We start from the raw sequence: 57,671 nt of genomic DNA, 5'->3' as shown, positions 1-57,671 counted from the left end.
CTAGGTGTTCGATACATGTTTAACAACAAATTTGGTTTGAAAGCTGATTTTGGATACAACAGTTTTCAAGGAAAAAATAATTCTAAAGATTTTGACACTAAATATTACAGAGCAGATATTCAAGCTGTTGCTAACTTAGGAAAAATCATGAACTTTGAAACTTGGACCAAAACAATTGGTTTATTGGGACATGCCGGTTTTGGTTTAGCACAATTAGAAGATCAAAATTCAGCTTTAAAAGATAGAATGGGTAATTTTATGGCTGGTGTAACTGGTCAAATCAAATTATCTGACAGAATTGCTTTAACAGGAGATTTCACAACAATCATTAATGCTGCACAAGATGCTACTTTTGATGCTGCCAGTACTCGTGCTTCAAGAGGATTTTCAGGAATTCTTTTTAATGGTACTGTAGGTTTAGCAGTTTACTTAGGTAAAAATGTAAAACATGCTGACTGGGTAATCGATAATGAAGGTAGATTTGACGCAATTGACGCCAGGTTTATGGCTATTGAAAATAAAATGCTAGACACTGATAAAGATGGTGTAGCGGATTATTTAGATGAAGAAGCTAATACACCAGCAGGAGCTATGGTTGATACTAAAGGAAGATCAATTGATAAAAACAACAATAATGTTCCTGATGAAACAGAAGCATATATCTTGAAAAATTATGGTAACACTACTAATAATTCTCCGCTTTTAACAAACAACGAATTAATTAGAAGCTTAATCAACGGTGGTTATGTTGCAGTTTATTTTGATTTCAATAAATCTACTCCAACTAATGTTTCTACAGAAGGTACTGATTTCATGTTAACATACTTGAGAAACAATCCTACTGCTACAATTGATATTGTTGGTCATGCTGACGAAGTTGGAAGATCTGCATACAATGATAAATTATCTAATGCAAGAGCGAACAATGTGAAAAACACTTTAGTAAAAGCTAATATTGATGCATCAAGATTGAATGTTGTTGCTGCTGGTGAAGACACTTCAGTAGATATCGATTCAGAAAATGCAAGAAGATTAGTTAGAAGAGTTACTTTCAGAGTAAAATAAGTTTAGTTTTTTATTTCCAAAAGGCCCTAAAAGAAATTTCTTTTAGGGCCTTTTTTTATGTCTAATATTCTGGATTTTATCAGAAATTATTTTTTTAATATCGCAGCATTACAAACATCCATTTTTTATTTATTTACAAAAAAGATTAAATAAAAATGAATTTAAGGTTCAAAAGAATAGCTGTACTTTTGACAAATAAATAAAATCACAAAATCTTGAAAACACTTTTAGACACAGAGAACTGGCACAGAAAGGAGCATTTTCATTTTTTTAGACAATTTGAAGAACCTTTTTTTGGTGCTACCGTCGAAATTGATTGTACCAAAGCCTATGCAACTGCAAAATCGCTGCATACTTCCTTTTTTATCTATTACTTACACAAAACATTAGTTGCAGTTAATGCAATCGAATCGTTTCGCTATAGAATTTCGGATGATAAAATATATGTTTGTGACCAAATTAATGCTTCTGCGACCATTGGTCGTGAAGATGGCAGTTTTGGATTTTCTTTAAATGAATATAATGCTGATTTTACTGTTTTTACAGCTACTGCTTTGGCGGAGATTGAACGGATACAAAATACAACAGGACTTTTCACCCGAACATTTGAAGAGGATAACGTGATCCATTTTTCGGCAATTCCGTGGTTAAATTTCACTTCTTTATCCCATGCCAGAAGTTATGCATTTCCGGACAGTTGCCCAAAAATTTCATTTGGAAAAATGATTGTTGCACAAAACGGAAAAAGAACCATGTCCATGTCTGTCCATGTTCATCACGGACTAATGGATGGTTTGCATGTAGGTCAATTTGTAGATTATTTTCAAGAGATTATGAATCAGTAAATTAAGTATTTTTTGTAACTTTACTTAAAACTTACTGCCATGCTATCAAAAAATATAGAACTCGCGTTGAATCATCAGATTCGTATTGAAGCTGAATCATCCCAAACCTATCTTTCCATGGCTTCTTGGTCAGAAACTCATGGTTTGGAAGGAATTTCAAAATTTATGTATGCCCAATCTGACGAGGAACGGGCACACATGCTTAAACTGGTCCGGTATATAAATGAAAGGGGCGGCCATGCAAGGGTAAGCGAATTAAAAGCTCCGAAAATTAGCTATGAAACATTCAAGGAAATGTTTGAAGAACTTTACAAACACGAAATTTTTGTTTCTGAATCAATCAACGAACTAGTTCATATTTCGTTTTCAGAAAAAGATTATGCCACACACAACTTTTTGCAATGGTATGTAGCCGAACAAATTGAAGAAGAAGCCCAAGCTAAACTTATTTTAGATAAGATAAATCTAATTGGTGATGACAAAGGTGGTTTGTATTTGTTTGACAGAGATATTCAACAAATGACTTTAAAAAGTGCTACCTCCAAAGATTCTAAATAATCAAACACACTTTAGAATCTATAAATAATATAACTTGATTTTAATACTTTGAAAATTGAGTAAAAAGAAGAAAAATAAAGACAAGAAAAAGGATAAAAAAGAATCCCATAAAAAGGATGTTCCTAACGGAAAACTCAAATCAAAATGTTGTGAAAGTTATAAAGAAGGGGAAAACAAGCGTTGCAAACGTTGCCCTAGATTTGATTTACGAAAAAAAGAAAAATAAAAAGTGTTCTGTCACAGTTTACTGTCCCAGTCCACACATTTAGTTAAAAAAACCACCGATGACTGTCGATGGTTTTTTTGTTTGATTTTCAGTCACAATTTGCAACATTACAATATCTGTAAACTGAACCCCAAAACTGAGACTGATCAATAAAAAAATTATTTCCCTAAAAGAAGCACATCGTTAACCACGACTTCCGTAATATAGCGTTTCTCTCCGTTTTTATCATCGTAACTTCTATGGGTCAATTTGCCTTCAATGGCAATTTCTTTTCCTTTGGTTACATATTTTTCAATGATTTCAGCTGTTTTCCCCCAAGCTACTAGTTTATGCCATTGCGTTTCTTCTACTTTTTCTCCTTTGTCGTTTTTATAGCTTTCGTTTGTCGCTATAGTGAAATTGGCTAATTTTTTTCCTCCATCAAATGTTTTGATTTCCGGATCATTCCCTACGTGTCCAATTAACTGTACTTTGTTTCTTAATGCATTCATGGTGTGTAAAATTTAAATGTTAGTGTATATAAGTTATTTGTTGAATCATTGTTTCAAATCAACATTGCAAAGATGTGATGACTTCCAAAATTTATTCGGTTACTAACTGTTTACTTTCGGTTGTAACTATTTGTAAACGTTTGTAAATGGGAATATTTGATTATATTTGATGGAAATCAACTTAGTATGCAAACTAAAATAAAAAAAGTAGAATTACGGAATCTAGAACTTGACGACTATAAGCAGTTAAAAAAATCAATGATAAAGTCTTATCCCGAGCTGGAAGACTCTTATTGGAAAGAACAAGATATTGAGAAACTACTTGACCTTTTTTCTGAAGGACAACTAGTTATTTTAGCCGACGGAAAAGTGGTGGGCGCAGCCTTTTCACTAATTGTAGACGAAGTTTTGGTTGACAAAAACCCTAATTACGCTAAAATAACAGGAAATTTTACTTTTTCGACACACAATCCAAAAGGAGAAATTCTGTATGGAATTGATGTATTTATTCATCCTGAGTATAGAGGTTTGCGACTTGGCAGACGACTGTATGATGCCCGAAAAGAATTGTGTGAAAAATTAAACCTAAAGGCTATCGTTTTTGCCGGAAGGATTCCAAATTATAATAAATACGCTGAAAAGCTGACTCCAAAAAAATACATCGAAAAAGTAAAACTAAAAGAATTGCATGACACTGTGCTTTCTTTCCAATTGAGTAATGATTTTCACGTAATGAGAATTATGAAAAACTATTTGGCGGGAGACACCGATTCCAAAGAATTTGCTGTGCTATTAGAATGGAATAATATTTATTATGATGAAAGTCCCCAATTAATAAATACCCAAAAAAGCATCATAAGACTTGGGTTAATTCAATGGCAAATGCGTCCGTTAATAAACTTAGATGCCTTATTTGAACAAGCCGAATTTTTTATTGATGCCGTATCCGGTTATAAAAGTGATTTTGCTGTTTTTCCGGAGTTGTTTATTGCCCCACTTATGGCAGATTATAATCATTTATCAGAACCTGATGCCATTAGAGAGCTTGCAAAATATGCAGATCCTATCCGCAAAAAATTTCAGGAATTTGCTATTTCCTATAATATTAATATCATTTCAGGAAGCATGCCTTATTTAGAAAATGGCACTTTGTACAATGTTGGGTTTCTTTGCAAAAGAGACGGAACCTCTGAAATGTATTATAAGATTCACATCACTCCAAATGAGGTGCTGCATTGGGGAATGAAAGGCGGCTCACAAATTAAAACTTTTGATACTGATTGTGGAAAAATAGGAATCATGATTTGTTATGACGTTGAATTTCCAGAACTTTCCAGATTATTGGCCGATGAGGAAATGAATATTTTATTTGTACCGTTTTTAACCGATACGCAAAGCGGTTACACCAGAGTAAGACACTGTGCGCAAGCCCGAGCCATAGAAAACGAATGTTATGTTGCCATTGCGGGATGTGTTGGAAATCTTCCAAAAGTGAACAACATGGATATTCAATATGCACAAACCGCGGTATTTACACCTTCGGATTTTGCATTTCCCAGCACCGGAATAAAAGCGGAAACGACCCCTAATACCGAAATGACTTTGATTGTAGATGTCGATTTGAATTTGCTTAAAGAGCTTCACGAACATGGAAGTGCCCGAATCTTAAAAGACCGCAGAACTGATTTATACGAAATCAAAAAACTCAATCCATGAATAAAACCTGCTTAGAATGTGGAGAAAAAATTGTAGGCCGCGAAGACAAAAAGTTTTGCAGCGACGGTTGTCGGAATGCCTACAATAACAAGATAAATAAGGACAGCACAAATTTCATGCGAAACGTAAACAATAAATTGCGCAAGAATTACCGCATTCTATCCGAACTTAATGTTGAAGGAAAATCAAAAACCACTCGGACAAAACTCCTGAGCAAAGGTTTTGATTTTGAATTTTTTACTAATATTTTACAAACCAAAACAGGAAATACCTACTATTTCCTGTACGACCAAGGCTACCTACCCTTGGACAATGATTTTTATATGTTAGTCAAAAAAGATATTTAATACCACAACCCCCAAATCTATCTAACCAATAATGAAAAAAGATTATTCCTCAATTTTTGCCAGTTTATTTATCCTAGTCATCCTGGGATTGATTTACTTTACAATGATGCCACATTGGACTTCAGATGACGAAGGTTCACTTTCTGAATTTTCGACCAAAAGGGCTTTGGCCCAAGTGAAAGCCATTTCAAAACAACCCCATTACGTAGGTTCCGAAAATCATGAAGTCGTAGCCAATTATCTCCAAAAAGAACTCAACAAACTTGGATTAGAAACAACTGTTCAAGAAGGATATACATTGAGTGATTGGGGAAATCTGGTAAAATCCAAAAACATATTGGCTCGAATAAAAGGAACCAATAGTTCTAAAGCATTACTGTTGCTTACACATTATGACAGCGCACCGCATTCCTATTCTCACGGCGCAAGCGATGCGGGTTCAGGCGTAGCCACAATCTTAGAGAGTGTTCGTGCTTTTTTATACAATAAAACACCGCATAAAAACGATATTATCATACTGTTTTCGGATGCGGAGGAATTGGGATTGAATGGCGCAGCACTTTTTGTAACCCAACATCCGTGGGCAAAAGAAGTAGGTTTGGTACTGAACTTTGAAGCACGCGGTTCTTCTGGGCCAAGTTATATGTTAATGGAAACCAACAAGGGAAATGCAGGATTGGTGAAAGAATTTGCTGCTGCAAAAGCTACTTTTCCGGTATCAAATTCCTTGATGTATAGCATTTATAAAATGTTGCCCAATGACACGGATTTAACCGTTTTCAGGGAACAAGGCAATATCCAAGGATATAATTTTGCTTTTATTGATGACCATTTTAATTATCATACCGCTCAGGATGACATCAACCATTTGAACAAAAATACGTTAGCGCATCAAGGCACGTACTTAATGCCCTTGTTAAATTATTTTTCGAATGCGGATTTGAGTACCACGCAAGCGACTGATGACGATGTTTATTTTACCATTCCATATACTTTTATAAGTTATCCTTTCAGCTGGGTTTTACCAATGGTGGTAATCGCACTGGCGCTGTTTATTTTCCTGTTATTTTTAGGAAGAGCCAAACGCATTTTATCATTTCGGGAAATAGGCCGAGGATTTATTCCATTTTTAGGTTCCTTAATCGTTACCGGATTAATTACTTTTTTTGGATGGAAAGCATTGCTGAAAGTATACCCGCAATACAACGATTTACTCAACGGATTTACTTATAATGGACATGCTTATATTGCTGCATTTGTGTTTTTGGCTCTAGCGATAAGCTTGGCATTTTACAACCGATTTTCGGCTAAAAAAGTCACGATGAATCATTATGTGGCACCATTAACTTTATGGATCATCATCAACGGAGGTCTTGCTTTTGCCTTACAAGGCGCAGGATTCTTAGTTATTCCTGTTTACTTTGGACTATTTATTTTTAGCATTTTTATTGTTACCCAAAGATCTAATAAAACACTAAATCTTGTTTGCAGCATTCCTGCTTTGATTATCATAGCGCCTTTTATACAAATGTTCCCTATCGGTTTGGGATTAAAAGTGCTGTTTGGAAGTGCAATTCTTACCGTATTGACCTTTGGTTTATTGTTGCCTGTTTTTGGGGCTTTCGCCAAAAAGGGAATCTGGTCATTTGTGTTTTTTATACTCGCTATCGGCTTTTTTGCGAAAGCGCATTTTGAATCAGGATACGAATTTGGAAAAGCCAAATCAAACAGTTTGTTGTACATCTATAATGCCGATGCGAACCAAGCCAACTGGGTAACGTATGACACCAATCTTGATTCCTGGACCAAAGGCTATTTAGGTGAAAACCCAAAAGAAGCGACTGCCATGGAGGACACGCCATTATTTAGTAAATACAATTCTAAATTCACCTATCAAGCAACTGCTCCCATAAAAGTATTGGAGAAACCAACTATCGAATTTCTTGAAGACCGAATTGTAGGCAATCAAAGGTATTTGAAAATAAAAATTTCTCCGAACCGAAACGTAAACCGTTATGATATTTTTGCCAATGAAAAAATGGCTTTTCATAATTTCAAAGCAAATGGTGTAACCTCTTTAGGTCAAAAAAATTCATTATACCAACGAAAAGGAAAGAAAATATTGAGTTATTATGTAGTTGACAATGCACCTTTGGAAATACAATTCACTATAAATACTTCTACCGTTTTTGACATGGAATTAATGGAAAGTTCTTTTGATTTAATGTCCAATCCATTATTTGGAATGGCAAAAAGAGAAAACTGGATGATGCCAACACCTTTCGTTTTGAATGATGCGATAGTGATTAAAGAAAAAATAAAACCAAGTCCAGTAGTGGTTCTAAACACTTTGAATAATGACATTGTAACTCCTGTTGCAAAAGATAGCTTAACTATTGCGAGAGACAGTTTGAAATAATAAACAATTATGATATGCGTTCACAAATTGTGACCACATATCAATTTTAAAAAAAGGTTATAAAAAATAAAAATGACAAAAATTAGTATTCTGGGTTGTGGTTGGTTGGGTTTGCCTTTGGCGAAAGCCTTATTAGGAAAAGGGTTTTCAGTAAATGGTTCGACAACTTCAGTGGAGAAATTAACTTTATTGGAAAACTCAGGAATCAATCCTTTTTTAATTGCACTTTCAGAGTATAAAACGGATGGAAACATACCCGATTTTCTTGAAAATTCTGAAATTTTGATAGTTGATGTTCCACCAAAACTTCGTGGTTCCGAAAAAGAAAACTTCGTTTCAAAAATCAGAAATGTCATTCCGTTTATAGAAAAATCTTCCGTCAGTAAAGTGATTTTCATCAGTTCAACATCGGTTTATGGTGATATACATACTGTCGTTTCAGAAGAAACAGCACCTCAACCGGATACCGAAAGTGGAAAACAATTACAGGAAACTGAACAGCTTTTGCAAAGCAATAAAAACTTTAAAACTACTGTGCTGCGTTTTGGCGGTTTAATTGGTGAAGATCGACATCCTATAAAATTTCTGGCGGGTCGTGAGAATCTCGACAATCCCGATGCACCCATAAACCTTATTCATCAGGAAGATTGCGTTGGTATTATTCTAAAAATTATCGAGGCGAATTCTTGGAATGAAACCTTCAATGCGGTAACACCATCGCATCCTTCACGAGAAAGGTATTATACCCAAAAAGCAATTAGTTTAAATTTAGCTTTGCCAAAATTTAATCATTCAGCACCATCAATAGGAAAAACTATTTTGAGTGATAAAGTAGAAACTATTTTAAATTATACTTTTACAAAACCAAATTTATAAAGTGAGAACTAAAATTAAAAACGCCTTTTCATCTAAAATAAACACCATTGGCTTGCCCATATTAGCGTTATGCTGGGTTAGTTTTTTTTGGGGCACCACTTGGATTGCTTCAAAAGAAGGTGTGAAACACATGCCGGCTTTACAGCTCGCGGGCATCAGACAATTTATAGGCGGATTTCTTTATATTTCCTTTTTTATGTTTAAAAAAACGCCTTGGCCAAAAGGAAAACAGTGGAAAACAATTATCATTCTCAGCATTCTTAATTTCGTTTTAAGCAACGGACTAAGCACTTGGGGCGTGAAGTATATCAGTAGTGGTTTAGGTGCTATTATAGGTGCTCTTGTTCCTTTATGGGTTGTTATTATCAGTTTTTTTAGAGGTGAACGATTAGCACGATTAGCCGTTATTGGTCTGGTGGTTAGTTTTGGTGGTGTGTGTGCTATTTTCTACGATCATTTAAGCGATTTTCTACTTCCTGATTTTAGATTTGGGATTTTCATTTCGATAATTTCCACGTTAACTTGGGCGTTTGGAACCTTATATACAAAGAAAAAAGCAGCCAGTTTTAATCCTTATTTTAGTTTAGGATTACAAATGTTCATATCCAGTATTTTACTTTTTGCTTTTACCGGTGCGACAGGAACATCTGTAAGTTTAAGTTCTATTCCTATGATTTCCTGGTTGTCAATTGCTTATTTAGTGATTTTCGGTTCTGTTCTTACTTTCATTGCATTCATCTACGCGCTTCAAAACTTACCCGCAGAAATAAATAGCATTTATGCTTACATCAACCCAATCGTGGCTGTCATTTTAGGCACTATTATTTTTGGTGAATCACTTACAACTGCAATTGCCATTGGAGGCGCTGTAACGTTAATAGGATTGTATATGGTGAATTATTCCTTAAGAAAAGGGCGTAAGATACTATAAACAAAAGTCCCGTCTGAATAATTACAAACGGGACTTTTATCTCTAATTAAACTTAATCTATTACCAGATTTTACTCGTTTTTCCGGTTCAATAAACAATCCATTACGATGACTATGGGTAAACCCATCTTTAAGGAAAGGCGGCAATTTACCAACAACTTGAAAAAGAAAAAAACATCAAGAATGGCTTAGTGGAAAAAGGTGGTTAATTTTTCCAGCAGTACAAACGCCCTTAAAAAATTAAAAACTTCATTTTCTTGACTTACATCAAACTTTTCCATTAGTAACAACTTTAGATTTGCCAATTAAGAATTTAAAAAAACAATCTAAAAATTTACGAATTAAAATGATAAGCACACAATTAAATCCATTGAAAAAATTTGGTATCACCAGTCAAGAACGTGTAGAGAATGCTTTAAATCAGCTTCGAAAAGGGAAAGGAATTATGCTGACAGATGATGAAGATAGAGAAAATGAAGGGGATTTAATTTTTTCTGCACAAAATATGAATGTTCAGGATATGGCATTGATGATTAAAGAATGTAGTGGAATTGTTTGTCTTTGCCTAACCAATGAAAAAGCTGACCAGTTGGATTTGCCATATATGGTCAAAGAAAACACAAGTCATTTTCAAACTCCTTTTACCATTTCTATAGAAGCAAAAAATAGCGTAACAACCGGCGTTTCGGCATCTGACAGAATTAGGACCATTCAGACAGCTTGTGATGAAAATACTAAACCTTCAGATTTGTCCAGACCAGGGCACGTTTTTCCATTACGTGCAAAAAACAATGGAGTTCTGGAAAGAAACGGACATACGGAAGGTAGTGTTGATTTAATGAAATTAGCCGGTTTAAAACCTCAAGCTGTTTTGTGTGAGTTGATGAATGCTGATGGCAGTATGGCCAAGCTGGATAAAATTATTAGTTTTGCTGAGCAGCACGATTTAATAGTACTGTCGATAGACGATATTATCTATTATCGTAAATTTGTTAGAGACTATATTTAATTATGATATACGAACAACTTAGCAATTATATAAAAAAAAGTATTGTTATTACGGATAAAGATTTAAACATTATTCTTTCTTATTTCAAGCCTTTAAAGCAAAGCAAAAATGATATTTTGCTTTCACAAGGACAAACCAGCCAACAAACTTTTTTTGTTGGCAAAGGTTGTTTACGAATTTTTTTTATAAACGAAGAAGGAAAAGATGTTACCCGATATATTTCTTTCGAAAATCAATTTGCTACAGCGTTACTTAGTTTTATAACAAGACTGCCTTCGATAGAATTCATCCAAGTGATCGAAAAATCAGAACTTTTATATATTAGTCATGACGATTTTAATCATTTAATGAAAATTATTCCCCAATGGAGAGAATTTTATTGTCTCTATTTAGAAAAAGCATATGTCAATAGCACCAATAGACTAATGTCGTTTACCACTATGAATGCCTTAGAAAGATACACTCAGTTACTCAAAGTAAACCCTACTATTGTAAGACGACTGCCAAATAAAATAGTTGCTTCATACATTAATATATCTCAAGAAACCTTAAGTCGCTTAAAATCTAAAATTTGATTTAATTCAAAAAACATCTTTCTTTCATTCCAAAAATCAGTAGTGGCTACACTATAAACTCAAGCAATCGGAGCTTCTTTCAAGATGGTTAATGTATCCTTATTGGTCGATTTTAATTGAGAAATAATTTTTTTTAGCTGCTTTTTCATCCATTTTTATCAGAAAAACAACGACACAAAACAAAAAATTCACTAACTTTAATACGCCAAAACCAAAAAAGATTCAATAGCAAAACTTATAAAACACTGAAGTGAAAGTCCGTTTGCCGTTTCTTTAAACAAATGGATTTGGTCATACGTTTGAAACGGCAAGATAGCGCCTAACTTTGGGTGATTAGAACTTGCAAAATACATTCGATAATAAATATAAGAAGAAAGTACGACACTTCCATCTACAGGAGCAAGAACACGAATAGAGAAATTTAAATACTGATTACTATCCAAACACTGTAGTTACAGTACTACAAAAACGCATAATGTGGCATTAAAATCATTTTTGGTTTTTCTTTAATGAAAAAACAGTTGCCGAAATCACCAAGGATGTGATACTTTACAATACTAACTTCATCCTTAAAACTATTTATCGGCATACTCTCAAAACCAAATTGTAAATACGATAAAACTTTTTTTCAGGACAGTTGGATTCTAAAAAAAGGAGATGGAACAAAGCCAGTGATTATCTAAAAGGGAACAGAAAAAATGTTTTATGGAGTTGATTGAGATTACTTAATCTTAACTGAAGAGACATTTTTTTTACCAACAAATTATTAATAAAAAAAGAAATCATGAAAAAATCTTTATTTATTATATTGGTTCTCACAGTAAATATAGTTTTTGCACAACAAATAGTAACTGGGGTAATAACTGACAAAACAAACAGACCTATTGAAAGTGTAGAAATTAGTGTGAAAAATACAGACCTAAAAACTTTTACAGATGCGGCAGGAAGGTATTCCATTGAAGTACCAGCAGCTACAGGAACTCTTGAATTTACAAAAGAAAATTTCAAAGTGCAAGTGGTTGAAATCACCAGTGATACGGTAAATTTAAACATAACATTGATTGCCGGCGTTGATTTTTTTGAACTCAGTCTGGAAGAACTAATGAATGTTGAAGTTATAACTGCTTCTAAAAAACCAGAGAATCAAAAAATCGCACCAGCAACAATTTATGTTGTCACTGAAAAAGATATTATTGAAAACGGTTACACTGATTTAACAAATTTACTAGAAAACGTTCCGGGTATGGTGGCCATAAGAACCGACCATTTTACTTTTGGTGGACAACGTGGTTTTTTAAGTAATTTTTCGCAAACGCTACTGTTGGTAAACGGACGGGAAATGCAAAATTTATTTGCTTCCGAAACATTTATTTCAACACAATTTGCAACGCATAACATAAAACAGGTTGAAATTCTGCAAGGACCGGCTTCTGCTCTTTATGGTGCAAATGCTTTGGTTGGTGTTATTAATATTATCACAAAAAATGATTCCCCTGATTTTAATAAAATAGAATATCGTACTGAAATTGGAACTCAAGGAACTCAATCTCAAAGCATTGTTTTTGGAAGAAATCTAAATGATTTTCGTATTAGTGGTAGTTTTAGATATTTCCGTAGCAATCTTTGGGATTATAAAGATTTTATAAAAGACACCATAAATTTCAGACAAGGAGTTCCCTCTAAAGCGTTTCCTGTAAACCAAGAATTTAAACAGACTAGCTGGTCGCTTCCCTATGCGGCAAAAATTTCTTACAAAGGTTTTTATTTGGGAATAGAGGGTTATGAGCTCAAAGGCAGTAAAGGACTTGAAAATATTTCGCTAGATTACACTAATCAAAGTGATTTCCGTCAATTAGCTTTGTATTATGCCGGTATGGAAAAAGAAATTACTGCCAAACTTAAAATTAATGCAGAACTTCAATTTTATAAAGAAAGATTCTGGGGGGTAAACTACACTTTTGACAACGCCATCTATGACACTCTTGTGAAAAAGGGGCATAATCCGGACTTATACCTCACTGATCAAGAAATTAGAGACAATTTTATGATGGCCTATTCACAGCAATCAAGTTCAGGTTCCAAACGATATAAAGGAAATATACAATTAAATTATGTTCCAAGTCAAACGGTATCTATTATCGGAGGGTATAGTTTTGATATGTTTGATTTGTTAGGTTTAGCTCTTTCTACAGATCAATTAAATCCAAGTTTTGATGAAACACGCTCTATCGAAAATAGGATGCGTAAACCATTTTTTCGTCAGTATAAAAATTCATTGTTTTTACAATTGCAAAAAACACTATTTGATAAATTATATATCACACTGGGCGGGCGATTTGATTATCACAACATCTATAAATCCATTCTTACCTTTCGCAGTGGCTTAGTTTACAAACCATTTCAAAAAACTTCAATACGATTTCTTTTTGGGCAAGCTTTCCGTGAACCCAATATTTTTGAACTTGGTGCCTCATCCACAAAAAATGTGGTTAATGAACTTAATCCGGCACGTATGAATACTTTTGAGATTGGGATTAATCAATCGTTTACGAGTAATTTGATAGCAAATATTGTTGCCTACAAAAATATGGCAACAAATTTTATTGAACCTACCGAAACGGGAGGGTTCATAAATTCAGATAATGTAATAAATGTCTTTGGTATTGAGAGCCAATTGTTTTATAAAATAGGGAATATTAGAACTGAAATTGGTTATTCTTATGTCAAAAAAGATCCTGATGATTACGCTGGTGTCAGTACCGTAAATCTTGGAGTTTATCCCCATAGAATAACCGGAGGTTTGACTTTTAATGCAACTGATAACTTTACAATTAATTCAAGAATCAATTATTATTCTCAAATTCAAGCAAAACATGGTAATAAGGATGTTACACAAATAATTACCATTCCAGCTTTTGCTAAGGTTGATTTGACATTTTCTTATGTAAAAATAAAAGTATACGATGCCGAAATTACTACACAATTACTAGTTACAAATGTATTCGATTCCCAATTTTATCAACCCAATATAAGAATAGGTGGTCCAAAACAATTTTTACAGCATGGAAGACAACTATTTTGTAATTTAATAGTTAAATTTTAACAATGATAAAGGAATACAATAGTATTTGTCTTAAAAATACAGCTGTTTTTAATTTTTTTGCTGTTCAAAATTGATAAAATTAAAAGAGATTCTTTTTTAAAATTACCTTTTCGTATTTTTGCTCCAAATTACTTTTATGAAATCTATTTTTTATAAATACCGAAAGTTCTTTGGTGTATTATTAGTCTTTTCTATCATAACCATATACTTGTTTTATGTGGCCCTTAAACCAAGTAAAACACTACCTATTTTTAATCCTTCAGATGTAAACCCGGAATTAGTGGACAGTACCGTTCAATACATCAGTAAATACCATACCATTGCTGATTTTTCATTTGTAAACCAAAACGGAAAAACCATCACCCAAAAAGATTACGAAGGGAAAGTGTATGTTGCTGATTTCTTCTTTACTACCTGTGGTTCTATTTGTCCAAAAATGACAACTAATTTAACCGAAGTTCAAAAAGCGATTATTAATAATCCAAAAGTGATGTTACTTTCCCATACCGTTTTTCCGGAAATAGACAGCATACCCGTTTTGAAAGCATATGCGATAAAAAACGGAGTTGTTGACAGCAAATGGAACTTGGTAACCGGCGATAAAAAAGCCATTTACACGATGGCGAGAAAATCCTATTTGGCTGTAAAATTAGGGAGACCAGAACAGTTGTATGATATGGTTCACACGGAAAATTTTGTTTTGGTCGACACTAAAAGACGCGTTCGAGGTTTTTATGACGGAACTAAAAAAGAAGACATGAAACGTTTGATAGAAGATATTAATTTTTTGTGTACCGAATAAAAAAATTAAAAAATTGGACTCCAGCCGTTTCCTTTCTTTATTAGTCCAGTAAACGGTCTCCATTTCTTAGCTTTTATTTATCCCAAAAGGTTACAAAAATGATAATTATCATTTGTTTTGGCATTATAATATGTACTTTTGCAATCTTAATTCAATCTAAATAAGTCTTGCGAACAACGATACAATCCCTCAAAAAAGGCGAAAAAGCCATTATCAAAGATTTTGATATTGATATCGTTCCTTTAAAACTATTAGAAATGGGTTGTTTACCCGGAAATATGGTAGAATTACTTCAAATTGCTCCTTTTGGAGATCCTTTATATTTGAATATTAATGGTTCGCATGTTGCTATTCGTATAGAAACGGCTAGAGAAATCGAAGTTGAAATCATGAAAACCAACTTATGGTAAGCAATCGAAACATTAATGTCGCTTTAATAGGAAATCCTAATGTGGGGAAAACTTCTGTTTTCAATCAATTGACAGGTTTAAACCAACAAGTGGGAAATTATCCCGGAATTACCGTTGAAAAAAAGATTGGATTTTGCAAATTACCCAATAATGTAAAAGCCAATATTCTAGATTTACCAGGGACTTACAGCTTGAATGCCAGTTCCATTGATGAGAATGTAGTTATTGAATTGTTACTGAATAAAAACGACAAATTATATCCGGACGTAGCCCTTGTAGTTACCGATGTAGAAAATTTGAAACGTAATTTACTGCTTTTCACACAAATAAAAGATTTAGAAATCCCTACTATCTTAGTCATAAACATGGCTGATAGAATGGAATACAAAGGAATAACACTTGACATTCCTTATCTTGAAGAACACCTAAAAACCAAGATTGCACTGATTAGTTCCCGAAAAGGTTTTGGAATTGATGAATTAAAAAAATTGATTGTCACTTACAAAACGATTTCAAGCGAACCTTGTTTGAATGCATCCAGTATTGATCCTGAATACTTCAATACATTGCGCAAAACATTCCCAAATCAATTGTTGTATAAATTGTGGTTGGTAATTACTCAAGATGTGAATTTCCTGAATTTAGATCGTAATGAAATCCGAAGCTCGTTGACAAAATCACACTCGGATTTGAAACGTTTGCAACAAAAAGAAACCATAAAACGCTATCAGTTTATCAATGATGTGCTGAAAGTGGGATTGAAAGTAGATGAAACTGTAGCTAAAGATTTTCGAAGCAAACTGGATCGTGTCCTGACGCATAAAGTGTGGGGTTACGTAATTTTCTTTTTAATCTTATTCGTCATTTTTCAATCTATTTTCGAATGGTCTAAAATTCCGATGGATTTTATCGATAGCACTTTTGCTTCGTTGAGTTCGCTAGCTGCTGACCATTTACCACCAGGAGTTTTAACTAATTTAATTTCGCAGGGAATTATTCCCGGAATTGGCGGAATTTTGATATTTATCCCACAAATTGCCTTCTTGTTTATGTTCATTTCCATTCTCGAAGAAAGTGGTTATATGAGCAGAGTAGTTTTCCTGATGGATAAAATCATGCGAAAATTTGGTTTGTCCGGCAAAAGCGTTGTACCGCTTATTTCAGGGACAGCTTGTGCGATTCCAGCGATTATGGCAACCAGAAACATAGAGAATTGGAAAGAAAGACTCATCACCATACTGGTAACGCCTTTTACAACCTGTTCCGCTAGATTGCCTGTTTACGCCATCATTATTGCGCTGGTTATTCCTGACACGCGTGTTTTTGGGATTTTGAATATGCAAGGAATGACCTTGATGTTGTTGTATCTTCTAGGTTTTGGAATGGCTATTTTCTCCGCTTATATTTTAAATAAAATTTTAAAAATAAAAGGGAAAACCTACTTTGTTGTTGAAATGCCCAATTATAAATTACCGCTTTTCAAAAACGTGGGAATTAATGTAATCGAAAAAACAAAGGCATTTATTTTTGGGGCAGGAAAAATAATTTTGGCTATTTCGATCGTTTTATGGTTTTTGGCTTCCTACGGTCCAGGAGAAAAATTCAATAATGCAGAAACAATTGTAGTTGAAAAAACCAAAGACAAACCATTGTCAAAAACAGAATTTGAAAATGCTGTCGCTTCACAAAAATTAGAAAACTCTTATATTGGTTTAATGGGAAAAACTATTGAACCCGCAATTTCTCCTTTAGGTTATGATTGGAAAATAGGCATTGCCATTATCAGTTCATTTGCGGCCAGAGAAGTATTTGTGGGAACATTAGCGACCATTTACAGTGTTGGCGGAAGCGATAATGAAGTCACCATAAAGAACAAAATGGCATCCGAAATCAATCCGGAAACTGGTCAGAAAATATTCAATTTTGCATCAGGGATATCGCTCCTATTATTTTATGCTTTTGCAATGCAATGTGCCAGTACACTGGCGATTACCAAAAAAGAAACCAACAGCTGGAAATGGCCTTTAGGACAACTTATTTTCATGAGTGGCTTTGCCTATGTTGTAGCATTGATTGCTTATCAAATTCTAAAATAAAGATTATGGATATTCAAGAAATCATAGCGTTTGTAGCACTCGCAGTTGCAGTAGCTTTTTTAATCCGAAAATTCTTTTTCAAAAAGAAGAAATCAGATAAAAATTGCGGCAGTGATGATGATTGTGGTTGTCATTAAAATTTTTATTTAAATTCATTTATTTTTAAACTTTAAGAAAGAATCTAAAATCTTGCCTGATTTAAAAAAATAAAAATCAACGCATTAATTTAAACTATTTGATTTAAATTAACTAAATTTACATAGTATAAAAATGCGCTTTTAAACTCAAAATCAGTCACTTCCATTTTTACTTTTCAAAAAAACGGATTCTGATTTGTACTTGAATCTATGGTGCCTTTTGAACATAATTTCAGGACTTTTAGCTTTACTCCTACCCAGCAATTGGAATTATAGAACTACTATGAATTGGTAATCGGTATCTTTTAATAATTTAAAGGAGAAAACTACAAGAAACCTCGATATAGCACCTATTCATTATGAAAAAAGCAAACTATCTTTTTTCATGATTATTCATTTCATTGGCTGCTTTTTCACAAAAAATGTGTTAAATGTCTAAATGAAAGCTTCTTACAGTTATTATGTTGCAATTGATTTCAAATAAAAATGAGCCAATATCAACTAATCATGAAAACGTTTATTTTAATATTATTTATATTAGACTTCTCATTTCTTTTTGCCCAAAAAGAAATCTCTGGTTTTGTAATAGATAATGCTGGTAGTGCAATGTCAGGCGTTAACATTACCGAAAAAGGGACAAACAATAGCGTTTCCAGTGACATCAATGGAGCATACCAAATTAATGTTAAAGAAGGCGCTACTTTAGTCTTTAGTTACTTTGGCTACTCTAAACAAGAATATGACACAACTGATCCTATTTTAAATGTTGTTTTATCTCAAGACGGGGGACAAAACCTTAACGAAGTTGTGGTTACCGGAACACGAGCAGCACCCAGAAGCAACACTACAACTACACTTCCCATTGATGTAGTATCATTTGAAGACCTGACGACAACCGGACAAGTAACTTTTGACAAGGCATTACAATACAAAATACCTTCTTTTAATACAGTTCAAACTCCTGTAAATGATGCTACATCATTACTTGACCCCTATGAAATTAGAAATATGGGACCTAGTAGAACCTTAATACTTATCAATGGAAAACGCAAAAACTTAAGCGCTCTACTTTATGTACAAACGGCTCCTGGACAAGGGGAAACAGGTGCTGATATTTCAGGAATACCTATCGATGCTATCGAAAGAGTGGAGATTCTGCGAGATGGCGCATCCCCTCAATATGGTTCTGATGCGATAGCCGGGGTAATAAATATTATTTTAAAAAAGAGAACCGAAGATGGCTCAGTAAGAATAAAAACCGGTATTACTTCAAAAGGCGATGGGGAAATGTTGGGTATAAGTTTAAATAATGGGACTACTGTAGGCGACAAAGGTTTTGTAAATTATACTTTAGATTTTTCGAAAGTAAACTTGGCCAATAGACCCGGAAAAGTGGATGCAGAAGGAGATTTTAATGATTTTGTTAAAATAAATCCTGTTGTATATAGTAGTTATGTCAATACCGATAATACTCTTGGAGGTACAGATATAACTGGAATGACAGCAGCACAAATTAATACTGTTTTTGAAGAATACAAAGGATCCAGCGATTATAACGCAAAACTAGCTACTATAAATCAAGGAAATATAACGGGAAGAAATGTTGTTGATACTTTTTTAAGGCAAAATCCTGAAGGAGGAAACAGCAATAGTTCTCCAGAAACAGCTGCCGTAAAATTCTTGGTAAACGGTGAATTTAATTTATCGCATGAAACACAATTGTATTATAATGCTGCTTACGTGTACAAAAAAGTTAACTCATTTGCCAACTACCGAACCCCGTATTGGAGATCCATAAAAAACCCTTTTGAAAATAGCAGTATACAAAATTGGAGCAACTCATCTGTTTATCCCACTTATTTAAAAGATTTCTTTGGTGATGGTACAGTAGCTTCCTATAAAGGTTATCATCCAACATTTACAGGAGATTTGAACGATTACAATGCTACCTTAGGTTACAAAGCGATAAAGAATGGATGGAATGTTGATGCCAGCATAACTGTTGGTGGTAATTCGCAAACCTATACGGTAGAAAACTCTCAAAACAAATCAGACATAAAAGATTCTAATGGAGTCAATATCTACCAAGAGAATAGTCCAATCTCTTTCAAACCCGGGGGAGCTTCGTTTAAGCATATTGTAGGTAATTTAGACATTTCTAAAGTATTATCTGATAAAATAAGTGTTGGTTTTGGTTCTGAGGTTAGAACAGAAACCTTTATAATTACTGAAGGAGACAAGGCTTCCTGGGATGGAGAAGGTGCCGATTCCTTTTCCGGTAACAGACCCGAAAATTCAGGCAAATGGAATCGTTACAATTTAGGTGGATACTTTGATTTAGCGTATGATTTCTCTAAAGATTTCTTAGTAAACGGTACGGTTCGTTATGAAGATTATAGTGATTTTGGAGCAGCAACAGTTTGGAAATTAAGTTCTAGGTTTAAATTTTATAATGACAAAATTACCCTAAGAGGATCCGTTTCCACTGGATTTAGAGCACCGACATTACACCAAATTTACTCTCAAAAATCACAATATTCCTTCATAGCAGGACAAGGAGTCCAAATTAATGGGTTAATTAATAATATTTCTGCACAGGCACGCATATTGGGAATCCCAAAATTAGATGCTGAAAAATCAACTAATATAACAGTAGGAATAGGTGCCAATCCTTTAAAAAAATTAAATTTCACGATAGATTATTACAACATCAAAGTAGCAAACAGAATCATCTTAGGAGATAAAGTAGCCACACAATTTGGCAGCGTTGCCTGGTTTGAAAATTCATTTGATTCGAGAACATCTGGCTTAGATTTTGTAATGAATTACAATACCATAGCATTAGGAGTAGGAGAATTAGGATTTAATTTATCAGGAAACGTAACTTTTGAAAATAAAAGAATTTCACCCATTGCAAGCAACAATTTTGGAGCAACACTTAACGCTTTAATGTTTACCTCAAGACCCGAAACAAAATGGATTTTGGGAGCCAATTACAGAATTAAAAAAATTGATTTAACTATTAACAACACTTATTTCGGAAAAGCTACTTTCAAACAACAAGGTTTAGATTCAAATTTAAGAACTGAGTTTACGCCAAAAATAGTTACTGATTTAGGAATAGATTTCGCAGCAACTGATAAATTAACACTGGCATTTAATGTGAATAATTTATTAAATGTATTGCCTGAATGGAAATTTAAAGCCGAAAACGCAGTTGGTGCCGCCATTTTGAATAACCCTGCTCAAGTAAAGTCACAATTTAACTTGATTACATTCAATGGCCGTTATTCGCAAACAACCTATCAAGGATTCCACTTCAGTCAATTAGGAACCTTGTTCAGTTTGTCATTAAATTATAAATTCTAAAATCAGAATTTTTTAAAAATAAAGCAGCATTAATTTTTTCAAATCACGTCGAAACTTCGTTAAAAATAAAATGTCATGACACTTAAAAATCACATCTTTTTTTGGGGAGTAATCATCATACTGATGGGAGGAAATCCAATAGCTGCCCAAGAGAATGCCGGGGGAAAGGAATATGCTTTAAAAGCTGCTTTTCTGTATCGTTTTATAGATTATGTCAATTGGAAAGATTATTCTAAAAATCAAACTTTTAAGATTGCCATTTTGGAAGAAAGCCCAATTACCGCTTCATTGCTAGACATTCCTAAAACTAAAAAAATTGACATTAAGGAATATAAAAATTTGGACGATATCAGTTTTTGTAACATTCTATTTGTCCCTTACAATAGTAGCATCCCAATTGAAACCATTCTTTCTAAATTTTCAGGAAAGCCAGTATTAATCGTAACAGAGCGAAATGGTTATGGAAAAAAAGGGGCGCAAATGAATTTTGTTATAGTCGAAAATAAATTAAAATTCGAGGTAAATCTAAAAGCGATAAATAAATCCGGAATTGGAATCAGTTCATTCTTGCTGCAACATGCAATTATTGTACAATAATCGTCTCAAATACACTTTAGTATCGTTCCATTTATAAGCGAATTTGAGTGAAGAAGAAAAACTTAATAAGGAGTGTAATCAATGTACCTATAGTGTGCTAAGTATTATTTTAGGATCAAAAAATAACAACCAAATGATGAATTTACGTAACATCTCCATTAAAAATAAGCTGGTACTCATGCAGGTTTTCACCTCCGCATTTGTATTAGTGCTTTGTATTGCAGCTTTTGTTCTAATAGACATAAAAGGGTTCAAAGACCGGAAAATGGTAAGTTCAATTGCTATTGCGCAAGTGGTAGGTTTTAATAGTGTTTCGGCTCTTGAATTTTTGGATAATGCTGCCGCAAAGAAAATCCTATCCGAATTAGCCGTACAAAACGACATCGTAAATGCAAGTATACTGGACAAAAAAGGGCATGTTTTTGCATCCTACACTAAACCGGGCGCCAATCCTAAATTTCGGTTTGTTGTTCCTGCAATGGAGCAAAAAAGTGTTCTGTTTACCAATAAAAATCTTTTTGTTTACAGCAAAATCAAAAAAGATAATAAAACAATAGGATTAGTTTGTATCAACTTTGAACTATCGGAATTGAATAAAATAAAAATGGATGTTTTGCGTCTAGGAATCGTATTATTAATTGTAGGTATCGGACTTGCTTTTTTAATTGCCATGATTATTAAAAAATACATTTCAAAACCGTTGTTAAACTTGGTAACAGTAATACAACAGATAAAGGATACCGGTGATTATAAAACCCGCATGATCGTTGAAGGAAAAGATGAAATCAGCATTCTTTCTCTGGGACTAAATAATATGCTGGAAAACATTGAAAAAAGAGACAATGAAGTAGCACAATCCAAAGAACAACTGAATAACCAAAATACCCTTTTACAATCCGTCATACAAAATATGGGTGATGGATTAATAGTTGCTGATGAGAATAAAAAATTTATCCTTTGGAATGCTGCCAGTGAAAAAATAATTGGAATTGGGCCCATGGATATTCCTATAGAAAGATGGGCTCAAACCTATGGTTTCTTTTTGCCCGATACTAAAACAATTTTTAATACCGATGAACTTCCTTTAGTAAAAGCATTAAATGGTGAAGAAGTTGATAATATGGAAATATTCATCCAGAATTATAAAAAACCTGATGGACTTTCTGTAGTTGTAACTGCCAGACCTTTAAAAAATCCTGCCGGTGGAATAACCGGCGGTGTATTGGTTATTCATGATATCACAGAACGAAAAACTTCAGAAACCGAAATTAAAAACCTAAATGAGGAACTGGAACGAAAAGTAACAGAACGTACTGCCCAATTAGCCGAAGCCATAGAAACCCTCCGCAAAAGCGAGGAAAAATACCGTGAAATAGTTGAAAACATAAGTGATGTAGTCCATACTTCAGATTACAAAGGTTATTTTACCTATATCAATCCTGCCTGCAAAAAACTAACGGGTTACACTCAAAATGAAATTATTGGGAAACATTTTTCAGAAATCGTTGCTCCGGAGTGGAGAGATCGTGTGGCCGAATTCTATTTTAACCAATTTAAAAATAAAATAGATGAAACCTTATTCTCATTTCCCATCCTTACCAAATCGAGAGAAGAAAAATGGGTAGAACAAACGGTAATGCAATTAAGGGAAGGAAATAGAATAACCGGGCATAAATCTATTATGAGAGATATTACGGAACGAAAAGCAGCCGAACAAAAATTAAAAGAAAGCGAAGGCCAATTACAAACCATATTTAATGAGGCCCCAGATGCCTTAATTGTGATAAATGATGAGGGAATCATTATCAGATGGAATCCACAAGCCGAGAAAACATTCGGATGGTCATTAGTGGAGGCTATGGGAAAACCAATGCGTGATTTAATTATTCCTGAAAAGTATCGAGACGAACATACTAAAGGGTTCAAAAATTTCATTACAACAGGTGAAGGACCTATTATCAATAAAACTATAGAAATCACGGCTCTTAACAATAAACATGAAGAGTTTGATATTGAGCTGACAGTATCTCCGGCTACTATTTTAGGTAAGTATATTTTCATTGCTTTTATCAAAGACATATCGCTTAGAAAAAAAATGGAAAATGAAAAAAAAGAAGCCGACAAATTGGTGCATCTTAATGAACTAAAATTGAAATTAATTTTGGAAAATATTGGCGAAGGAATTATTGTAACCGATAACCAAAAAAGAATTGTTTTATCCAATCACATGGCGGAAGAAATTATAGGAATAAAACAAGATGCTACTGCCCCAACAACTCTTGATTGGTCCACTAAATATGAATTGTATTATCCTGACGAAAAAACCATTTTTCCTGCCCAGAATCTTCCACTGGAAAAAGCGCTAAAAGGAGAATCAACGGATGATGTTGAGATAATAATTGAAGATTCTGAAACTAAAGCAAAAAAACGGGTTATCATTAGTGGCAGACCAATAATCGACGAAAACAACTACGTTATAGCTGCAGTTGCTAATATAAAAGACATTACCTATTACAAAGAACTTGAGGTTGCTTTAGAAGAAAGCGAGCAGAAATACCGAAAATTAATTGGTTTTAAAAAGGGATAAAAAACAGCACTACACTATAAATTAAACATAGCATACTGAACTCTTTTTTAAACTTAAATGAACTTAAATTCCTTATATGGTTTATATTTTTCACTATATAAGGAATTTAAGTTCATAAGAAATAGTAAAACATCGCTATAATTACTGTTGGCAGGAGGCCTATTTTATATAACCAATTTTGATATAATAGTCTTTTTTAGCAACAGTTACTCTTTGTTTTGGATAAGGAAAAACATTGCTGTTTTTTATTTTTCTTTGTTTTTCAAGTAAATACTTAGCAAACCATTGGTTGTTTTCCGCTTCATTTTTCTGAGAAAAAACGATAGTTTTATCCTCAACTAATTTAGAATCTTTGTACACGGAAATAACTGCTGAAGCTTCTCCAGCCCAAACGCAAGTAACTCCTTCCGGACAACGGGAATCAGAAATGATTGCTTTCAAAACCAATTGATACCCTGTTTTTTTAAGGCATATTTTTTGGGTGATTTTTACGTATTTTATATTTTCCTTTTTGGTGTTTTGAGCAAAAACGGAAACACAAAAAATCAGTAAAAAGGCTAAGAGACTATTTTTCATTTAATTTTTCTTTTAATTATACCAAATATAGTCCTTTTGGTTACGTAGTTTTTACAAAAAGATTTGTGGCGATTTTATTCGAAATGGTTAAATCCTTGTGATCCACTTTTATTTTTAGAGACAAATCAAAACTTTCCTTACTGATGATTTCAATTTTAGAACCCAATGCGATTCCTTGCTTGTCCAGATATTTAAGAAATTCAGATGATGTGTCTTTTACACCCACACATATTCCCGTTTGATTTTCATGCAACTCTGAAAGCAGTTGCTTTTCAATTTTAATCATGCGCCCGTTGGCATCCGGAATGGGGTCGCCATGCGGATCTTCGGTTGGGTTTCCTAGAAAATCATCGAGTTTGTTTATTAACTTTTCGGATTTTATATGTTCTAATTGCTCTGCAATATCATGAACCTCATCCCAGGAAAAGTCTAATTTATCCACTAAGAAAACTTCCCAAAGACGGTGTTTTCTCACAATCATTTTGGCTGTTATTTTTCCGTGTTCTGTTAAAGAAACGCCTTGGTATTTCTTATAATGGACCAAATCCTTTTCGGCTAATTTCTTGAGCATATCTGTTACGGATGAAGCTTTAGTTTCCATCATTTCAGCAATGGCATTAGTACTTATTTCTGAATCGGAAAGAATCGTTAGATGGAATATGGTTTTGAGATAATTTTCTTCTGAAAAAGTCATTTGATTTGAGATTGAAGATTATTGATTAATGCTTCCAGATGCCTTAGCCCCGATAGCTCCTGATACTGAAACAAATTCAGCACAAGAATTTAATTTTTCACGACAAGTAATGGGATCGTTATTTTGTGTCGCAATTTGTCAACGGTAGTTCCAAAGATTAAATCTTTGAATCCAGTATGTCCGTGCGTTCCCATAACCAAGATATCAAAATTTCCTTCATTGATAATGGTAGGAATGACTTTATTTGGTTTTCCAAATCCCAATTGTATTTCAACTTTAAATCCTTTTTCTGATAGCATTTCTTTGTATTCGTTTAATAGTTTCTCGTCTATTAAAGTTTCATGATCATCAATATTTTCGCCATAAACAAGTGCTCCAACGGTTTCCACCACATGAATTAAAGTGTATTTCGCATCGATTCCACCCAATTGAAAAGCGTTATTCAATGCTACTTCATCAGCGCTTGAAAAATCTACCGAAACAGCAATATTCTTTTTGCTATAGATTGCGGTTTTAGAAAATTGCAATTTTAAATTGTGTGGCGAATGGTTTAGAATCCTAGTTTTTGGTTTGACAATAAATGGTTTGAATACAATATAAAGCAACAAAATCAAGAAACCAAATGCTAAAGGAACCACCGTAAACCATAATACAATTGGGTTATCAGAAGTTTCGAGCCACCCGTTTATTTCATCAAAAACCAATTTGGCATTCAGTGAAACGATAATAGTTGCAACAATCCAAGAAGCAATTTGGGTAACCTTACCAATGTGAAATCCTTTCATTTTTGATTTATCGCTTACAAAATGTATCAGCGGAATAATAGCAAAACCCAATTGCAAACTCAAAATTACCTGGCTTAAAATCAGTAATTTTCCTGTGACGCTTTCGCCAAAAATGGAAATTACAATTACGGCTGGAACAATGGCGATTAATCGGGTGATTATTCTTCGAACCCAAGGTTGGATTCGTAAATTCAGATAGCCTTCCATAATAATTTGTCCGGCTAATGTTCCGGTAACGGTAGAACTTTGTCCTGCCGCAATCAAAGCCACTGCGAATAATATTGGTGCCCATTTACTCCCTAAAAGTGGTGCTAAAAACCGGTGTGCATCTTGAATTTCGGCGACTTCAAACATGCCGTTTTTATAAAATGTGGCTGCAGCCAATATTAAAATAGCGGCATTTACAAAAAAGGCTAGATTTAATGCAATTGTGGAATCGATAAAATTGTATTTTAAAGCCTGCTTAATCCCGGCATTGCTTCTATCAAAATTTCTGGTTTGCACCAATGAGGAATGCAGGTACAAATTATGTGGCATAACCGTTGCCCCAATGATCCCGATAGCGATATAAAGCGCTGCTTCGTTAGGCATTGAAGGAATCAATCCATAAATAACTTTCCCCATTTCCGGCTGAGCAAAAATCATCTCAAAAATAAAGGATAGTCCAATAATAACAACCAACACAATAATGAAAGCTTCCATTTTCCGGATGCCTTTATTGATTAAAAACAGTAATAAAAAAGTATCTAAAACGGTTATTATCACCCCCTCAATAAGCGGAATATCAAACAATAAATTGATACCAATTGCCATTCCTAATACTTCGGCAAGATCACAGGCGGCAATAGCGATTTCGGCAAGAAAATAAAGGATATAATTGATAAACGGGGAATAGGTTTCCCGTGAGGCTTGCGCCAAATCGCGTTGGGTTACAATTCCCAACCGTGCGCTTAAACTTTGCAACAAAAGCGCCATCATATTACTCATTAATAAAACCCAAAGCAAGGCATAACCAAACTGGCTTCCGCCGGCAATATCAGTAGCCCAATTTCCTGGATCCATATAACCAACACTGATTAAATAGGCTGGTCCGAAAAAGGCTAATATTTTTCTGAAGACTGATTTTTTATTTTGAGTAGAAACCGATTGGTGTACTTCTTCTAAAGATTTTCCCATGGCTGATTTTAAATTATTGATACAAAAGTAATTAAAAAATTTGTTTTGCAAAATATAATTTTTAGCTTTGTCTAAATTTAATTTAAGCATTGTGAAAAAAATATTTATGTTATTTGTTTTTCTTATTGTGAACTTCAGTTATGCACAAGAAAAAACTTTTGTTTCAGGATTCGTTTCATCAGAAAAAAAAGCGATTCCTCATGCAACTATTGTTATAATGGGAACTAATTATAAAACTAAAACCGATAGCTTAGGTACCTATACATTCAAGAATATCCCAGAGGGGACTTATAAAATTCAAGTTATAGCCAACCGTTTTCAAACATCCAGAAAAAATATAACTGTCAAAAAAGACGGAAATACAATTGTGGATTTTGAACTCTCCAATACTGAAAATCAACTCAACGAAGTGGTGGTTTCAGGAACCTTAAAAGCGGTAAAAAGATTAGAAAGTGCCGTCCCTGTTGAAGTCTATTCCCCAATATTTTTCAAAAAAAATCCTACCGCAAGTATTTATGAAGCACTTCAAAACGTAAACGGAGTCCGACCGCAACTTAATTGTGGCGTTTGTAATACCGGTGACATTCACATTAACGGACTGGAAGGGCCTTATACTTTGGTTTTGATAGACGGGATGCCCATTGTAAGCAGTTTATCAACAGTATACGGATTATCAGGAATCCCAAATTCCTTGGTAGAAAGAATTGAAATTGTAAAAGGTCCTGCATCCTCATTGTATGGCAGCGAAGCAGTTGGGGGATTAATTAATATCATCACTAAAAACCCACTAAATGCACCATTATTCTCTGCGGATGTTTTTAGCACTTCTTGGTTGGAAACCAATGTCGACTTAGGGGTAAAACTGAATGTTGGTAAGAAAGCAACAGCATTATTAGGTCTAAATTATTTCAATTACAACAATAGAATTGACAACGATAATGATGGATTTACCGATGTTTCGCTCTCAGACCGAATTTCACTTTTTCAAAAATGGACTTTTGACAGAAAAGAAAATCGATTATTCACTATTGCAGCACGTGCTGTCTATGAAGATCGTTTTGGCGGAGATATGCGCTGGGAGAAAAAAAACCGTGGAGGAGATGAAATTTACGGCGAAAGCATCTACACAAAACGAGCGGAACTTATAGGAAGTTATCAATTGCCATTTCAAGAGAAATTGATGCTTTCATTCTCTGGAAACGTGCACTATCAAGACAGTCGTTATGGCATAACAAAATATATTGCCAACCAAAAAATTGGTTTCATGCAATTAACCTGGGATAAGAAACTAGGAAAAAATGACCTGCTCACAGGAATAGCAGCCCGTTACAATTATTATGACGACAATACTCCTGCGACGGCTGCTCATGGAAATAACAATCCGGAAAAAACTTGGCTACCCGGAATTTTTGTTCAAAACGAAATCACGTTCACTGAAAAACACAAACTATTATTGGGAATGCGTTATGATTATAACTCATTTCATGGAAGCATTTTGACCCCACGATTAGCCTATAAATGGAAATTGAACGACAATAATATTCTTCGTTTGAATGCTGGAACGGGTTTTAGAGTTGTGAATTTATTTACCGAAGACCATGCTGCCTTAACAGGTGCCCGTGAAGTTATAGTGGCCCATAACTTGAAACCGGAACAATCCGTAAATGCAAATTTGAATTACATCAAAAAAATAAATTTCGGCAATGGAACATTTATAGGAATTGAAACGGCCCTTTTCCACACCCGATTCAGCAATAAAATTGTTTCCGATTATAAGACTGACCCCAATAAAATAATTTATGACAACATCAACGGTTACGCCATAAGTCAAGGAATTAGCACCAATATAGACGTCAATTTTCCTAACGGATTAAAGATTATTACAGGCGCTTCCTTTCTTGATAATAAAAATGTTGAAAACGGAGTAAAAGAAACTCCCTTTTTAACTGAAAAATTTACTGCGACATGGAGCGTATCGTATAAGATAAAAACTATCGATTTGAATATTGACTATACCGGAAATGTATACGGACCAATGAAATTGCCATTATTAAGTACTTTAGATCCTCGAAGCCCAAATTCGCCATGGTATAGTTTACAAAACATTCAATTTACCTATTCTGGTTGGAAAAATTTCGAGTTCTATGCCGGAATTAAAAACATATTGAATTTTCTGCCAAAACAGAATAATCCATTTTTAATTTCCAGAACAAATGATCCTTTTGACAAGAATGTACAATACGACTCTAACGGGCAAGTGCTGGCTACATCCCAAAATCCTTACGGTTTGACATTTGACACTACTTATGTTTATGGTCCTAACCAAGGTATTCGTAGCTTTTTTGGACTGCGCTATAATTTAAAATAAATGAGAAAAAAACTTCTTTTACTGTTGCTTTTATTTTCGGTGATTCCATCTGGTTTTGCACAGCTAAACGTGGTCTCTTTTGAACAAATAGATAGTCTGCAAAATATTGAAAAAAGGAAAGTTGTCGTTTTTATTCATACGGATTGGTGCCAATTCTGTCATGCGATGAAAAACACAACTTTCAAAAACGAAAGCATCATAAAGGAACTAAACAATACTTTTTATTTTATTGATTTTAATGCTGAAGAAAAACGGACAATTATTTTTAACAACGCTTCTTTTAAGTTTAAATCTACGGGAAATACTTCTGGAATTCATGAACTCGCCATGCAACTGGGAACCATTAACAAACAGCTGAATTATCCCGCTATATGTGTTTTAAACAGTAAAAACGAAATCATTTTTCAAGACAACAACTACATAAAACCAAAAGAGTTTCAACTCATTTTAGAGAAACTAAAAGAATAAAATGTCTATTTTTGGTGTAATTGTCAAATTTTCCAATGAAACACTTCGATTACATCTTTACCGGAACTGGCTTATCAGCTTTGATGACCGTTTATAAAATGGTGCTTTCGGGAAAATTCAAAGACAAAAGTATTTTGCTTATTGATGAAAATACTAAAAAAGCGAACGACAGAACTTGGTGTTTTTGGGAGAAAAACGATACTCTCTGGGAAGATTCAATTTCAAAGCAATGGAATTCGGCTTTGTTTGCCAATGAAGACTTTCGTCGGGATTTAGATTTAAAACCGTATCAATACAACATGGTACGCGGCTTGGACTTTTACAACCAAGTGTTTGATTTGATTTCGAAACAAGAAAACATCACTTTTGTCAATCAAAAAGTAATCGAAATTGAAGAATCCGAAAATATAATTCTGATACAAACTGATGCTGAAAGTTTCTCCTGCTCCAAACTATTCAATAGCATTTACAACAAACAAAAAGTAGAAAATCAAACTAAATATCCTGTTTTACAGCAGCATTTTATTGGTTGGTTTATAAAAAGTGAACAGCCAGTTTTTAATCCTGACCAGGCCACATTCATGGATTTTTCGTTAGAACAAAGGGGAAATACGCGCTTTATGTATGTGTTGCCAACTTCCAGAACCGAAGCTTTACTGGAATATACTTTATTTTCTCACAATCATCTTGAAAAAGCGGAGTATGAAACTGAAATCAAAAAATACATTCAAAATCTGGGCATTACTGATTACGAAATCATAGAAAAAGAACAAGGAAGTATTCCTATGACCTGTTATCCTTTTTGGAAATTGAACACCAAAAATGTCATTAACATTGGTACTTCCGGAGGTTGGACAAAAGCCAGCACAGGATATACTTTTAAAAATTCTGATAAAAAATCCACTGAATTGGTTTCGTTTCTTCAAACGCAAACTGATTTCACCAAGTTCCATAAAAAGAGCAAATTCTGGTTTTATGATTTGTTGCTTTTGGATATTTTAGATCGAAAAAATGAATTGGGAAGCACTATTTTTTCGTCCATGTTCAAAAAAGGAAATCCTACGTTGATTTTTAAATTTCTGGACGAAGAAACTTCTTTTCAAGAAGATATTCAGGTGATATTAAAATGTCCTAAAATGCTATTTATTAAAGCACTATTTCATGTTATTTTCAAAACAATGAAATAACAATCAAACTATAACAAAACTTTATAGCACAAATAAACGTGTTGGTTCTAAACTTTGTAACTTTGCATCATTAAACAAAGAAAACTTTAAACTTTTTAAAATAAAAAATATGTATCCAGAAGAAATGGTAAAACCAATGCAAGCTGAATTAACAGCTGCAGGTTTTCAAGATTTACATAGTGCTGAAGCAGTTGAAAACGCAATGAAATTAGAAGGGACAACGCTTGTGATTGTAAATTCAGTTTGTGGTTGTGCTGCAAGAAACGCACGCCCAGGAGCAAAAATGAGCTTAGATGGGGCAAAAAAACCAGATCATTTAATTACCGTTTTTGCAGGTGTTGACAAAGATGCAGTTGATGCTGCCAGACAACATATGTTCCCTTTTCCTCCGTCATCGCCAAGTATGGCTTTATTCAAAAACGGAGAATTAGTTCACATGCTAGAGCGTCATCACATTGAAGGTCGCCCAGCAGAATTAATTGCTGAGAACCTAAAAGATGCTTTCAACGAGTATTGTTAATTCAATAAAAAAAGAAATAAAAAACCACGATTCGCTTTCGCTGAATCGTGGTTTTTTTATAACTATTTCTCAAAAGAAAACATTAAGTAACAGTGTCTCCCCCTTTTCTAAAGCCTATTAATTTTCGGTATTTTAATTCCGTTTCTTTCAATTCCTCTTCCATTTGTTTGTATTTACTGATGTCTTTTATGGTTACAACGGCAGCAACCACGTTATTATCCTGATCCACTAATGGCCTGCCGCTAATAAGAACCCTTCTTTTTTGTTGCGCAACGGGGTTCCAAAGAACTACTTCAACATCATTTGTTTCTTCTCCATCCAATGCCCGTTCCATGGGTAATTTTTGGGAAGGAAAAACCGTTTTTTCATCAGGAAAATACAACTCAAAATGATCGGTTAAATTAGACGATATTTTATCATCCTCTTCAATTCCAAAAATTTCATTGGCCATATAATTAGCCATTACTACTTTCCTGTCTGCATTAGCAACAATAACACCCTCACTGATATTCTCTAAAATCAATCGCAACTTTTCTTCATTCTCATACAATTCATCAACGGCTTTTTTACTTTCAGTAATATCTCTTACAAAACCAACAAAAAGATATTTTTCACCCAGTTTGATTGGTGAAACACTAATAGACACAGGGAATTCAGTTCCTGCTTTATTGACCGCTTCTATCTCGTATGTTTTATTTATGATAGCTCCTTCTCCAGTAGTTAAAAAATGCTCCATCCCTTTTTTATGGGATTCTCGATGTTGGGTTGGAATAATGAATTCATACAAAGGTTTTCCAATAATTTCGGATGTTTTCCATCCAAAAACAGATTCCGCCTTTGGATTCCATCTTAAAACATTGCTTCCGCTATCAATTACGACAACCGGATCAGGAGCGCCGTCAAAAATGCTTTGTATTTGTTGTTCGTCATCTTTTAATTTCTGTGTATAATTATTTAGCTTTTCTTCATCAATCTTTTTTTGGCTGATGTCACGTAAAACGGCATATATCATTCCAGCTTTAACATCCGTTGCTATCACTGATTCAGTCCATTTATAGGAACCGTCTTTGCACAATAAAGGAAATATAACATCTGCCTCTACCGGCTCTCCTTTTAAACGCTTTTCCCTTCTTTCACTGACAATTTTTACATAATCTGGATGCAGTAGATCTAAAAGTGATATTTTCTCTAAGTCGTTTTGATTATACCCCAAAATTTTAGTGAAAGAAGGATTAATTTTTATGATTTTATTTCCTTTTTCAACAAAAAAAGCATCAAATGACATCTCAAAAAAACTGTTAACTATTTTTAAGGATTGTTCATCTTTAACTTTGTCAGTAATATCACGTGCAACAGAATAAACTATACCTTGCTGTATATCAATAGTGCTATGCCAGTCCAGCCATTTGTAGGTTCCGTCTTTACAACGAACACGATATTCAAAATTTACAATTTCATCCCCTTTTAGAAGCTTAGCCAATACTTCATCGGCTATCTTTTTGTCCTCAGGATATGTTAATTCCGTAAATTTTATGGTATTCATATCTTCTTGAGTGTAACCCAATGTTTTGGTAAACGCTGGATTTATTTTTATAAAATGCTCTCCTTTTGAGACGACAAGCAAGTTATTAGACATATTGAAAAATTTATCGGCAACGACCAAAGAGTCTTCAATTTCTTTTTTAGCGGTAATATCGCTTGCAATTGCATACAACAATCCGGTTGAGGGGTCTGGATAGGTTGACCAAGAAAGCCATTTTATTGACCCGTCTTTACAGATATATCTATTTTCGAAATTTATTGTTGAGACACCGGACTGAAGTTTAGCAACTTCTTTTTTTGTAACGTCAATATCATCAGGGACAGTAAATTCCAGAAATGGTTTACTCAATAACTCTTCCTCTGAATACCCTAAAATTTTACTGGTAGCTGGATTAACCTTTATAAATTTATCCTTTGAGGCTATAACCATAATATCTAATGACATGTTAAAGAATTTATCAGCTGCTTTAAATGAGTCTTCTAATTTCTTTCTTTCTGAGATATCTGTCGAAATTCCACCAATAGCATAAATCCTTCCTATTGAATCATACAAAGGAAATTTTACTGCGATATAAGTATGAGGACCGTCCGATTGTTGGATAGTTTCTTCTGTTTTTAGTTCTCTTAATGCTTTTGCCACTTCAAGATCAGAATTTCGATAAACATCAGCGACTTCTTTTGGTAAAAAATCATGGTCTGTTTTCCCTATTATTTCTTCATTCGGGATTTGAAATAAAGATCCAAATTGTTTATTAACCAATAAATATTCTCCATTTATTTTTTTAATAAAGATAGGATTCGAAGTGTTATCAATGATAGATTGAAGCAGTTGTTTGTTTTCTAATAGTAAGTTCTGGGAAATGTTTTTAGCACGTAATTGCGCCTTAATTATAAAATAGACGATGGTCAGTAAAACAATGGAAAGAACAAATAAGGAAAGTTCTATCCAATTTAACACAGAATCATTTGTTTGATCTCTTTGCTTGTCAAGCCGAGAAATAAAAACCCATCCTGAAGCAATGACAACTAGTAAATTGACAATAAACCCCAGCAATATTTTTTTTTCAAAGGAAATTTTCATGGTGAAAATGGCGTTAAATTTAACATTTATTAACGGCAACAAACCGAATAATCATCTACATATATACATGAAAGTTAGTGAATTATATTCAATTAGCAAAAACGATTTTTACACATATACTATGAACAACCCACTACACAGAAAAAGAAACATTTGTATCCAAAACCAAACAAATATACCAAGGTGTTATAACAATCTTTAGGATAAAAAAAAGAGAAGCTACTCTAAAGTAACTTCTCTTTGATATTTTGAAACAAATTATTTTTTACTTGTCGCACAAGGAATTAAATCATCCCCAGGCCTAATTTACTAAACTCTACAACTCCTATTTTCTCTGCCCAAACTAATGGACAGGTTTAATACATTTTTGTAATAAAGAGTCAACCTCTTTAGGGAGTACTATTTATTTTTTTCCAGATTTTAATTTCCAAAGGGTTTCTATAAAAACATCCACATCCTGAGTGGTGTTGTAAAAGGCCAAAGAAGGCCTCACAGAGGTTTCTACTCCCATTCTTCTCAAAATAGGCTGAGCACAATGATGACCAGTTCTCACGGCAACACCTTCTTTATTCAATACCTGTCCTACTTCATCATTGGTAAAACCTTGCAAGTTAAAAGAAAGTACACTCGCTTTATGGGCAGCAGTTCCTATTAATCGAACACCCGGAATTTGTTTCAGCAAATTGGTCGCATATTCCAATAAATAATGCTCATATTGCCCAATCACTTCTATTCCGATTTTCGAAACATAATCAATCGCTGCACCTAGACCAATGGCATCGGCAATATTTCCTGTTCCTGCTTCAAAACGATTCGGTGCTTTGTGGTATTTAATCTCCTCAAAAGTCACATCCTGAATCATATTTCCACCAGATTGATATGGCTGGGTTTCGTTTAGTAAATCTTCTTTACCATACAAAGCGCCAATTCCCGTTGGTCCAAATAACTTATGACCAGAAAAAACCAACCAATCGGCATTCAGATACTGAACATCCACTTTCATATGCGAAACTGATTGCGCTCCATCCAAAAGCACTTTAGCACCAACAGCATGAGCCATTTCTACCATTTGCTTGGCTGGAGTTACTGTTCCTAACGCATTGGAAACTTGTGTAAAAGCAACCAATTTCGTTTTAGAATTCAGCAATTTTGCATATTCGTCCAACAAAATTTGTCCATTGTCATCCACAGGGATCACTCTCAACTTCAAGCCTTTTTTATCGGCTAGACGTTTCCAAGGCACAATATTAGCATGATGTTCCAAATTACTTACTACAATCTCATCGCCGGCAACCAAATTCTGATCGCCCCAGCTTTGAGCCACTAAATTGATTCCTTCCGTTGCTCCACGAACAAAAACAATTTCGTTTACGGATTTTGCATTCAGGAATACTTTCACTTTTTCACGGGCGGCTTCATACGCATCAGAAGCTCTCGCTGCCAATTCGTGTGCGGCACGGTGAATGTTTGAATTTTCGTGTTCGTAAAAATAACTCACACGGTCAATTACTGATTGTGGCTTTTGGGTTGTCGCTGCATTGTCAAACCAGATTAAAGGTTTTCCATTTACCGTTTCTTTCAAAATTGGAAAATCCTTCTTGATAATGTGTGGATTGAAATTTGTTCCGCCAAAACCTTCAAATTCGTTGTGACTTACAGGCGAAACATCTGCTTTTTTGGAATCAAAACCAAAAGGATTTTCATTCAAAAAATAATAAGATGCCGGAGTGTCAATAATTCCAGGAGTGTTTACCAAAGATGGAATTCCAAAACTAGAATTAAGCGCTGCTAAAGCCGTTTTCAATTCGGATTCAAAAGAAGAATGTTCTAATTCAAATGGCAAATAATTGGGATTCAAATTCGAAGACGAATTACCACCACTATTTTTCAGATTGGGATCATTGAAACCCGTTTGCGGATTATCTGCATTGATATTATTGCCATTATTCACAGCGTAGGGATCAGCTCCACTTCCTGAAACAGGAGCAAATGTAAATCCTTCTTTTATATCCAGATTCAAATCACCTAATTGTGAAATATTTTCGATATTGGAATCAGAAAAAGCATTGGAATAGCCTCCAAAACCGGGTGTCTTTCCATACTGCACCACCGAAGGCGATCCTCCAAAACCACCAAACGAAGGCGGTGTTTGTACTGACCCTATCGGACTGGCTGAAACAGCCGGAGTTGCCAATGATGCAAAACCAGATTGTCCCAACACCGTATCGTGATTGCTAACTGGAAATGCCGCTTCGACTCCACCTAAATTACCAGCAGCAAGCAGCGTTTCGGCAATTTTGGTAGCCCGAGGATGTTCACTGGCATTAGGACTCAACGAAATTTCTTTTGGAAATTCGTTGGGCAAAGCACTGAACAACTCATTGGCTAACTTTTCCAAGTCATCAATATTAGGTAATCCCGTACCCGTTGTATTAATATTTGTACTCATGATACTTACCTATTTCTACATCTTCCAATACGGCAATGGCATCATCCACAGTAACTGCCAATGAGCAATACAAGGATACTAAATAAGAGGCAATGGCTTTTTCATTAATCCCCATAAAACGTACAGATAATCCCGGAGATTGTTCTCCTTGTAATCCCGGTTGGATAAGACCTATTACACCTTGACGGCTTTCCCCTGTACGCAATAAAATGATTTTAGACTTACCATCTTTAATTGGTAATTTATCAGAAGGAATAAGTGGAATTCCTCTCCAAGTCAAAAATTGAGATCCAAACAAAGAAGTGGTTGGAGGTGGTACCCCACGACGGGTACACTCACGACCAAATGCTGCAATTGCTAATGGGTGCAACAGGAAAAAACCAGGTTCTTTCCAAACTTTGGTCAACAATTCATCTAAATCGTCTGGAGTTGGAGCTCCTGTTCTTGTTTTAATAACCTGAGAAGGTGCAACACTATTCAACAAACCGTATTCTTTGTTGTTGATTAATTCGCTTTCCTGACGTTCTTTAATGGTTTCGATTGCCAAACGCAATTGTTCCGAAATTTGGTTGTATGGTTTGCTATATAAATCCGAAACACGAGTGTGTACGTCAACTATAGTCTGAACTGCTGCCAAATTGTATTCTCTTGGATTATCGATATAATCCACAAAGGTATTAGGCAACGTTCTCTCATCTCTAGCTGAACAATCTACCTCAATATGATTCGCATCTTTTACTTTATTCAAACGATACACCCCTGATTCAACCGGAACCCAATGCAAAAGATGCGTAAGCCATCTTGGAGAAGTTGCCATTGTAGGCACCGAACGTGTTGCGATTGCTAATTGTCTTGCTGCTACGTCTCCTAACGCAGTCTGTTGTTTTTTTACTTCTGCCATTTTCTTAGTTTTAGATTATTTAATAATGTATTCGTAAAATTCTGTTGCGTAGTACTCTTCTGCTAATTTAATGTTTTACGATTAATTATCTGCATACGACTACTTGTTATTTTTGTTAAATCCTTCAGGCTACAAAACGGAATCAAACAACTCATCTACAGATAAGTATCGTTCTCCGGTATCGTAATTAAACGTTAGAATTACTGCTTTTTCAGGTATCTCCTCAAGCTTTTTAGAAACTCCCGCCAAAGCTGCTCCTGTAGAAATACCAGAAAAAATTCCTTCTGTTTTGGTTAATTTTTTTGAAAATTCAAAAGCATCTCCTTTTTCAACGGTAATAATTTCATCTACATATTCCCTCTTAAAAACGTCTGGAACAAATCCGGCACCAATGCCCTGAATGGGATGCGGTGCGGCTAATCCACCACTCAAAACAGGCGATAAGGCTGGCTCTACAGCAAACGTTTTTAACTTGGGAAAATGTTGTTTTAAAATCTTGGAAACTCCTGTAATATGTCCGCCGGTTCCCACTCCTGTAATTAAATAATCAATTCCATCGGGAAAATCTTTTAGAATTTCCTGAGCTGTTGTTCTTTCATGAACTTCCACATTAGCTGGATTATTGAATTGTAAAGGCAAAAATGAATTGGGAGTCGAAGCGGCTAATTCGTGTGCTTTTTCTACCGCACCTGCAGTTCCTTTTTCTCTTGGTGTCAAAACAAATTCAGCACCATAAGCATTCATGATTTTTCTTCTTTCGATACTCATCGATTCTGGCATTACCAAAATCACTTTGTATCCTTTGACCGCTGCTACTAATGCCAAACCAATTCCTGTGTTTCCAGAAGTGGGTTCTATAATTATTGAATCTGGGTTCAAAAGCCCTTTTTTCTCGGCATCTTCAATCATCGCCAAAGCAATTCTATCTTTGATGCTGGAACCTGGATTTGATTTTTCTAATTTAATCCAAACCTGATGCGTTGGAAAAAGTTTGTTCAATTTTACGTGGGGTGTATTCCCTATTGTCTCTAAAATACTTTGATATTTCATGGTTATATGTTTTAAATAGAATAAAAAATGGGTTCCGGAAAAGGATTATTGTCCTTAACCCTAATTTCGTTTTTATGATACACCACTGAATTGGATGGAATGGTATACGTCAGCCAAACATTTCCGCCAATAATGGAATCCCTTCCTACTGTAGTTTGTCCGCCAAGAATGGTACTATTGGCATAAATAATTACGTTGTCTTCAATCGTTGGATGTCTTTTAATAGAGGCTTCTCCTTTTTTTACGCTCAAAGCACCAAGCGTAACTCCTTGGTATATCTGAACATTGTTCCCGATGATTACGGTTTCTCCAATCACAATTCCCGTTCCATGATCAATGGCAAATTCATCGCCTATTTGCGCTCCGGGATGGATTTCTATACTGGTTTTACTATGTGCATATTCCGAAATGGTTCGAGCCAGTAATTTCAAATCCTGTTTCCAAATCTGATGTGAAAAACGATAAATGGCTATAGCAAAAAATCCGGGATAAGTATACAAAACCTCTTCTAATGATTTTGCAGCCGGGTCTTTGGCAAAAATAGTTTTGGCATCACTTAATGCTTTTTTATGTAAATTGGGCAATGCCTTAAAAAACGTTTTGGTTTGCTGCTGGCTTTTCTCATTTTTAGGTTCAAAATCCAAAACCAGTTCGTTGAATTGTATTTCTAATTCCGCGAATTTGTCTTCGATGATAGTCACATTTCCAAAAGATTTTGACGTATTCGAAAACAAAACCGAAAACAACTCATCTATAAATTGATGGATTAATTTCTTTTTAGGCAGAATCAAGAAGTCTTGATGCTGTTGCGTTATTTCCTGATAAAAAGATTTCATAATCAATTATTTTAATTTCTGCTTACGGCTCCAGGAATCGTTTCATTCCCTGGGCTAATTTTGCTAAACTCAACAACTCCTGTTTTTGATGCCCATTCGTTGTAGGAAGCTGAAAGCTTATTCACGATGGCCAGATTACTATCGGCTACATCTTGGGTTTCACCTCTATCCTTTTCCAAATCGTACAATTCCCATTTGTATTTTGGATAAGTAGAAACCAACTTCCATTTTCCATCTCTCACGGCTCTATTGCCCGCTCTTTCCCAAAACAAAGGTTCCCCTCTATTCACTTCAGAATCTCCGTTGAACAATACAGGTAAAAGACTTTTTCCCGCCAGTGGATTTATTTTTACTCCATTGTATTCTTTTGGGTATTCAATGCCTGCTAACTCATAAAAGGTTGGTGCCAAATCAATAACATGTCCCGTTCCTTTATCAATTCTTCCTGCTTTAATTTTAGATGGAAACCAAGCTATGAAAGGAGAACTGAAACCGCCTTCGTGCATATCGTTTTTATATTGGCGAAAAGGGGTATTAGATAATGAAGCCCAATTTTGTTCCTGATAATCGAATGAACCTGAAGTTCCTACCGGTCCGTCATTTTTCACCAAACCTCTTTTGAGTGGGTTATAAGTGCTGAAACCACCTTGCGCTCCGTTATCAGAAATAAATAGGATGAACGTATTTTTATCTTTTTTCAAATCTTTCAATTTCTTCAAAACCTTGCCCACGTTTTGATCCATATTGTCCACCATAGCCGCATAAACTTCCATTTTAGCTTTCCAGAATTGCTTTTCGTCATAGGTTAATTTATCCCATTGCGGCACTTCTTCATCTCTTTTAGATATGGTTTGATTTGGCAAAATGATTCCGTTTTCCTTTAGTTTTTGGATTCTGTTTTCTCTCAACACATCCCAACCTTTATCAAATTTTCCTTTGTATTTGGCAATATCTTCAGGTTTGGCTTGCAATGGCCAATGTGGTGCTGTAAAAGCGAGATACAAAAAGAAAGGTTTGTCTTCTTTGTTTTGTTCACCCAAAAATTCAATCGCATTTTTTCCTATTTCATCTGTAAAATAATAGGAATCATCTTTTGGATTTTGCTTTTCATTATTTTTCAAAAGCGTTACTGGATATCCTTTTCCAAAAGGCAACGATTTAGTATCAAAATAATTCGATGCTCCTTTTAAGATTCCGTAAAATTTATCAAACCCTCTTTGATTTGGCCATTGAGCGGAATCTTCAGAACCTACGTGCCATTTTCCGGACATCAATGTGCTATAACCGCCACTTCTAAAAACTTCGCCCAAAGTCAACGACTCTTTATTCAAATAGCCTTGATAAGCTGGTAATCCTAAATTCACATCAAAATAACCCACTCCGGCTTTGTGTTGGTATTGTCCCGTTAACAAAGAAGCTCTGGTAGGTGCGCAAATTGAATTATTATAAAATTCTCGCAAAAGCAATCCTTCTTTGGCTAATTTATCAAGATTGGGCGTGCTGATTTCTGAACCGTAACTCCCTAAATCAGAATACCCCATATCATCCACCAAAATTAAAATGACATTTGGTTTTGAGCTTTGTGTTGTAGTTTTATTTTGAGCTTGCCCTAAAAAAGCTAGCGCTATTAGAAAGTATAACGTTATAACTGTTTTCTTCATTTTTTTTAATTTTTAAAATTATTTTAATTATTTATCCTTCACACATCTAAATCCCAAGTGATTGCAAGCACTTGTCGTTTCTCCTTTGCCACGACTTCCTGCTACATATCGAATGCAATATTGGTCGCTACACAAATAGGAACCACCTCTTTGAACGTGCTTTTCTACTCCGGGTTCTTCGGGATCATTACTTGTTGAAGGCCCTTTTGGATTATCATTAGCACTATTTTTATAATAATCGTCACGGTATAAATCGTTACACCATTCCCATACATTTCCTTCCAAATCATAAACCCCGAAAGGATTTTTAGGAAAAGACTTTACTGGAGCTGCAGCTGTAAAACCGTCTTCGGCTGTATTATTACTTGGGAAAGTTCCTTGAAAAATATTGGCTACCCATTTTCCATTGGGTTTAAGATCCGTTCCCCAATAATATTTAGTATGTGGTCTTCCTGCTCTTGCAGCAAACTCCCACTCCGCCTCTGTCGGTAATCGTTTTCCCGCCCATTCAGCATAAGCTTTAGCATCTAGATAACTAACTTGTACTACAGGATTATTTTCGAGTCCCACAATACTGCTTTCTGGCCCATTAGGATGTTGCCAATTGGCTCCCGGGACGTACTGCCACCATTGCTGTATATTATCCAAAGACACCTTTGTTGTTGGTGGTACAAATACTGCCGAACCCGGCACCAATTTATCAAGCGGTACACCCGGATAATCAGTTGGATTTAAAGGTCTTTCGGCAATAGTTACATAATTAGTGCCGCTACAAAAGCAGCAAATTGAGCATTTGTTACCTCGTGTTCATCAATCCAATAGCCTTTGACACTCACTTTATGAACGGGTTTTGCATCAGGATAGTCATTGGTTCCCATACTAAATTCCCCTCCCGGTATCCATACCATTCCATTGCTTGAAGTCGCCAAATTTTCTTTAGAATTGGCTCCAATAGATTGCAACAACAATGCTTTTTTAGAAGTATTTGCCTTGCACATCGCTTCGCAGCTAGCTGTAGTAACTGCAACAGCCTTAGTTTCTTGCCCAAAAGCAGTGTATAAACTCGATAAAATAATTACAACAATTAAACTATATTTTTTCATATTCGTACTATTCATTATCAGTTAACCCGAACGAATCAGGAACTTATTGTATTAAAATTTCAATGGATAAAAAGCAAAAGCATTAACAACAATACATCAGGCAAGGAATGCCAAATGCAAACAGACCTTGCATTTTTATAAAAGAGATATATTGGATAGTTTTCAATTTTTCTGTTTTAGAATATTTTAATTCTACTAATTCGATAGAACAAAGGTATGTTAAAAACACAAACTTCCAAATTTTGAATTATTTTTTTTGCCTTAAAATAAAACCTCAAAAACAAAATCTACATAAATACATAAAAAACAAGTATTTAAATAAAATTCATGTTTAAAAATCATACAGGGTTTAAAACAAAAAACAACACAGATTTAGCTGATTTCCACCAAATACGCTGTGAAAATTTGTTAAATCTGTGTTGAAAATGTTGGAATTCACCCTATGAATAAATTCTTTTGAAAGAATGAAATCAATATTTTAATGAGCTAAAGCCACATCAACCTCTTTTTTCAAATCGTTGGAGCCATCTTTTTTGAAAACAATTTTACCATTTTGATATAAAATTAAAGTTGGAAAAACCTTTACTGTTTTCAAATCGGCTATCACTTGTGGACTTTCTTCTAAATCAATTTCGATAATTTTTAAATTGGCTCCATATTCCGCTCTGATAGTTTCCAAAATAGGTTTTACTTTTTTGCAAGCTCCACAATATCTTGATCCAATATCAACCAAAACACTCTTGTTATTGGCAATGATTTTATTGAATTCTGCTAATGTCAATTTGCTTTTCAAATTCGTATAAAAAGACTTTCCTCCTCCTATCCAGGCAGCAATTCCACCTTCTAAATCATGCACTTCCGAGAACCCATTTTTTAATAATTCTTTGGCCAATAAATTACTTCTTCCTGCACCAATTGAATAGATAAATAGTGGTTTTGATTTATCCAATCGAGCTACATATTCGGTATAATTTTTCGTTTCCAAATTAAAATTGAGAGCACCATTGATATGGTTTAACTCAAACTCTTCCGGACCTCGTGCATCAATTATCTGTGGATTTTTTTGATCCTTAATTTTTGCAGAAAAGGAGTCTAATTGTAATGTAATTGTATTTTGATTTTGGGCAAAACCGACAATTGTAAAAAGCAAAATTATTGCTGTGATACTGTTTTTGAAACCTTTAGGATTGAACTGACTCATATACGTTTGAATTTGTTGGAACAGTCTGTTTTTGAGCAATTGGGAGCGCAATAACACCATCAGCTAAAGGGCTACCTTCTATTTTAGATTTGAATATTGGCCAAAGGAATTGTGCATACCACTCTTCACTTTTGTATGATTTCGTTCCGTAGGATTCTGGAAATTTACGCGTGATTAAACCCGTACCGAAAATCATATCCCATAGAAAAAACATATTCCCAAAATTGCCTTTAAAATGTCCTACACCATCACCACTGGTATCAGCATGATGTGCGTGATGCGTAGCCGGAGTAGAAATAAGACGTTCTAAAATCCAAGCAATTGGGTGCAATACTTTGTATTTGTAAAATGGTTTATCCCAAGCAATACTAGAATGCGCTCCTAATGTGATAAAACTTTTGACAACCAAAACAAATAAAGCGGGTATTCCTAAACCTAAATAAGTCAAGGTTGCTGTCAAATAAATTTGAGAAAAAAACACCGTGTATATAAAATTTTGTCTAGAAGCCATTGCCATTCCCATATATGGAGCTGAATGGTGGGTTCTATGAAAACGCCATAAAAATGGCACTTGATGGTGCAAACGATGGTACCAATATTGGGTTAAATCATCGGCTATTGCAATCAGGAAAAAACCTCCCCAAAACGGAACCCAAGAAAGGGTGTTCGCTAAATTTGGAATTATATACGGTAAAGCGGTTAAACTGAAAAATGCTGTTACAGGTGGTAAAAGCAATTTTGGTGCTAAAAAACAAACGATATCTATTTTACGTTCACGTCCTGTCCATTGATCATCATACAAACCTGCTGTAAATTCGACAATTCCCAAAACAATCGTAAATGCAATTAATCCCCAACTTCTTATGTTTGTAAAGACTGGTTGAAGAAATTCCAAATAGGATGGTAATGTAAGATGTGATTCTGCCACAATACCATTATTCAGTTTAAAATAGAGGTAAATTGCCAATACTGGCAAGCTGTAAATGAAAAGACTGATACCTAAGTCTCTTTTTAATTTTGTTTTATCTAATGCCATGATTTCTTATTTTAAAAAAGTTTTTATTAATGTTAAACCTCCAGCTAAAATCACTAGTGGTACTAAAAACACGATTATCCCAACGATAATTTTTTTTCCTATTATTTGAAAATCTATTAGTTTCATATTTATAATTTTTAAAAGAATCAGGCCTTTTATGTTTTAACAAAAGACCTGAATTCTTGGTTTATTTATTAACAGCTTCACCCGGTTTTGATGCTTGTTGAATCAAATCTTGAAGGTTTTTACCTTTATCTACTCCAGTGTTGTGTATTCTTCTAGCATACACATCTTGCCAATCAATTAACGGATACAGATTATTTTCTTTGGCTTGCTCATCGAACAATTTTTTAAGTTCTTCCAGTTTTTCAGGATACTTTTTAGCCAAGTTATTACGCTCGTTAAAATCTTCATTCAAGTTGTACAATTCCCAAACATCATTATCAAAACTACTTGCCGCTGGCACTTCTTTTTTAGCGATTGTCTTTTTCACGGCAAAAGAATCCGGAAGATGTGCCGCAGCTGCTTTCCAACCATCTTTGTAAATGGCTCTGTTTCCGAAAATATAATAGTATTGTACTTTGTGTAATGATTCCGCTTTAGCATCATTTAACGAAGCATATAAAGACGACCCTTGTATAATATCCTGCTTAATTTCTTTAATTTTTTCAGGTGCTTTAATCCCTGCAATTTCCAATGTATTAGGAAGAATATCCGTTACGTGGCTGTATTGGTTTCTGATTCCACCTTTTTCTTTAATTCCTTTTGGATAAAAAACAATCAAAGGATTGCGGGTTCCTCCTTCTGAATGTGCATCTTGTTTCCAGTTTTTGAAAGGGGCATTAGTAGCCTGTGCCCATCCCAATGGATAATTGGTATTCAAACCTTTTGCTGTACCAATTTCCCCGATTTTCTCTAAATTCGACTGAAGATTTTGCTCGTCAGATACACCTTTAGAAAAAAGATTTTGGCTGATTGTACCTACCTGACTTCCCTCTTTACTCGCACCATTATCACCAATGGCAACAAAAATCAAGGTGTTATCTAATTGATTACTCTCCTTCAAATAATTAACCACTCTTCCTATTTCGTGATCCGTATACGTAAGATATCCAGCATACACTTCCATGAATCGTGCATACACTTTCTTTTGATCGGGAGTTAATTTTTTCCATTCCGTGATAAGTGCATTGCGTTCTGGCAAAACTGCATTAGCAGGAATTACACCCAATTTCTTTTGGTTAGCCAATACTTTTTCGCGGTACACATCCCAACCTTCGTCAAATTTTCCTTTATAAGCATCACTCCAAGAAGCTTCAACTTGGTGTGGTGCATGAACAGCTCCTGGTGCATAGTATAAAAAGAATGGTTTTCCCGGTGCTGCTTTTTGTTGTTTTTGAATATAGCCAATCGCTTTATCGGTAATTTGATCGGTTAAATGTCGTCCGTCTGGTTTTACATGTGCCTGATCTTCTACTAAATCAGGGTTGTATTGATCGGTTTGAGAACCTAAGAAACCAAAGAAATGGTCAAATCCTTTCCCTGTTGGCCATCTGTCAAAAGGACCTGCATCAGTAGCATCTTCATCTGGCGTTACTCCATATTTACCCACTGCAAAAGTGTTGTATCCATTTTCTCTTAAAATCTCAGCAATCGTTCCTTTATCCGCTGGGATTTTTCCGTCCCAACCTGGGAAACCTGCCGATAATACCGTGTGTGAAAAACCGCTAACGTGAACTCTTCCTGAATTTCTACCAGTCAATAATGCTGCACGAGTTGGAGCACAAATAGCTGTAGTGTGAAAATTGGTATATCGCAATCCATTATTTGCCAAAGCCTCAAAAGTTGGCGTTTGGATTAACCCCCCAAAAGCACTGGAAGCACCGAATCCCACATCATCCAGCAAAATCCAAACTATGTTAGGAGCGCCTGCAGGAGCTTTTACCGGTTCCGGCCAATATTCTTTTGATTCAGCTAATGTTTTGCCAATAACGCCTTTGTAATTAGCATCTGTTTTGCTTTGTGCAAATCCGAATTGCGCAACAAGTAAAGCAGTAATCAAAAGCCCTTTTTGTGGGCTTTTGAATTTCGAATTAATTTTAAAATTTTTCATTGTTATATTTTTTTATTGTTTTAATAGACTAATAACCATCGTTTTGTGGCAACCCTACTGGATCAATATTTCGCTCACTTTGAGGAATTGGATACAAATTGTTTCGCTCTGAAACCGTGTTTTTTGCAGTTACTTTTTTCACTTCGGTAACCAAAGTTCCCCAACGAACCAAGTCATACCAACGTTGTCCTTCTTGGACGAATTCTTTTTTGCGTTCTTCGCGAATGGCTTCTCTTAGTTGAATGGTTGTAAGTCCAACTAAGTCCACTGTTACCTCTGGCGTGTTGATTGGCTTTGCAAAAGCTCTTCTTCTTACTTGGTTCACAAGTTCCAAAGCCTCCGCGGTTACTCCATCTCTCTCATTAATCGCTTCTGCCAAAGACAACAGAACATCAGCATAACGAATAATTGGAAAATTAATAGCCACATTACCTGGTGCTGCCAAATTCGTTACGTCTAGATATTTACTGAAAATCGGTTTCGGAAAAGTATAAAGCGTTCCAGTTGCAGGATTCAATAATTGTTTGGTATAACTCACGTCCCTTCTGGTGTCTCCTGCCGCATAGATGTTATAAAACAAGGCTACATCCGAAATAATATCTGCTGGTTCCGTGGCGGTAAATCCAGTAAAAGAAGTTGCTTGAAAAGTACTTCCGCTAGAACCATTTCCAGCTTGATTCGGCTCGAATTGAACTGAAAAAATATGTTCTTTTCCGTTCTTCTTCGTTTTATTGAACACATCAGCAAAATTTTCGAAAAGTGCATATCCGTAACCGCCATTAATAACTTCCTTCGCTTTTAAAATAGCGTTTGGCCAATCTTTTCTGGTCAAATATACTTTGGTCAAAATGGCTTTTGCAGCTCCCGAAGTAGCACGACCTACATTCGATCCCGTATAGGTTGAAGGAAGATTTTCGGCATCTTTTAAGTCCAAGATAATTTGGGCATAAACCTCCTCAACAGTCGCTCTTTTTGATTTTAGACTTTCCACATTAATGGAAGTTGGCTCGTGTAAAACGATTGGAACTCCACCCCAAAGGCGAACTGCTTGAAAGTACAACAACCCTCTGATGAATTTTGCTTCATTAATCAATCTGGTTTTGACAACATCAGTACCTTGCACATTAGGAATATTATCAATCGCCACATTGGCTCTGTTGATTCCGTTATAAATTTGGCGCCAAGCCAATTGAACACGATCCGAAGTGGCATCGTGAGTCAAACTGCTCAAAGCCCTAACTTGAGGATTCGTTGCAGAAACTCCAGCAGCTGCATAATCAGAAGCCATATCAGTCAGGAAATATAAATTTCTTCCAAATAGACTTTGTTCGCCTGGTTCGATATTCAATGAGGCATACACTGCAGTCACGCTGGCTGTGGCATCATCCTGAGTTTTAAAGAAATTTTCTTTGGTAATAAAAGAGGTAGGCGTTACCTCTAAATCCGTGCACGATACCAAAAGGCTGGCACTTAATAGGAATGTTATTATTGTCTTTTTCATTGTTATATTTTTTTTACTTAAAAGCCTTATTGCTTCTGTGAATAGAATTCTTGCTACTGCGTTTGTATTTAGAAATAACAACTATCGTCATCAATTACAAACAAAACATTCGCCACTGGTCTCCCCCTCCTTCGGAGGGGGCTGGGGGGAGGATTAGAAAGTTACGTTCAAGCCCGTAATGAATGTTTTAGAATTTGGATAAGCACCAAAGTCGATTCCCGGGTATAAATTATTTTGTTCATAAGAACTTACCTCTGGATCATAACCTGTATATTTAGTCCATGTAATCAAGTTTTCGGCAGATACATATAATTTGATGCTCTTCGTTCCTATTTTTGAAGAAAGGCTTTTAGGCAATGTGTATCCTAAAGTGATTGTTTTTAATCTCACAAAAGAGGCATCTTCTACATAGCGTTCCGAAACAATTCCCAGTGGAGAACTAGATGCTCTAGGGATTTCATTGCTTGGATTGGTAGCAGTCCAACGGTCTAATAAAGTTGCTGCGGCATTCGTTCCAAGTGTAGAAATTTCTAATTGTTGGTTCAAGGCGTTAAATATTTTACCGCCATAAGATCCTTGGAAAGAAACATTCAAATCGAAGTTGTTATACGAAAACGTGTTGCTGAAACTTCCAACAAATTTAGGTTGTGAACTTCCTAGACTGCCTTTGTCGGCCGCCGAGATTATTCCGTCTCCATTGGTGTCCACGTATTTTCTGTCTCCCACTTTTGTATTGGCAAGACTGTTTATTTTAGGTTGGGTATTGATTTCTTCTTGGGTTTGAAAAATACCGTTGGTTTTGTATCCCCAGAAAGTTCCCAATGGCTCTCCTACTTTTACCGTTACTGGTTGTTGTTGCAACAAAGAACCGTTTGGAACTACCGGGAAAAATTGTTTCACTCCATTTCCTATTTCAACCACTTTGTTCTTGTTAGCTGAAAACACAAAGTTCGAATTCCAAGAGAAATTTTCTGTTTTTAAATTTTCTGTTATCAGGCCAATTTCAATTCCTTTATTCTCAACACCACCAATATTTTGAAGAACAGAAGCAAAACCCGAAGTCAGTGGAACAGGAACATTGATAAGTAAATCATTTGTTTTTTTATAGTACGCATCAAAAACGAAATTTACTTTTCTGTCCAATAATGACAAGTCTAAACCAACATTGTATTGAGTAGTTTTTTCCCATCTTAAATCTGGATTTGCTAAACGAGTCGGTGTCAATCCTGTTTGTGTAACACCACCAAAACTATAATTAACAGAACCTATTGAAGCCAAGGAAAGGTAATTTCCAATTTCTTGATTTCCTGTTGTTCCTGCGCTTAATCTAAGTTTAGCTTCTGTTACTCCTTTTATATTTTTAGCAAAATCTTCTTCGGTAATGTTCCAAGAAAAACCCGCTGAAGGGAAATACCCCCAAAGTGATTTCGAACCAAATCTAGAAGAACCATCGGCACGTGCTGACACGGTAAGATTATAGCGTCCTTTATAAGAATAATTTATTCTGGTCAACCACGACTTCAACACGCTTTCGAAGGCATCACTGTAAGGTTTCACAGCCACACCATCTTGCAAAGCGTTGTAGGTATTGGCATCATTCACAAACGTATTGGCTCCAGCATTAACAATTTCTCCTTGTGTATATTGAAGTGTATATCCTGCCAAAGCTGAAAACTTGTGGTCTTCTCCAAAATGAGTATTGTAATTCAAGGTGTTCTCATTCAATACTGAACTTACTAATCTATCACCAACCGAAGCCAATCCTTTGGTTGAAGCCCCAGTTGTAGTATTTGCCGGTGCATAATAATTTTGTTTGGTGTTAATCAAATCACCGCTAACGGAGACCTTAGCCGTAATTTCTTTGTTGATTTTATACTCCCCAAACAAACTGGTCAAGATTCTGTTAATTTTGGTTTCATTGGTCGTGTTTTCCAAATCGTTGATTGGATTAGGTACATAACCATTCACTGAAGTCGCATAAGGATTATTGGTTACATTATAACTTCCGTCAGCATTTTTAATGGGAACTACTGGAGCCGTCAACAAGACACTAACCAATGCATTAGGATTTCTACCACCACTTGTCGACCCAATACCATTCGATAGCGAATTGCTATAATTAGTATTTACACCAAATTTAAAAGCTTGCGAATAGTTTCTCTCATAATTAGCGCGAAGTGAAATTCGTCTGAAATCAGATCCAATCACGATTCCTTTCTGATCAAAATAACCAGCCGAAACGGAATATCTAGAACGATCATCCCCACCTGAGAATGTCAATTGTTGATTTTGAATTGGAGCATTTCTGAAAGCTGCCGACTGCCAGTCATACCCTCCCGAAGTTTTGAGCGCTTCTATTTGAGCTGGCGAAAAAGAAGGCGCTTGTCCTATACTTGCCTGAACATCGTTACGTAAAGTTGCCCACTGGGAAGCATCAAGAAGGTCTATTTTTTTAGAGATTCTTTGTGTCCCATAATAGGATTGAAACGAAATGATATCTTGTCCTTTAGTTCCTTTTTTAGTTGTAATAAGTACCACACCATTGGCACCACGCGAACCATAAATTGCCGTAGCAGAAGCATCTTTCAACACTTCAATAGACTCAATATCACTAGGATTAATAGTTGACAAAACATTAACTCCTGCTCCAGCAAAAGTCACTCCTGCCGTACCATTACTATTGTCATTGTAAATCAAAACTCCATCAACAACATAAAGCGGTTCGTTACCTGCCGTAATGGAATTTCCCCCTCTAATACGAACACTGGAACTAGCACCCGGTTGCCCTGAACTTTGTGTAACAACAACCCCTGATACGGCTCCTCTCAACAAGTTGTCAGCAGAAGAAGTAACTTGATTTAGGTTTGCTTTTGGAACCGAGGAAACTGCTCCGGTGATGTCCTTTCTCTTTTGGGAACCATAACCTACAACTACTAACTCGTTGAGTTCTTGAATATCTTCCTTCAAGTTAATGATAGTCGGACTTCCATCTACAATTACTTCTGCTTTTTTATAACCAATATAACTCACTATCAAGGTATAAGGAAATTTTTGCCCTGTTTGGAAATAAAATTTTCCTTCTGCATCCGTTGTCACGGAATGCGTTGTTCCTTTTATGGTTATTGAAGCCCCAATAATAGGTTCATTTGTTATTTGATTGATTACTTTTCCATCTAGTTTAGACTGAATAAGTGGTTTGGTTTCTTGAGCATTAATTCCTACTGAAATTAGTAAAATGCATAACCACGTATATATGTTTAATTTTTTTTTCATTACTTTGTTATGGTTTAATAAATAAGGCGAGCCGAAAAATTGATTTTTTCAACTTTCGCTTTCCTTTTAGAGATGAACAATTTTTTTTTAAGCCTGCCATTTCTGTTCCCGCAGAAATGGCTTTTTTTTATTTACAGCACATTCGTTTTTTCATTTTTATTGATTTTTAATTATTACTTATATTAATTTTGATAAAATTTTTGGGGATTTTTTTATTCCAAAACATCAAAAAAACTTACGTGGTAAATTACTTTGAATTTGATATTTAGAAAATATAAAATGATTTAGATTGAAGTATTTTAACAGCAGCAACACATTCGGCATGGAGCGCCAAATGCAAAAGATACCTGCATGATCAAAAAAGGGATGTATTTGATAGTCTTCAAAATTTATGCTTTTGTTGTGATAAATGTAGTTATTTAAACTCTACTATTTCTATAGACAAATGTAAGTTATAAATTTAAACCACCAAAAAATTTATTAATTTTTTTAAAAAAAAGTTAATTTTATCAAAATGAAAATGAAATTCGCTTCAATAAAGCCAATTTTAAAAAAAGATAAACTATTAAGAACAAGTATATTAACAATTAAAAATAAAATAAATTTTCATCTTTTAGAAAAAAATAATACCAAATCAACTTCATGACATTTTTGAGGAAATATCTCCTAAAAACAACACTTTAATACCATTCAATGGATCTTTAAAGAAAGAAAAACTGACTCTTCTTGACATAAAAGTGGCGCATCTAATTTTATTGTCATTTTAAATCCAAACTAAAACCCACTCCAATAAAGAAGTCATGAAGCTAAATTTTTTGATGAATCATAAAGCAATTATTCTACAATTTGTTACTTTTGCACCGTTCAAGAAAATTGACTTGAATATTTTATCGAAAATAAATTTCTCAACTTAAAACTGTTTATAGCATGCAACTGTATAACACCTTAAGCGCAGAAGAAAGAGCCATCATGATTGATGATGCCGGAAAACAACGTCTTACGCTGTCTTTCTATGCTTATGCGCAAATCTCAGATCCAACACAATTTCGTAACGAATTATTCTTGGCTTGGAACGCTCTTGAAGTTCTAGGGCGAATCTACGTAGCCAGTGAGGGAATCAACGCCCAACTGTCTCTTCCTGCAGATAATTTTTATGCCTTCAAAGATTCGATTGAAGTCTATGATTTCATGAAAGGCATTCGGTTGAATATCGCCGTAGAACAAGATGATCATTCGTTCTTGAAACTGACTGTAAAAGTCCGTGATAAAATTGTGGCTGATGGTTTAGTAGACGAAACTTTTGATGTAACCAATATAGGAATTCACTTAAAAGCCAAGGAATTCAATGAACTTCTCGAAGACCCGAATACCATTGTGGTCGATATGCGAAATCATTACGAAAGTGAAATTGGACATTTTACCAAAGCCATAAAACCAGATGTTGATACTTTTCGGGAATCATTACCCATTATCGAAGAACAACTTTCTGAACACAAACAAGACAAAAAACTATTGATGTATTGCACCGGAGGAATTCGTTGCGAGAAAGCCAGTGCTTATTTCAAACACAAAGGTTTTGAAAATGTATACCAACTTGAAGGTGGAATTATTGAATACACGCGTCAGGTAAAAGCCGAAGGATTAGAAAGTAAATTCATTGGTAAAAACTTTGTATTTGATCACCGCTTGGGCGAAAGAATTACAGACGATATCGTTTCACAATGCCATCAATGCGGAGCACCTTGTGACGTACATACCAATTGTGTGAATGAAGGATGTCATTTACTTTTCATCCAATGTGAGGAATGTGCAACGGCAATGGAAGGTTGTTGTTCAACTGAATGTGTGAGTGTGATTCATTTGCCCGAAGAAGAACAAAAAGCCATTCGCAGAGGAATAAAAAACGGAAATAAGATTTTCAAAAAAGGAAAATCAGATGTTTTAACTTTCAAAAACAGTGAGGAAACGCATGGTGTTTTTGTTGCAGACAAACCAAAAATTGCAATCAAAAAAGAACAAAAAGTTAAGAAAATTTATATTGGAAAAGGAACCCATTTCTTTCCAAAACCAAGTATTGGTCAATTTCTTATTGAAGAAAACGAAATCAAAATTGGCGATACGATTCTAATCAAAGGGACTACAACCGGTGAACAAAAATTAGTAATCGAAGAAATGCTGGTTAACGATTTGGCTCAAGAAAAAGCAATTTCTGGAGACACTTGTACTTTTAAACTGCCATTCAGAATTAGATTATCTGATAAATTGTATAAAATTTTAGACTAATTTCAATACCTTTAACTCCCTATTATACAATCACATCAAATAACTCAAAATTAAAAAAAATGAATACCATATTTTCAAAAACAGCGGCTTTAATTTTACTTTTATCAATGTCGATTGGAATAAATGCACAATCAAAAAGAAATTTAAAACAGGAAGAAACCAATAAAAAAATTGTTTCTACTCTTTATCAATCTTTGTTTGGCGACAAAGACACGTCAGCAATTGACAAATATATTGTAGAAGATTACATTCAACATAATCCTATGGTTGCAGATGGAAGAAAAGCACTAAAAGACGGAGTTGAAAAATGGTTTGTGGGTGCAGCAAAGGAAAAAATTGACATTCAACATATAGCCGCTGACGGTGATTTGGTTTTTATTCACTTAAAATCTAAAGGTGCTGATGGGAAACTTACTTCAGTTATTGATATTTTTAAACTTAAAAACAACAAAATTGTGGAACATTGGGACGTAATGCAGGCTGTTCCGGAAAAATCAGCAAATAATCATCCAATGTTTTAATTTGTTAAACGATTAAAACCATCGATTTTAATTCCTATTTTTTATCAAAGCTCCTTGAAATGAAATAATTTCAAGGAGCTTTTTTTGTTAAAAACTCCTTCTTTTTAGTGTCTGAAAATTTATGATTTTAGTAGTATTTTGGCTTTGAAACATTCAATCAAAAAATACTATCTTTACACATTAAACGTTTTAAGAACTTAAGTTGTGCCAGTCACAACACTACATATAAGATTATGGCATGTACAAGTTGTTCAACTTCTGATGGTGGCGCACCTAAGGGTTGTAAAAATAATGGAACTTGCGGCACCGATAGCTGCAATAAATTAACAGTTTTCGATTGGCTTTCTAATATGAGTTTGCCTAATGGCGATGCTCCATTTGACTGTGTTGAAGTACGTTTTAAAAACGGAAGGAAAGAATTTTACCGCAATACTGAGAAACTAACGTTAAGCATGGGCGACATTGTCGCTACTGTTGCTTCACCAGGACACGACATAGGAATTGTAACTTTGACAGGCGAATTGGTAAAAATTCAAATGAAGAAAAAAGGAGTCAATCATCTAAGCAATGATGTTCCTAAAATCTATAGAAAAGCATCCCAAAAAGATATCGACATTTGGTCCACTGCAAGAGACAGAGAAGAGCCTATGAAGGTTCGTGCTCGTGAATTAGCGATTGCTCAAAAACTGGAAATGAAAATTTCAGATATTGAATTTCAAGGTGACGGATCAAAAGCTACGTTTTACTACACCGCAAATGATCGTATCGATTTTCGTGCTTTGATTAAAGATTTCGCGAAAGAATTCAGTACCAGAATCGAAATGAAACAAGTAGGTTTCCGTCAGGAAGCAGCTCGTTTAGGAGGAATTGGTTCCTGCGGAAGAGAATTGTGTTGCTCTACTTGGTTAACGGATTTTAGAAGTGTAAACACCTCAGCAGCGCGTTACCAACAACTGTCTTTGAATCCACAAAAACTTGCCGGACAATGCGGAAAATTGAAATGCTGCTTGAACTATGAGTTAGATACTTACATGGATGCCTTGAAAGATTTTCCAGATTTCGAAACAAAATTGGTGACCGAAAAAGGAGATGCTATTTGTCAGAAACAAGATATTTTCAAAGGCCTAATGTGGTTTGCTTACACCAATAATTTTGCCAATTGGCATGTCTTGAAAATAGACCAGGTCAAAGAAATTGTTGCCGAAAACAAATTAAAAAATAAAGTTTCTTCTCTTGAAGATTACGCCATAGAAATTGTGGTAGAACCAGAGAAAAACTTTAATAATGCGATGGGTCAAGAAAGCTTGACACGTTTTGACCAGCCAAAACCTAAGAAAAAACCAAATAAGAAACGCAAGCCAGCCGGAGAAAATGCTATTGTGGCAAACAATAATAAACCCGCAAACAATAACAATAATAACCGTCAGGCTCAAAATGAAAAAAAACCAGTAGCTGCAAAACCTACTGAACCTAGAAAACCTATAATCATTACTAAAAATGAGGCTAAAAAATAGCGCTTTACTTCTTTTGATGGCAATCCTTTTTTTCTCTTGTGATAAAAAAAGAGTGTTTGATGAATACAAATCAGTTGGCAGCGGCTGGAATAAAGATAGCATTGTAACTTTCAATTTACCGGAATTGGACTCTACAAAGCATTATAATTTGTATATAAACCTGAGAGACAATAACAACTATCAATACAACAATATATTTTTAATTGTTGCCATGGAAAAACCAAATGGCTTTACGAAAGTAGATACATTAGAGTACCAAATGGCAAATCCAGACGGGACATTGCTTGGTGATGGATTTTCTGATATTAAGGAAAGTAAATTGTTTTATAAGGAAAATGTAAACTTCAATGGAAAATACAAAATTCATATAAAACAAGCCGTTAGAGAAACTGGTAAAGTTCCTGGTGTGAAGCTTTTAGATGGAATTACAGACGTAGGTTTTAGAATAGAAAAAAAAGATTAAGAAAGTATTATGGCTATCAAAAAAAATAACAATCAGACAAAAAACATTGATAAAGATATCACCTATTACAAAAAGAAATTTTGGAAAATTTTCTTTTATGGAATGGGAATTATCGCTCTGTTTTTCTTATTTGCTTCATGGGGGCTTTTTGGTTCTATGCCTTCTTTTGAAGATTTAGAAAATCCAGATTCCAATTTAGCTACAGAAATCATCTCAGCTGATGGAGTCGTTTTGGGTAAATATTTCGAAAAAAATAGGTCTCAATTAAAGTATTCCGACCTACCAAAAAATCTTGTTCAAGCATTAGTAGCAACTGAAGATGCCCGTTTTTATGAGCATTCCGGGATTGACGGTAGAGGAACATTGAGAGCCATTGCAAGTTTAGGAACAAGTGGTGGAGCGAGTACATTGACACAGCAATTAGCCAAACAATTATTTCACGGGGAAGGTTCTAAATTTTTACCTTTTAGAATTGTTCAAAAAGTCAAAGAATGGATCATTGCCATTAGACTAGAAAGACAATACACTAAAAATGAAATTATTGCCATGTATTGTAATGTATATGATTTTGGTAATAACTCTGTTGGTGTAAGTTCCGCGGCAAAAACCTATTTTTCAAAAGAGCCTAAAGATTTGACCATTGATGAATCAGCAATATTAGTAGGTATGTTCAAAAATTCTGGATTATACAATCCGGTAAGAAATCCGCAAGGGGTCAAAAATCGTAGAAATGTAGTGCTTTTGCAAATGGAAAAAGCAGGCATTATCACTGACCCACAAAAATTAAATTTGCAAAGTTTACCCATCACTTTACATTTCAAATTAGAAACGCATAAAGACGGTACTGCGACTTATTTTAGAGAATATCTACGTGATTACATGAAAAAATGGGTTGAAGAAAATAAAAAACCGGACGGTTCTGATTATGACATCTACAAAGATGGATTAAAAATCTACACCACCATAGATTCAAGAATGCAGTTGCATGCTGAAGAAGCCGTTTCGGCTCACATGGCAAACCTACAAGAAGAGTTTTTTATTCAATCTAAAGGCAATAAAAACGCTCCTTTTGTTAATATTTCTGAAGTAGAAACACAACGAATTTTAAATCAGGCAATGAAATCCTCCCATCGTTGGGAAGTTCTGAAATCAATGGATAAAAGTGATGAAGAAATTCTGGCTTCCTTTAAGGAAAAAACAAAAATGAAAGT

At 34.8% G+C, this 57,671-nt stretch carries 46 protein-coding genes (2 of these 46 running past the window's edge); 28 read left to right on the top strand and 18 right to left on the bottom strand.

The genetic code is table 11. From position 1 onward, the window contains the following. The 4 genes from ACM55H_RS01940 to ACM55H_RS01925 all read left to right on the top strand — a co-directional run. A protein-coding gene (locus tag ACM55H_RS01940) for an OmpA family protein (protein ID WP_416834904.1) crosses the window boundary here: on the top strand, positions 1 to 1,065 show its 3' portion. The gene continues 192 nt to the left of window position 1, outside the view; only the last 1,065 of its 1,257 coding nucleotides appear in the window; its start codon lies off the left edge, out of view; it ends in the stop codon at positions 1,063 to 1,065. Between the two features lie 215 nt (positions 1,066 to 1,280). Beyond that, a complete protein-coding gene (locus ACM55H_RS01935; RefSeq protein WP_416834903.1) occupies positions 1,281 to 1,910 on the top strand; it encodes a CatA-like O-acetyltransferase in 630 nt (209 codons plus the stop codon). Between the two features lie 39 nt (positions 1,911 to 1,949). Then, positions 1,950 to 2,468: a ferritin gene (locus ACM55H_RS01930; protein ID WP_416834902.1), complete on the top strand. Its 519-nt coding sequence runs from the start codon at positions 1,950 to 1,952 to the stop codon at positions 2,466 to 2,468. 55 nt (positions 2,469 to 2,523) lie between these two features. Next, positions 2,524 to 2,694, top strand: coding sequence for a hypothetical protein (locus ACM55H_RS01925; protein WP_416834900.1), 171 nt, complete (start codon positions 2,524 to 2,526; stop codon positions 2,692 to 2,694). Positions 2,695 to 2,852: 158 nt separating this feature from the next. Here the strand turns inward: ACM55H_RS01925 and ACM55H_RS01920 are convergent, their stop codons facing one another. Continuing rightward, complete coding sequence (locus ACM55H_RS01920; RefSeq protein ID WP_131477309.1) at positions 2,853 to 3,185, bottom strand: single-stranded DNA-binding protein; 333 nt, start codon at positions 3,183 to 3,185, stop codon at positions 2,853 to 2,855. Positions 3,186 to 3,371: 186 nt separating this feature from the next. Here ACM55H_RS01920 and ACM55H_RS01915 point away from each other — a divergent pair, with 186 nt between their 5' ends. The 7 genes from ACM55H_RS01915 (at position 3,372) to ACM55H_RS01885 (ending at position 11,057) form a co-directional block, all read left to right on the top strand. Then, a complete protein-coding gene (locus ACM55H_RS01915) occupies positions 3,372 to 4,901 on the top strand; it encodes a GNAT family N-acetyltransferase (protein WP_416834899.1) in 1,530 nt (509 codons plus the stop codon). Further along, positions 4,898 to 5,248 (top strand): hypothetical protein, encoded by a 351-nt coding sequence (locus ACM55H_RS01910; RefSeq protein ID WP_416834898.1) that lies wholly within the window; start codon positions 4,898 to 4,900, stop codon positions 5,246 to 5,248. The genes ACM55H_RS01915 and ACM55H_RS01910 overlap by 4 nt, the downstream gene beginning before the upstream one ends. A gap of 103 nt (positions 5,249 to 5,351) precedes the next feature. Continuing rightward, positions 5,352 to 7,667: a M28 family peptidase gene (locus ACM55H_RS01905; protein WP_416835092.1), complete on the top strand. Its 2,316-nt coding sequence runs from the start codon at positions 5,352 to 5,354 to the stop codon at positions 7,665 to 7,667. Positions 7,668 to 7,739: 72 nt separating this feature from the next. Continuing rightward, positions 7,740 to 8,543, top strand: coding sequence for an SDR family oxidoreductase (locus tag ACM55H_RS01900; protein WP_416834897.1), 804 nt, complete (start codon positions 7,740 to 7,742; stop codon positions 8,541 to 8,543). 1 nt (position 8,544) lies between these two features. Then, positions 8,545 to 9,474, top strand: coding sequence for a DMT family transporter (locus ACM55H_RS01895; RefSeq protein WP_416834896.1), 930 nt, complete (start codon positions 8,545 to 8,547; stop codon positions 9,472 to 9,474). 345 nt (positions 9,475 to 9,819) lie between these two features. Next, the gene (ribB, locus tag ACM55H_RS01890; RefSeq protein WP_416834894.1) at positions 9,820 to 10,482 is read left to right on the top strand and encodes a 3,4-dihydroxy-2-butanone-4-phosphate synthase; all 663 of its coding nucleotides are present in this window, start codon (positions 9,820 to 9,822) and stop codon (positions 10,480 to 10,482) included. Positions 10,483 to 10,484: 2 nt separating this feature from the next. Next, positions 10,485 to 11,057 (top strand): Crp/Fnr family transcriptional regulator, encoded by a 573-nt coding sequence (locus ACM55H_RS01885; RefSeq protein WP_416834893.1) that lies wholly within the window; start codon positions 10,485 to 10,487, stop codon positions 11,055 to 11,057. 197 nt (positions 11,058 to 11,254) lie between these two features. On the opposite strand, the gene ACM55H_RS01880 is transcribed toward ACM55H_RS01885, so the two are convergent. Then, positions 11,255 to 11,500, bottom strand: coding sequence for a hypothetical protein (locus ACM55H_RS01880; RefSeq protein ID WP_416834892.1), 246 nt, complete (start codon positions 11,498 to 11,500; stop codon positions 11,255 to 11,257). A 341-nt stretch (positions 11,501 to 11,841) separates the two neighbouring features. Between ACM55H_RS01880 and ACM55H_RS01875 the strand changes: the two genes are divergently transcribed. From ACM55H_RS01875 to ACM55H_RS01840, 8 genes are all read left to right on the top strand, one after another. Continuing rightward, positions 11,842 to 14,160, top strand: coding sequence for a TonB-dependent receptor (locus ACM55H_RS01875; RefSeq protein WP_416834891.1), 2,319 nt, complete (start codon positions 11,842 to 11,844; stop codon positions 14,158 to 14,160). A 136-nt stretch (positions 14,161 to 14,296) separates the two neighbouring features. Further along, on the top strand, positions 14,297 to 14,962 hold the full coding sequence (locus ACM55H_RS01870; RefSeq protein ID WP_416834890.1) for an SCO family protein: 666 nt from the start codon (positions 14,297 to 14,299) through the stop codon (positions 14,960 to 14,962). 167 nt (positions 14,963 to 15,129) lie between these two features. Then, a complete protein-coding gene (locus tag ACM55H_RS01865) occupies positions 15,130 to 15,372 on the top strand; it encodes a FeoA family protein (protein ID WP_035668898.1) in 243 nt (80 codons plus the stop codon). Further along, positions 15,366 to 17,468 (top strand): ferrous iron transport protein B, encoded by a 2,103-nt coding sequence (gene feoB, locus ACM55H_RS01860; protein ID WP_416834889.1) that lies wholly within the window; start codon positions 15,366 to 15,368, stop codon positions 17,466 to 17,468. The genes ACM55H_RS01865 and feoB overlap by 7 nt, the downstream gene beginning before the upstream one ends. A 5-nt stretch (positions 17,469 to 17,473) precedes the next feature. Then, positions 17,474 to 17,605 carry a FeoB-associated Cys-rich membrane protein gene (locus ACM55H_RS01855; RefSeq protein ID WP_156129411.1) on the top strand — a complete coding sequence of 44 codons (132 nt, stop codon included), beginning with the start codon at positions 17,474 to 17,476 and terminating at the stop codon, positions 17,603 to 17,605. A 507-nt stretch (positions 17,606 to 18,112) separates the two neighbouring features. Further along, positions 18,113 to 20,974 carry a TonB-dependent receptor gene (locus ACM55H_RS01850; protein ID WP_416834888.1) on the top strand — a complete coding sequence of 954 codons (2,862 nt, stop codon included), beginning with the start codon at positions 18,113 to 18,115 and terminating at the stop codon, positions 20,972 to 20,974. A gap of 75 nt (positions 20,975 to 21,049) precedes the next feature. Then, entirely contained in the window at positions 21,050 to 21,571 is a 522-nt protein-coding gene (locus ACM55H_RS01845; protein ID WP_416834886.1) for a YfiR family protein, read from the top strand. 133 nt (positions 21,572 to 21,704) lie between these two features. Next, positions 21,705 to 24,158: a PAS domain S-box protein gene (locus ACM55H_RS01840; protein WP_416834885.1), complete on the top strand. Its 2,454-nt coding sequence runs from the start codon at positions 21,705 to 21,707 to the stop codon at positions 24,156 to 24,158. 159 nt (positions 24,159 to 24,317) lie between these two features. On the opposite strand, the gene ACM55H_RS01835 is transcribed toward ACM55H_RS01840, so the two are convergent. The 3 genes from ACM55H_RS01835 to ACM55H_RS01825 all read right to left on the bottom strand — a co-directional run bounded on the left by ACM55H_RS01835 (position 24,318) and on the right by ACM55H_RS01825 (position 27,389). Further along, on the bottom strand, positions 24,318 to 24,734 hold the full coding sequence (locus tag ACM55H_RS01835; RefSeq protein ID WP_416834884.1) for a hypothetical protein: 417 nt from the start codon (positions 24,732 to 24,734) through the stop codon (positions 24,318 to 24,320). 40 nt (positions 24,735 to 24,774) lie between these two features. Beyond that, the gene (locus tag ACM55H_RS01830) at positions 24,775 to 25,428 is read right to left on the bottom strand and encodes a metal-dependent transcriptional regulator (protein WP_416834883.1); all 654 of its coding nucleotides are present in this window, start codon (positions 25,426 to 25,428) and stop codon (positions 24,775 to 24,777) included. Between the two features lie 89 nt (positions 25,429 to 25,517). Beyond that, positions 25,518 to 27,389, bottom strand: coding sequence for an Nramp family divalent metal transporter (locus ACM55H_RS01825; RefSeq protein WP_416834882.1), 1,872 nt, complete (start codon positions 27,387 to 27,389; stop codon positions 25,518 to 25,520). Between the two features lie 106 nt (positions 27,390 to 27,495). Here ACM55H_RS01825 and ACM55H_RS01820 point away from each other — a divergent pair, with 106 nt between their 5' ends. The 4 genes from ACM55H_RS01820 (at position 27,496) to ACM55H_RS01805 (ending at position 31,932) form a co-directional block, all read left to right on the top strand. Then, positions 27,496 to 29,757: a TonB-dependent receptor gene (locus tag ACM55H_RS01820; RefSeq protein ID WP_416835091.1), complete on the top strand. Its 2,262-nt coding sequence runs from the start codon at positions 27,496 to 27,498 to the stop codon at positions 29,755 to 29,757. Further along, positions 29,758 to 30,225, top strand: coding sequence for a thioredoxin family protein (locus ACM55H_RS01815; protein ID WP_416834881.1), 468 nt, complete (start codon positions 29,758 to 29,760; stop codon positions 30,223 to 30,225). 35 nt (positions 30,226 to 30,260) lie between these two features. Continuing rightward, a complete protein-coding gene (locus ACM55H_RS01810) occupies positions 30,261 to 31,412 on the top strand; it encodes a lycopene cyclase family protein (RefSeq protein ID WP_416834880.1) in 1,152 nt (383 codons plus the stop codon). A gap of 109 nt (positions 31,413 to 31,521) precedes the next feature. Continuing rightward, positions 31,522 to 31,932, top strand: a complete 411-nt coding sequence (locus tag ACM55H_RS01805) for a BrxA/BrxB family bacilliredoxin (protein WP_416834879.1) — start codon at positions 31,522 to 31,524, stop codon at positions 31,930 to 31,932. Between the two features lie 82 nt (positions 31,933 to 32,014). Here ACM55H_RS01805 and ACM55H_RS01800 read toward each other — a convergent pair whose 3' ends face one another. The 13 genes from ACM55H_RS01800 to ACM55H_RS01740 form a co-directional block, all read right to left on the bottom strand. Continuing rightward, a complete protein-coding gene (locus ACM55H_RS01800; protein WP_416834878.1) occupies positions 32,015 to 34,555 on the bottom strand; it encodes a PAS domain-containing protein in 2,541 nt (846 codons plus the stop codon). 403 nt (positions 34,556 to 34,958) lie between these two features. Beyond that, positions 34,959 to 37,004: a family 2A encapsulin nanocompartment cargo protein cysteine desulfurase gene (locus ACM55H_RS01795; RefSeq protein WP_416834877.1), complete on the bottom strand. Its 2,046-nt coding sequence runs from the start codon at positions 37,002 to 37,004 to the stop codon at positions 34,959 to 34,961. Further along, entirely contained in the window at positions 36,988 to 37,905 is a 918-nt protein-coding gene (locus tag ACM55H_RS01790; RefSeq protein ID WP_416834876.1) for a family 2A encapsulin nanocompartment shell protein, read from the bottom strand. Before ACM55H_RS01790 ends, ACM55H_RS01795 begins: the two co-directional genes overlap by 17 nt. Positions 37,906 to 38,034: 129 nt before the next feature. Then, positions 38,035 to 38,955, bottom strand: coding sequence for a cysteine synthase A (gene cysK, locus ACM55H_RS01785; protein ID WP_416834875.1), 921 nt, complete (start codon positions 38,953 to 38,955; stop codon positions 38,035 to 38,037). 11 nt (positions 38,956 to 38,966) lie between these two features. Next, entirely contained in the window at positions 38,967 to 39,791 is an 825-nt protein-coding gene (gene epsC, locus ACM55H_RS01780; protein WP_416834874.1) for a serine O-acetyltransferase EpsC, read from the bottom strand. Positions 39,792 to 39,802: 11 nt separating this feature from the next. Further along, positions 39,803 to 41,452, bottom strand: coding sequence for an arylsulfatase (locus ACM55H_RS01775; RefSeq protein ID WP_416834873.1), 1,650 nt, complete (start codon positions 41,450 to 41,452; stop codon positions 39,803 to 39,805). Between the two features lie 27 nt (positions 41,453 to 41,479). Then, positions 41,480 to 42,100 carry a formylglycine-generating enzyme family protein gene (locus tag ACM55H_RS01770; protein ID WP_416834872.1) on the bottom strand — a complete coding sequence of 207 codons (621 nt, stop codon included), beginning with the start codon at positions 42,098 to 42,100 and terminating at the stop codon, positions 41,480 to 41,482. Between the two features lie 104 nt (positions 42,101 to 42,204). Then, positions 42,205 to 42,555, bottom strand: a complete 351-nt coding sequence (locus ACM55H_RS01765; RefSeq protein WP_416834871.1) for a formylglycine-generating enzyme family protein — start codon at positions 42,553 to 42,555, stop codon at positions 42,205 to 42,207. Positions 42,556 to 43,033: 478 nt separating this feature from the next. Next, positions 43,034 to 43,756 carry a thioredoxin domain-containing protein gene (locus ACM55H_RS01760; protein ID WP_416834870.1) on the bottom strand — a complete coding sequence of 241 codons (723 nt, stop codon included), beginning with the start codon at positions 43,754 to 43,756 and terminating at the stop codon, positions 43,034 to 43,036. After that, a complete protein-coding gene (locus ACM55H_RS01755; RefSeq protein WP_416834869.1) occupies positions 43,737 to 44,792 on the bottom strand; it encodes a sterol desaturase family protein in 1,056 nt (351 codons plus the stop codon). The genes ACM55H_RS01760 and ACM55H_RS01755 overlap by 20 nt, the downstream gene beginning before the upstream one ends. Positions 44,793 to 44,979: 187 nt before the next feature. Continuing rightward, positions 44,980 to 46,905 carry an arylsulfatase gene (locus ACM55H_RS01750; RefSeq protein WP_416834868.1) on the bottom strand — a complete coding sequence of 642 codons (1,926 nt, stop codon included), beginning with the start codon at positions 46,903 to 46,905 and terminating at the stop codon, positions 44,980 to 44,982. Positions 46,906 to 46,933: 28 nt separating this feature from the next. Beyond that, complete coding sequence (locus ACM55H_RS01745; RefSeq protein ID WP_416834867.1) at positions 46,934 to 48,406, bottom strand: RagB/SusD family nutrient uptake outer membrane protein; 1,473 nt, start codon at positions 48,404 to 48,406, stop codon at positions 46,934 to 46,936. Between the two features lie 153 nt (positions 48,407 to 48,559). Next, entirely contained in the window at positions 48,560 to 51,679 is a 3,120-nt protein-coding gene (locus ACM55H_RS01740) for a SusC/RagA family TonB-linked outer membrane protein (protein WP_416834866.1), read from the bottom strand. A gap of 927 nt (positions 51,680 to 52,606) precedes the next feature. Between ACM55H_RS01740 and trhO the strand changes: the two genes are divergently transcribed. The 5 genes from trhO to ACM55H_RS01715 all read left to right on the top strand — a co-directional run. Next, on the top strand, positions 52,607 to 53,962 hold the full coding sequence (gene trhO / locus ACM55H_RS01735) for an oxygen-dependent tRNA uridine(34) hydroxylase TrhO (protein WP_416834865.1): 1,356 nt from the start codon (positions 52,607 to 52,609) through the stop codon (positions 53,960 to 53,962). 59 nt (positions 53,963 to 54,021) lie between these two features. Next, positions 54,022 to 54,483, top strand: coding sequence for a nuclear transport factor 2 family protein (locus tag ACM55H_RS01730; protein ID WP_416834864.1), 462 nt, complete (start codon positions 54,022 to 54,024; stop codon positions 54,481 to 54,483). Positions 54,484 to 54,716: 233 nt separating this feature from the next. Next, positions 54,717 to 55,997 (top strand): PSP1 domain-containing protein, encoded by a 1,281-nt coding sequence (locus ACM55H_RS01725; protein WP_416834863.1) that lies wholly within the window; start codon positions 54,717 to 54,719, stop codon positions 55,995 to 55,997. Then, a complete protein-coding gene (locus tag ACM55H_RS01720) occupies positions 55,981 to 56,460 on the top strand; it encodes a gliding motility lipoprotein GldH (RefSeq protein WP_416834862.1) in 480 nt (159 codons plus the stop codon). Before ACM55H_RS01725 ends, ACM55H_RS01720 begins: the two co-directional genes overlap by 17 nt. Positions 56,461 to 56,469: 9 nt before the next feature. Continuing rightward, positions 56,470 to 57,671 carry the 5' portion of a penicillin-binding protein 1A gene (locus ACM55H_RS01715; RefSeq protein ID WP_416834861.1) on the top strand. Its footprint extends 1,111 nt past the window's final position, so the window shows 1,202 of its 2,313 coding nt (coding positions 1-1,202); it begins with the start codon at positions 56,470 to 56,472; the stop codon falls past the right edge of the window.

The sequence above is a fragment of the Flavobacterium cryoconiti genome, assembly GCF_048158645.1.
In the GTDB taxonomy this organism is placed as follows: Bacteria; Bacteroidota; Bacteroidia; order Flavobacteriales; family Flavobacteriaceae; genus Flavobacterium; species Flavobacterium cryoconiti.
This window is presented reverse-complemented; position numbering and strand designations above follow the sequence as displayed.

Bases quoted from the DNA above. Each gene is read 5' to 3' on its own strand.
- ACM55H_RS01930 (WP_416834902.1), top strand. From the start codon at position 1,950: ATGCTATCAAAAAATATAGAACTCGCGTTGAATCATCAGATTCGTATT.
- ACM55H_RS01920 (WP_131477309.1), bottom strand. From the start codon at position 3,185: ATGAATGCATTAAGAAACAAAGTACAGTTAATTGGACACGTAGGGAAT.
- ACM55H_RS01915 (WP_416834899.1), top strand. From the start codon at position 3,372: ATGCAAACTAAAATAAAAAAAGTAGAATTACGGAATCTAGAACTTGAC.
- ACM55H_RS01910 (WP_416834898.1), top strand. From the start codon at position 4,898: ATGAATAAAACCTGCTTAGAATGTGGAGAAAAAATTGTAGGCCGCGAA.
- ACM55H_RS01905 (WP_416835092.1), top strand. From the start codon at position 5,352: ATGATGCCACATTGGACTTCAGATGACGAAGGTTCACTTTCTGAATTT.
- ACM55H_RS01900 (WP_416834897.1), top strand. From the start codon at position 7,740: ATGACAAAAATTAGTATTCTGGGTTGTGGTTGGTTGGGTTTGCCTTTG.
- ribB (WP_416834894.1), top strand. From the start codon at position 9,820: ATGATAAGCACACAATTAAATCCATTGAAAAAATTTGGTATCACCAGT.
- ACM55H_RS01885 (WP_416834893.1), top strand. From the start codon at position 10,485: ATGATATACGAACAACTTAGCAATTATATAAAAAAAAGTATTGTTATT.
- ACM55H_RS01875 (WP_416834891.1), top strand. From the start codon at position 11,842: ATGAAAAAATCTTTATTTATTATATTGGTTCTCACAGTAAATATAGTT.
- ACM55H_RS01870 (WP_416834890.1), top strand. From the start codon at position 14,297: ATGAAATCTATTTTTTATAAATACCGAAAGTTCTTTGGTGTATTATTA.
- feoB (WP_416834889.1), top strand. From the start codon at position 15,366: ATGGTAAGCAATCGAAACATTAATGTCGCTTTAATAGGAAATCCTAAT.
- ACM55H_RS01855 (WP_156129411.1), top strand. From the start codon at position 17,474: ATGGATATTCAAGAAATCATAGCGTTTGTAGCACTCGCAGTTGCAGTA.
- ACM55H_RS01850 (WP_416834888.1), top strand. From the start codon at position 18,113: ATGAAAACGTTTATTTTAATATTATTTATATTAGACTTCTCATTTCTT.
- ACM55H_RS01845 (WP_416834886.1), top strand. From the start codon at position 21,050: ATGACACTTAAAAATCACATCTTTTTTTGGGGAGTAATCATCATACTG.
- ACM55H_RS01840 (WP_416834885.1), top strand. From the start codon at position 21,705: ATGATGAATTTACGTAACATCTCCATTAAAAATAAGCTGGTACTCATG.
- ACM55H_RS01835 (WP_416834884.1), bottom strand. From the start codon at position 24,734: ATGAAAAATAGTCTCTTAGCCTTTTTACTGATTTTTTGTGTTTCCGTT.
- ACM55H_RS01830 (WP_416834883.1), bottom strand. From the start codon at position 25,428: ATGACTTTTTCAGAAGAAAATTATCTCAAAACCATATTCCATCTAACG.
- ACM55H_RS01825 (WP_416834882.1), bottom strand. From the start codon at position 27,389: ATGGGAAAATCTTTAGAAGAAGTACACCAATCGGTTTCTACTCAAAAT.
- ACM55H_RS01820 (WP_416835091.1), top strand. From the start codon at position 27,496: ATGTTATTTGTTTTTCTTATTGTGAACTTCAGTTATGCACAAGAAAAA.
- ACM55H_RS01815 (WP_416834881.1), top strand. From the start codon at position 29,758: ATGAGAAAAAAACTTCTTTTACTGTTGCTTTTATTTTCGGTGATTCCA.
- ACM55H_RS01810 (WP_416834880.1), top strand. From the start codon at position 30,261: ATGAAACACTTCGATTACATCTTTACCGGAACTGGCTTATCAGCTTTG.
- ACM55H_RS01805 (WP_416834879.1), top strand. From the start codon at position 31,522: ATGTATCCAGAAGAAATGGTAAAACCAATGCAAGCTGAATTAACAGCT.
- ACM55H_RS01800 (WP_416834878.1), bottom strand. From the start codon at position 34,555: ATGAAAATTTCCTTTGAAAAAAAAATATTGCTGGGGTTTATTGTCAAT.
- ACM55H_RS01795 (WP_416834877.1), bottom strand. From the start codon at position 37,004: ATGAGTACAAATATTAATACAACGGGTACGGGATTACCTAATATTGAT.
- ACM55H_RS01790 (WP_416834876.1), bottom strand. From the start codon at position 37,905: ATGGCAGAAGTAAAAAAACAACAGACTGCGTTAGGAGACGTAGCAGCA.
- cysK (WP_416834875.1), bottom strand. From the start codon at position 38,955: ATGAAATATCAAAGTATTTTAGAGACAATAGGGAATACACCCCACGTA.
- epsC (WP_416834874.1), bottom strand. From the start codon at position 39,791: ATGAAATCTTTTTATCAGGAAATAACGCAACAGCATCAAGACTTCTTG.
- ACM55H_RS01775 (WP_416834873.1), bottom strand. From the start codon at position 41,452: ATGAAGAAAACAGTTATAACGTTATACTTTCTAATAGCGCTAGCTTTT.
- ACM55H_RS01765 (WP_416834871.1), bottom strand. From the start codon at position 42,555: ATGAAAAAATATAGTTTAATTGTTGTAATTATTTTATCGAGTTTATAC.
- ACM55H_RS01760 (WP_416834870.1), bottom strand. From the start codon at position 43,756: ATGAGTCAGTTCAATCCTAAAGGTTTCAAAAACAGTATCACAGCAATA.
- ACM55H_RS01755 (WP_416834869.1), bottom strand. From the start codon at position 44,792: ATGGCATTAGATAAAACAAAATTAAAAAGAGACTTAGGTATCAGTCTT.
- ACM55H_RS01750 (WP_416834868.1), bottom strand. From the start codon at position 46,905: ATGAAAAATTTTAAAATTAATTCGAAATTCAAAAGCCCACAAAAAGGG.
- ACM55H_RS01745 (WP_416834867.1), bottom strand. From the start codon at position 48,406: ATGAAAAAGACAATAATAACATTCCTATTAAGTGCCAGCCTTTTGGTA.
- ACM55H_RS01740 (WP_416834866.1), bottom strand. From the start codon at position 51,679: ATGAAAAAAAAATTAAACATATATACGTGGTTATGCATTTTACTAATT.
- trhO (WP_416834865.1), top strand. From the start codon at position 52,607: ATGCAACTGTATAACACCTTAAGCGCAGAAGAAAGAGCCATCATGATT.
- ACM55H_RS01730 (WP_416834864.1), top strand. From the start codon at position 54,022: ATGAATACCATATTTTCAAAAACAGCGGCTTTAATTTTACTTTTATCA.
- ACM55H_RS01725 (WP_416834863.1), top strand. From the start codon at position 54,717: ATGGCATGTACAAGTTGTTCAACTTCTGATGGTGGCGCACCTAAGGGT.
- ACM55H_RS01720 (WP_416834862.1), top strand. From the start codon at position 55,981: ATGAGGCTAAAAAATAGCGCTTTACTTCTTTTGATGGCAATCCTTTTT.